The sequence below is a fragment of the Pseudomonas pseudonitroreducens genome (genome assembly GCF_021603645.1).
Taxonomy (GTDB): domain Bacteria; phylum Pseudomonadota; class Gammaproteobacteria; order Pseudomonadales; family Pseudomonadaceae; genus Pseudomonas; species Pseudomonas pseudonitroreducens.
Window position 1 is genome coordinate 1 of sequence record NZ_BQHJ01000005.1, and the last position, 57,310, is coordinate 57,310.

General features: G+C 64.3%; 47 protein-coding genes. 31 read left to right on the top strand and 16 right to left on the bottom strand.

Annotated features, from left to right (window positions below; translation table 11 throughout):
- The 10 genes from L6D89_RS13180 to L6D89_RS13225 all read left to right on the top strand — a co-directional run.
- On the top strand, positions 1–1,700 hold a 1,700-nt coding region (locus tag L6D89_RS13180), incomplete at its 5' end, for a DUF2345 domain-containing protein (protein WP_236200009.1).
- A gap of 49 nt (positions 1,701–1,749) precedes the next feature.
- Positions 1,750–4,527: a glycoside hydrolase family 19 protein gene (locus L6D89_RS13185; RefSeq protein ID WP_236200010.1), complete on the top strand. Its 2,778-nt coding sequence runs from the start codon at positions 1,750–1,752 to the stop codon at positions 4,525–4,527.
- A complete protein-coding gene (locus tag L6D89_RS13190) occupies positions 4,502–5,056 on the top strand; it encodes a hypothetical protein (protein WP_236200011.1) in 555 nt (184 codons plus the stop codon). The genes L6D89_RS13185 and L6D89_RS13190 overlap by 26 nt, the downstream gene beginning before the upstream one ends.
- 124 nt (positions 5,057–5,180) lie before the next feature.
- Positions 5,181–5,576, top strand: a complete 396-nt coding sequence (locus L6D89_RS13195; protein WP_236200012.1) for a hypothetical protein — start codon at positions 5,181–5,183, stop codon at positions 5,574–5,576.
- A gap of 177 nt (positions 5,577–5,753) precedes the next feature.
- Complete coding sequence (locus L6D89_RS13200) at positions 5,754–6,146, top strand: hypothetical protein (RefSeq protein ID WP_236200013.1); 393 nt, start codon at positions 5,754–5,756, stop codon at positions 6,144–6,146.
- 422 nt (positions 6,147–6,568) lie between these two features.
- Positions 6,569–6,994, top strand: a complete 426-nt coding sequence (locus L6D89_RS13205; protein ID WP_236200014.1) for an SH3 domain-containing protein — start codon at positions 6,569–6,571, stop codon at positions 6,992–6,994.
- Between the two features lie 110 nt (positions 6,995–7,104).
- Positions 7,105–7,509, top strand: coding sequence for a hypothetical protein (locus tag L6D89_RS13210; RefSeq protein WP_236200015.1), 405 nt, complete (start codon positions 7,105–7,107; stop codon positions 7,507–7,509).
- Positions 7,510–8,061: 552 nt separating this feature from the next.
- Complete coding sequence (locus L6D89_RS13215; protein ID WP_236200016.1) at positions 8,062–8,319, top strand: PAAR domain-containing protein; 258 nt, start codon at positions 8,062–8,064, stop codon at positions 8,317–8,319.
- A gap of 2 nt (positions 8,320–8,321) precedes the next feature.
- Positions 8,322–9,560, top strand: coding sequence for a hypothetical protein (locus L6D89_RS13220; RefSeq protein WP_236200017.1), 1,239 nt, complete (start codon positions 8,322–8,324; stop codon positions 9,558–9,560).
- Positions 9,561–9,573: 13 nt separating this feature from the next.
- Positions 9,574–12,864 carry an ImcF-related family protein gene (locus L6D89_RS13225; protein ID WP_236200018.1) on the top strand — a complete coding sequence of 1,097 codons (3,291 nt, stop codon included), beginning with the start codon at positions 9,574–9,576 and terminating at the stop codon, positions 12,862–12,864.
- Between the two features lie 54 nt (positions 12,865–12,918).
- Here the strand turns inward: L6D89_RS13225 and L6D89_RS13230 are convergent, their stop codons facing one another.
- Positions 12,919–13,176: a hypothetical protein gene (locus tag L6D89_RS13230; RefSeq protein ID WP_236200019.1), complete on the bottom strand. Its 258-nt coding sequence runs from the start codon at positions 13,174–13,176 to the stop codon at positions 12,919–12,921.
- Between the two features lie 141 nt (positions 13,177–13,317).
- Complete coding sequence (locus L6D89_RS13235; protein WP_236175909.1) at positions 13,318–14,241, bottom strand: LysR family transcriptional regulator; 924 nt, start codon at positions 14,239–14,241, stop codon at positions 13,318–13,320.
- Between the two features lie 120 nt (positions 14,242–14,361).
- Here L6D89_RS13235 and L6D89_RS13240 point away from each other — a divergent pair, with 120 nt between their 5' ends.
- A complete protein-coding gene (locus L6D89_RS13240) occupies positions 14,362–15,120 on the top strand; it encodes a 3-oxoacyl-ACP reductase family protein (RefSeq protein WP_236200020.1) in 759 nt (252 codons plus the stop codon).
- A 103-nt stretch (positions 15,121–15,223) separates the two neighbouring features.
- Here L6D89_RS13240 and L6D89_RS13245 read toward each other — a convergent pair whose 3' ends face one another.
- Together L6D89_RS13245 and L6D89_RS13250 are read right to left on the bottom strand one after the other, a co-directional pair.
- Positions 15,224–16,312, bottom strand: a complete 1,089-nt coding sequence (locus L6D89_RS13245; RefSeq protein WP_236200021.1) for an FUSC family protein — start codon at positions 16,310–16,312, stop codon at positions 15,224–15,226.
- 74 nt (positions 16,313–16,386) lie between these two features.
- On the bottom strand, positions 16,387–17,826 hold the full coding sequence (locus L6D89_RS13250; RefSeq protein ID WP_236200022.1) for an ArnT family glycosyltransferase: 1,440 nt from the start codon (positions 17,824–17,826) through the stop codon (positions 16,387–16,389).
- 116 nt (positions 17,827–17,942) lie between these two features.
- Here L6D89_RS13250 and L6D89_RS13255 point away from each other — a divergent pair, with 116 nt between their 5' ends.
- Positions 17,943–19,016, top strand: coding sequence for a metallophosphoesterase (locus L6D89_RS13255; RefSeq protein WP_236200023.1), 1,074 nt, complete (start codon positions 17,943–17,945; stop codon positions 19,014–19,016).
- Positions 19,017–19,091: 75 nt separating this feature from the next.
- Positions 19,092–21,155 (top strand): putative bifunctional diguanylate cyclase/phosphodiesterase, encoded by a 2,064-nt coding sequence (locus L6D89_RS13260; protein ID WP_236200024.1) that lies wholly within the window; start codon positions 19,092–19,094, stop codon positions 21,153–21,155.
- On the opposite strand, the gene L6D89_RS13265 is transcribed toward L6D89_RS13260, so the two are convergent.
- Entirely contained in the window at positions 21,142–22,005 is an 864-nt protein-coding gene (locus L6D89_RS13265) for a LysR family transcriptional regulator (protein ID WP_236175903.1), read from the bottom strand. The two genes, L6D89_RS13260 and L6D89_RS13265, sit on opposite strands and share 14 nt — an antisense overlap.
- A gap of 123 nt (positions 22,006–22,128) precedes the next feature.
- Here L6D89_RS13265 and L6D89_RS13270 point away from each other — a divergent pair, with 123 nt between their 5' ends.
- Genes L6D89_RS13270 through L6D89_RS13280 form a run of 3 tightly spaced genes read left to right on the top strand, consistent with a single transcriptional unit; the run spans position 22,129 to position 24,462 of the window.
- Positions 22,129–22,764, top strand: coding sequence for an ankyrin repeat domain-containing protein (locus L6D89_RS13270; RefSeq protein ID WP_236200025.1), 636 nt, complete (start codon positions 22,129–22,131; stop codon positions 22,762–22,764).
- Positions 22,765–22,789: 25 nt separating this feature from the next.
- Positions 22,790–23,245 (top strand): nucleoside deaminase, encoded by a 456-nt coding sequence (locus L6D89_RS13275; RefSeq protein WP_236175901.1) that lies wholly within the window; start codon positions 22,790–22,792, stop codon positions 23,243–23,245.
- Positions 23,246–23,259: 14 nt separating this feature from the next.
- Entirely contained in the window at positions 23,260–24,462 is a 1,203-nt protein-coding gene (locus L6D89_RS13280) for a CynX/NimT family MFS transporter (RefSeq protein WP_236200361.1), read from the top strand.
- A gap of 113 nt (positions 24,463–24,575) precedes the next feature.
- Here the strand turns inward: L6D89_RS13280 and L6D89_RS13285 are convergent, their stop codons facing one another.
- The 5 genes from L6D89_RS13285 to L6D89_RS13305 all read right to left on the bottom strand — a co-directional run bounded on the left by L6D89_RS13285 (position 24,576) and on the right by L6D89_RS13305 (position 32,797).
- The gene (locus L6D89_RS13285; protein WP_024762279.1) at positions 24,576–24,776 is read right to left on the bottom strand and encodes a hypothetical protein; all 201 of its coding nucleotides are present in this window, start codon (positions 24,774–24,776) and stop codon (positions 24,576–24,578) included.
- 549 nt (positions 24,777–25,325) lie between these two features.
- Entirely contained in the window at positions 25,326–26,753 is a 1,428-nt protein-coding gene (locus L6D89_RS13290; protein WP_236200026.1) for an efflux transporter outer membrane subunit, read from the bottom strand.
- A gap of 5 nt (positions 26,754–26,758) precedes the next feature.
- Complete coding sequence (locus L6D89_RS13295) at positions 26,759–29,962, bottom strand: efflux RND transporter permease subunit (protein WP_236200027.1); 3,204 nt, start codon at positions 29,960–29,962, stop codon at positions 26,759–26,761.
- 109 nt (positions 29,963–30,071) lie between these two features.
- The gene (gene mexE / locus L6D89_RS13300; protein ID WP_236200028.1) at positions 30,072–31,307 is read right to left on the bottom strand and encodes a multidrug efflux RND transporter periplasmic adaptor subunit MexE; all 1,236 of its coding nucleotides are present in this window, start codon (positions 31,305–31,307) and stop codon (positions 30,072–30,074) included.
- A gap of 575 nt (positions 31,308–31,882) precedes the next feature.
- Positions 31,883–32,797 (bottom strand): LysR family transcriptional regulator, encoded by a 915-nt coding sequence (locus tag L6D89_RS13305; protein WP_236200029.1) that lies wholly within the window; start codon positions 32,795–32,797, stop codon positions 31,883–31,885.
- Between the two features lie 314 nt (positions 32,798–33,111).
- Between L6D89_RS13305 and L6D89_RS13310 the strand changes: the two genes are divergently transcribed.
- From L6D89_RS13310 to L6D89_RS13320, 3 genes are all read left to right on the top strand, one after another.
- Entirely contained in the window at positions 33,112–34,131 is a 1,020-nt protein-coding gene (locus L6D89_RS13310; RefSeq protein ID WP_236200030.1) for a zinc-dependent alcohol dehydrogenase family protein, read from the top strand.
- 531 nt (positions 34,132–34,662) lie between these two features.
- Complete coding sequence (locus tag L6D89_RS13315; protein WP_236200031.1) at positions 34,663–35,121, top strand: (2Fe-2S)-binding protein; 459 nt, start codon at positions 34,663–34,665, stop codon at positions 35,119–35,121.
- A gap of 11 nt (positions 35,122–35,132) precedes the next feature.
- Positions 35,133–37,376: a xanthine dehydrogenase family protein molybdopterin-binding subunit gene (locus tag L6D89_RS13320; protein WP_236200032.1), complete on the top strand. Its 2,244-nt coding sequence runs from the start codon at positions 35,133–35,135 to the stop codon at positions 37,374–37,376.
- Between the two features lie 71 nt (positions 37,377–37,447).
- Here L6D89_RS13320 and ptrC read toward each other — a convergent pair whose 3' ends face one another.
- Positions 37,448–37,639: a type III secretion system co-regulatory protein PtrC gene (gene ptrC / locus L6D89_RS13325; protein ID WP_236200033.1), complete on the bottom strand. Its 192-nt coding sequence runs from the start codon at positions 37,637–37,639 to the stop codon at positions 37,448–37,450.
- A 207-nt stretch (positions 37,640–37,846) separates the two neighbouring features.
- On the opposite strand from ptrC, the gene L6D89_RS13330 reads away from it, so the two are divergent.
- A complete protein-coding gene (locus L6D89_RS13330) occupies positions 37,847–38,182 on the top strand; it encodes a ribonuclease E inhibitor RraB (RefSeq protein ID WP_024762270.1) in 336 nt (111 codons plus the stop codon).
- Positions 38,183–38,481: 299 nt separating this feature from the next.
- On the opposite strand, the gene L6D89_RS13335 is transcribed toward L6D89_RS13330, so the two are convergent.
- The 4 genes from L6D89_RS13335 to L6D89_RS13350 form a co-directional block, all read right to left on the bottom strand.
- Positions 38,482–39,141 (bottom strand): DsbA family oxidoreductase, encoded by a 660-nt coding sequence (locus L6D89_RS13335; RefSeq protein ID WP_236175579.1) that lies wholly within the window; start codon positions 39,139–39,141, stop codon positions 38,482–38,484.
- Between the two features lie 240 nt (positions 39,142–39,381).
- Positions 39,382–41,793 (bottom strand): TonB-dependent receptor, encoded by a 2,412-nt coding sequence (locus L6D89_RS13340; protein WP_236200034.1) that lies wholly within the window; start codon positions 41,791–41,793, stop codon positions 39,382–39,384.
- 346 nt (positions 41,794–42,139) lie between these two features.
- Positions 42,140–43,075 (bottom strand): FecR domain-containing protein, encoded by a 936-nt coding sequence (locus L6D89_RS13345; RefSeq protein WP_236200035.1) that lies wholly within the window; start codon positions 43,073–43,075, stop codon positions 42,140–42,142.
- Complete coding sequence (locus tag L6D89_RS13350) at positions 43,075–43,578, bottom strand: sigma-70 family RNA polymerase sigma factor (RefSeq protein WP_236200036.1); 504 nt, start codon at positions 43,576–43,578, stop codon at positions 43,075–43,077. The genes L6D89_RS13345 and L6D89_RS13350 overlap by 1 nt, the downstream gene beginning before the upstream one ends.
- Before the next feature lie 258 nt (positions 43,579–43,836).
- Between L6D89_RS13350 and fusA the strand changes: the two genes are divergently transcribed.
- Complete coding sequence (gene fusA, locus L6D89_RS13355; RefSeq protein ID WP_236200037.1) at positions 43,837–45,945, top strand: elongation factor G; 2,109 nt, start codon at positions 43,837–43,839, stop codon at positions 45,943–45,945.
- Positions 45,946–46,876: 931 nt separating this feature from the next.
- Here the strand turns inward: fusA and L6D89_RS13360 are convergent.
- Complete coding sequence (locus L6D89_RS13360; protein ID WP_236200038.1) at positions 46,877–48,358, bottom strand: ATP-binding protein; 1,482 nt, start codon at positions 48,356–48,358, stop codon at positions 46,877–46,879.
- A 229-nt stretch (positions 48,359–48,587) separates the two neighbouring features.
- Here L6D89_RS13360 and L6D89_RS13365 point away from each other — a divergent pair, with 229 nt between their 5' ends.
- The 10 genes from L6D89_RS13365 to L6D89_RS13410 all read left to right on the top strand — a co-directional run bounded on the left by L6D89_RS13365 (position 48,588) and on the right by L6D89_RS13410 (position 57,265).
- A complete protein-coding gene (locus tag L6D89_RS13365; RefSeq protein WP_236200039.1) occupies positions 48,588–49,739 on the top strand; it encodes an acyl-CoA dehydrogenase family protein in 1,152 nt (383 codons plus the stop codon).
- Between the two features lie 22 nt (positions 49,740–49,761).
- Positions 49,762–50,133 carry a hypothetical protein gene (locus tag L6D89_RS13370; RefSeq protein ID WP_017516776.1) on the top strand — a complete coding sequence of 124 codons (372 nt, stop codon included), beginning with the start codon at positions 49,762–49,764 and terminating at the stop codon, positions 50,131–50,133.
- Positions 50,134–50,136: 3 nt separating this feature from the next.
- Positions 50,137–50,637, top strand: a complete 501-nt coding sequence (locus tag L6D89_RS13375; RefSeq protein ID WP_373874949.1) for a nuclear transport factor 2 family protein — start codon at positions 50,137–50,139, stop codon at positions 50,635–50,637.
- Positions 50,634–51,785, top strand: a complete 1,152-nt coding sequence (locus tag L6D89_RS13380; protein ID WP_236200040.1) for an amidase — start codon at positions 50,634–50,636, stop codon at positions 51,783–51,785. Before L6D89_RS13375 ends, L6D89_RS13380 begins: the two co-directional genes overlap by 4 nt.
- A 10-nt stretch (positions 51,786–51,795) precedes the next feature.
- The gene (locus tag L6D89_RS13385) at positions 51,796–53,079 is read left to right on the top strand and encodes an aromatic ring-hydroxylating oxygenase subunit alpha (RefSeq protein WP_236200041.1); all 1,284 of its coding nucleotides are present in this window, start codon (positions 51,796–51,798) and stop codon (positions 53,077–53,079) included.
- Positions 53,076–53,573, top strand: coding sequence for an aromatic-ring-hydroxylating dioxygenase subunit beta (locus L6D89_RS13390; protein WP_236200042.1), 498 nt, complete (start codon positions 53,076–53,078; stop codon positions 53,571–53,573). Before L6D89_RS13385 ends, L6D89_RS13390 begins: the two co-directional genes overlap by 4 nt.
- Before the next feature lie 10 nt (positions 53,574–53,583).
- Positions 53,584–54,324, top strand: a complete 741-nt coding sequence (locus L6D89_RS13395; RefSeq protein ID WP_236200043.1) for an SDR family NAD(P)-dependent oxidoreductase — start codon at positions 53,584–53,586, stop codon at positions 54,322–54,324.
- 298 nt (positions 54,325–54,622) lie between these two features.
- A complete protein-coding gene (locus L6D89_RS13400; protein ID WP_236200044.1) occupies positions 54,623–55,573 on the top strand; it encodes a PDR/VanB family oxidoreductase in 951 nt (316 codons plus the stop codon).
- 619 nt (positions 55,574–56,192) lie between these two features.
- Positions 56,193–56,897, top strand: coding sequence for a ferric reductase-like transmembrane domain-containing protein (locus tag L6D89_RS13405; protein ID WP_236200045.1), 705 nt, complete (start codon positions 56,193–56,195; stop codon positions 56,895–56,897).
- Positions 56,894–57,265 (top strand): cytochrome c3 family protein, encoded by a 372-nt coding sequence (locus tag L6D89_RS13410; RefSeq protein WP_236200046.1) that lies wholly within the window; start codon positions 56,894–56,896, stop codon positions 57,263–57,265. Before L6D89_RS13405 ends, L6D89_RS13410 begins: the two co-directional genes overlap by 4 nt.
- The last annotated feature ends 45 nt before the right edge of the window (positions 57,266–57,310 follow it).

Genomic DNA, 57,310 nt, shown 5'->3' on the forward strand with positions numbered 1-57,310 from the left:
GCAGCGGCCAGGATGCCGTCTGGGAGCTGCAGGCCAGCCACCAGGTCGTGCAGCAACTGGTCAGCTCCCGCGCCTACTACTCACGCGACGCCGGCGCCAACCTCGACGGCCAGGCCGACCTGACCCGTGGAGCCAGCACCACCTACGGCGAGGCCTACCACTACGCCGACGAGCCCTACCAGACCCTCGGCGATCCCCTGGCGCGCGGCGATGAGGAAGGCCATGCCGAAAGCGGCGTGTTCTACGCCCAGTTGGCCCACGAGCGCTACCTCAACGACCAGCTTCGCCTGAGTGGCGCCAGCAGCAGCGCCGCCCTGGCGCCCGGCCAGGTGCTCAAGGTCGAAGGTGGCGCACCGGCCGCCTTCAGCGAAGGCGCGCTGATCGTCCGCACCCATTGCACCGCCGCCCGCGACCGCAGCTTCGAAGTGCGCTTCGAAGCCATCCCCGACGGCACCATCGCCTTCCGCCCGCCAGTGCCGGCCAAACCACGCATCGCCGGCACCGTGCCCGCACGCGTCACCAGCCCGCAGCAGAACGACCCCTACAGCCACATCGATGGCGAAGGGCGCTACCGCGTCAACTTCCTCTTCGACCGCGACACCTGGCCCGCCGGCCGCGAAAGCATGTGGCTGCGCCTGGCGCGGCCCTACGCCGGCGACACCCACGGCCTGCACCTGCCACTGCTGGCCGGCACCGAAGTGGCCGTGGCCTTCGAGCAGGGCGACCCCGACCGGCCGTTCATCGCCCACGCCCTGCACACCAACCTCGAACCCGATCACGTCACCATCCACAACCACAAGCGCAACGTCCTGCGCACGCCGGCCAACAACAAGATTCGCCTGGACGACACCCGCGGCCAGGAACACATCAAGGTCAGCACCGAACACTCCGGCAAGAGCCAGCTCAACCTCGGCCATCTCGTAGATGCCAAACGCAAGAAGCGCGGCGAAGGTTTCGAGCTGCGCACCGATGGCTGGGGTGCAGTGCGCGCGGGCAAAGGCGTGTTTATCAGCGCCGATGTACAGCCCGGCGCCAAGGGCCAGGTACTGGCGATGCAGGAGGCTGTCGCACGCCTGGAGCAGGCCGGCGATGAGATGCAGAAGCTCTCCGCCGATGCCGAAACCGCCAAGGCCGACCCGGCGCAGGTACAGAAGCAGATCGACCTGCTCAAGCAGGACCTGGAGCAACTGAAGAGCTCCGTCCTCCTGCTCAGCGCCCCCAAGGGTATTGCCCTCACCAGTGGCAACCACCTGCAACTGGCTGCCCAGCGCAACCTGATACTCAACGCCGGCAACGAGGCGGACGTCAGCGTGGTCAAGCGCCTGTTCATCGGCGTGGGCGAGGGCATGAGCCTGTTCGTGCGCAAGCTCGGCCTGAAACTCATCGCCAACCAGGGCGCGGTGCAGCTCCAGGCGCAGAACGACCGCATGGAAATACTCGCCCGCCAGGGATTGGACATCGTCAGCACCGAGGATGAAATCCACATCACCGCCAGGAAGAAGATCGTCCTCAACGCCGCCGGCACCTACATCACGATGGACAACTGCGGCATCGAGTCCGGCACCCAGGGCGACTACCTGATCAAGTCCGCGCACTTTGATTTCCAGGGGCCGGCGAAGCAGGAAATGGCTGTTCCGGAGCTCCCACAGCTTGCTGAAAACGAGAACAGACACATGCAACTAACGCGCTATTCGGGGTGATGAGCCCTGCAAGCCAATAGCCCATCACCCCCAAGGAACGGATATCACCATGCTCAACTACCTTCGCGACCTTTATGAAGGCTTGATGGACGTTTATCGCAACCAGCGCGATGGCCCTCCACAACCTCGTCCAGTTCCGGTGCTCACGCCCACGCCTTCACCACTGGCCCCAGCACCACTGGAGAAAACCCCTGTTCCGGCGACAGCACTGGCAGCGGTGAAACGTTGGCGGCATCCCTTCGGCGATAAATCCAATCCTCTGCAGCAACTCACACAGCTCGCCAACGCTGTGGCCGGCTATTACCCCATAGGCGTGAACGGCATGTGGCATGGCGGTGTGCACTTCGACTCTGGCACCGCTGGCATTCTCAAGCAGGACCATGTTCGCTGTATCGCTGATGGTGAGGTGGTTGCCTACCGAATTCCTGGGAAGACGCCCAAAACTACCTACTTCCCGGCACCGGGCGTCACAGTGGCGGCGCCTTTCGCCTCGGCTTTCGTACTCGTCCGCCACCGCCTGGAGGCTCCTGCACTTGAAGGCAGTACCGATAAACCGCCGAGCTTGATCTTCTTCAGCCTCTACATGCACTTGCAGGATTGGGAAAGCTACAAATCCAACACAGAGATCAAACGACCGGCGTTCTGGCCGGAAGGGTTCACCCTAAGGGTTAAGGACACCGCCAACGATACAGCGCTGGGTGCGCCCAACCAGCGCGGCCTGAACCTGCTGCACCAGCCGAGTCGCCAAGGCAAAGCAATTGGCTTTCTGCCACGGGGCGCCACGCTGGCCGTCACCGGTCAAGGCGATTACCGCAAGCTCAAGGGCAGCAAAGGTCCACAAGGGTTGCAGAGCGACGATGGCAGCCTGCGCGGTTACATCGAGTTTTCACGCTTGCAACTCTCGGCTGGCGACGTTTATAGCGTGGCTGGTGCCAGTGCTGCGCTAGACGTTCTGGCAGAGGCCGACGCAAAGAGTGAAAAGCTCTTCAAACTGCCCAAGGGCAGCGAAGTCACCATCAGCGGCGAGGGGCGCTTCCGCAAACTGGAAAGTGTTGCCCAATACGTGCAGTACGCGTCGCTGGAACGTCTGCGCAAGCCGGCAGTACAGAACCGTGTGCTGGTGCTCGAAACGCCGGCACCCATCAAGGCCGGTGAGTTGATCGGCCACCTCGGCCCCTACCAGGAAAGTAATGAAACCTCGCCGCAGGAAAAGTTGCACCTGGAGGTCTTCACTGCCGACGACATGAAGTCCTTCCTTGCTGCCAGCCGCGCCTGGGCCGCGCGTATGCCCGCCAGCGAAAAGACCTGGCTGAAGATTGCCGGCTGCGTTCCGGTGGTGACGCATCAGGACAGGTTCAGCGCCACCAATCCCCCGACGCTATTTGAACCAGGTAGTGCCAGCACGGCCGACCTGCTGGTGCCAAAAAACCTACTCGATGATTTGCCGCCAGAGAGAAAAATCCAGCTTCCGGCGGTGGATGGCCGCAACGCCATCAACTGGTATCGCCTGGACAACCTGCTCAACGATCTCGACGGAAAGTTGCTGGAAGGCTGGGTGCGCGAGGAAGTCGGTGTCACCCCTTGGGTGAATCCCTGGTCCTGGGATGGCTACGACATCATCGTCAACGACGACCCGCCCGAAAACGGCCTGGCATATGTGATGGATGCCCTGGGGCTTTCCAAGGAAGAAGATCGCGAGCGCAACCGCCCACGGATCGATGCTTCCGACAAGGGGCCGGTCAAGACTCGCCTGTACGACATCATCGACAGGGATCGCAACGACAAGGGCAGTGATGAAGGAGGGCGCAACGGCAAGATCACCGCGACAGAAATGCGAGATGCCATACGTGTTCCAGCCTACGCGCAATCCATTGCCCAACTGATCATTCACTACGAAAGCGAATGGTATTACCAACAGAGCAAATGGGATGCCCTGGATAAGGTACTGGGCCATACCACTTCAGCGCCCATGTTGAATTGGGTTGCAGAGAAAGAGCGGATCAAGCAGTTGGGTTGGTGGGAAGAGGTAGCAACGGGGGGGATATTGCCGAAGGGAGCGAAGGTTTATCACTTGCATCCGATTAGTCTGGTCGGATGGCTGGGTTGTAAGCAGGGGAAAATTACAAGGCAGATGCTAAAGCTGGTCTTTGAAGGATTAAGGAATACCTCTGGCAAGGATGATCTTCTTCAAGGAATGGCTGATGAAATTAGTGAGAATGCAGAAGACTATAAGTTGGATACGCCGTTGCGGCTTAGCCACTTCTTTGCACAGGTAAGGGAAGAGGTGGGTGCTACTCTCGAAGTTGAAGAGCATAGCTTCATATTTAGTGTGAGTTATCTGAAGGAGAATTTTAGGTACTTTATAGATCATCCGGCGGAGGCAAGTGACTACGGATATACAACCGTAAAGACATCACTCCCTCTAAGCAAAAAGATTGAGTTGGCGAACAGGATGTATTGCAACAAGATTGGGAATGGGGATGTTTCCTCGGGGGATGGGTGGAAGTATAGAGGTCGGGGGCTTAAGCACTTGACTGGAAAGTCTAACTATCGAGGATTCTCAGATTTTCATAAGGAGTTCTGGGGTGAGGGTGTTGATTTTTCTGCAAGTCCAGATCTCGTTCATTTGAATCCAAAGTATGCACTGCGTTCCGGAGTTTATTTCTGGATGAAAAATGAGCTGTATAAAATTGCGGATAGGGGGGCGGCTCCGGAAAATGTTAATGAAGTCACCAAGATTGTTAATAGATCCACAACAAGCTACAAGGAGAGAAGAGACCATTTTAGAAGGATATTTATAGATGAAAAAATATTTCTTGATATTTAGTTTTGTATTGTTATTTTTGCCGTTTGTGAGTGTGCGGGCAGGTGTTGATTATATTGAAATCCCACATCCGGCCGTAGTTGCAGAGTTGTATGGAAAGAAATCGCTAGTGTTCTTTGTTAGGAATAGCTATGCGCGCGAAATTAACAGGATTGACACAAATGGATTTGTTCATGATGTTGAGATTTATAGTGTCCCGCAAAATGGTGGAGAGGTGCAGCGTGTTGGGGTTTCCCCTGAAGGAGATGTTATTTCCGTATTCTTCCTGACTGGGAGGGGGGGTAAGCTTATGTATGTGCTTACTTCTATGGATGGGGAATCTAGGGGTATTAAGGGGAGGATTTATAATGCTAATAGTTACTCTATGATTATTTCGGGTGGGCGCTTGGTCATACGTAGTTTGGCAGGAGATATTCAGTATGATGCTTTAGAGAATTGTTTTGATGGGGTTGATCTAGAGACGGGGGAGAAAAAGGAATGTCCATTTCATGATGCTAAGACTGCAAAGGAGTATATTAAGACGCTGGATTAAAATAGAGTTTTAATTGGGGTGTGCAGAAATACTGGGTTAGTGCTGAGCGTGGAGATGTTGGGATTCGGTGATTAGGAGTGGTTCCTCGGAGTCAACATATGGCAGGAATGTCGAGTCAAAGGCAATGGCTGCAATTTTGCGAGCCATTACAACGGATGAATTTTGTGAGCAACAGTTACTGGATTTCTCCAGACGGATGAGGCTGGTTGTCCTAGAGGCACCAGTTCCTGGCTATTCCTTTAGGGTTAAAGATTTATTTAAATCATCCTTGGGGAAGGCGACTGCACTGGATCACCATATAAATAGGCCTGGAAATATGGCGAACGATATAGCTAGTGCGTTAGATAGATTCTTCTTGTCTAACTCTGGGGTTTCTAAAGATATCTTAATATGGGGTGAGCAGCACGACAGGTATGAGAAAGAAATTCTTGATGATTATGGAGATGCTAGGCGGATGGCAAAAGTGAATGGTGTAAGCGTGGCTCCAGCTAGATATAGTCATCTAAAAGCACAGCTGTGAGGTGGGGCTGTTATGAATGGATTTATTGTGTTTTTTTTGTGTTTATCGTTTTCTGTTTTTGCAGTTGGTTCAGATACTGAAAATGTGTTGAAGGTGCAAGGTAAATAGGGCGATGTTGTGTATTCAAATAGAGACGGTGATGAGTGGAAGGAAGTGGCTATTCACCGGAAAAACGGGGTGGTGATTGACCTTTTTCAAGGTAAAAAAAATAAGGTTTTTAGTTTTGATGCTGGAAGTGAGGCTGATCTATCGAAGAGTAATTTATATTTTGTTCTGAATAGAATTGAACATGGTTATATTTCTGGAGTTGGTGAAGTGCAGCAAGACGTAGAGAGAGCGTACTGTGATTTTGTTGATATTAAGACTGGCTGTGTTTTAAGGGAGGAGACTGGAGCGTTCTGTGGTGGCTATTGGGGTGGTGTAGATGATAGTTGGAATATAGGAGTGGATTCAATAAAGATCGATAGAAGTTTCGTTTCAAAGATGAGCGGATCGAAATTAAAGAGCTATTTTACAGGCTTCTCTGATGCGGCTAATTTGAATAGATGCCTGCCGCTAGGAAGGCATTGATCGTGTTTGCCAGCTTCTCAGTAAGGACATCGCTAGCGAAGTTTTTTAAAGGCTGTTTTTTGATTTTTCTGTTTTTGGTATTGTCGTTTTTCCTAAAAGTCATGAGTTTCCCAGTTACATTGGCAGGGCAGAGCTCTGAGTTTTATAACTCCGCCGCGCAGAGTAATCTGTCTTTGACCATTAAGGTTGATGAGAGTAGATACTATCTTAGGGATGGTGATGGGTGGGCGCCAATTGAAGATGGAACTATGCCTGGAGGAAGCTCTGTCCCGGTTTTGTTTTTTAATGGGAGGGCGGGTGAGGAATATGTTTTTCTGAAACTGTAAGAGGGGCGCGCCGAAGGCTATTATTCTTTACACTTTATACATCTAATAGATGGAAAGATAAAAGCGTCCAAGGCTCCAGGTGTTTTTGGAGCGCCCATGTTGGACAGGGACGGATTTTTGGTAAGTACTACTCATGACGGTCCGTTCGCCAAAATAGAGAAGTACTCGATAGGTGAAGGGCTGCGAAAAGTTCAATCTATAATGCCGATAGACTCAGATTTGGAGAAGGTTTCTTCTTATGGCGATCAGGGGATGGTCACAACTCGAGTTGTATTTCTCGGGACCGATGTAGAAGCTTGTATGGTCGTTGTGGCTGAAAATGCTCACATTTCAAAGGGGCCCAGAGCCGATGGAAGGGTTAAACCCTACTTGATAAAAGGAGATATTGTGGTAGTTCTAGATGTTTCAGATGATAAACTTTGGATGAATACTCAGTATGGTGAGCAAGGGTTGATTAGAGGGTGGGTTCCAGCGAACACGGTAAGGGTCGGGGATATTCGAGCTTGCAAGGGTAAAAGTTAGTGGGAAAAGTGGTTTTATTTTTCCTGCTCTAAAACTATGTGTGCAATTCAGGATTAGAGTGCCTAAAATAAATCTTTCTCTTTTTCTCTCTTCAGAAATGGAGTCTCCCGATGGAACAAATAAATATCACTAAGTGGACAGGTAGGGCATTGCAGTCCATGGGCGTGTTGTTTGCCGTTGCATGGCCAGTGCTGTATTTGAATGGTAGAGCATTTCATGATGCTTACTTAAGTTACTTGCAGATGGATCCTTCCATGTTTCCTCAGGATGTGGCGGATACTTTGATTAATTCAGTAGCAGCATGGATGCATGTGTCCAGTGGTCTGATTTCGACGGTAGGCTTGAAGTTTGCTTTCGTTGTTCTTCTTGCGACGGCTTATGTGGCGGGGAGCGGCGTTCTGCTTTTTTTCTTGATAAATACAACGCAAGCCTTGATAGGCCTGCGCCGCAACCGTTTACCAAGCGAGCTAAGAAGCTTGCGATCATGTCCATGGCTGTTCCTGTTGGTGCGATGACTATATTGGGTTTTGCGTTGGGCGTGATGATGACATTGCATTTCCTTGTTTCGCCTTTTTACGCGGCCGGGAAGAAGGCGGCGGCTGATAGTGTGATATCGGGCTTCAGTCAGTCGCCTGTTGTAACGCTTGCCGAGCCTGGTAAGGCTGCCCGGAGTTACAGGTTGATAATGTGTTCTTCGCTGTTTTGTGCCCTGTATTCAGATGGGAATGTTATAGCGGTTCCGGTTTCGGCTATCACTTGGGTAGCCAGTGAACTACCGAAATAGCCATAGCCCATCATGCTCCATGAGGTTTGAATTGACCTCCTTTAGGCGTTGTCGTAACGACTTGGGATACAAAAGTGGCAGATTTATTTTTCCTGCTCTAAAGCTATATGTGGGGTCAGGATTAGAGTGCCTAAAATAAATCTTTCCCCTTTTGGGGGGCTTTTGGTGGTCGGAATGGTTAGATGCACCAAGGTTGTTTGTCGGGGAATAAGTTCGTCTCTCTTTTAACTTGTTGTTTTCCTGTTTCGTATACCTGTTTATTTTCGACAAAGGGAATATTTCAATGAAAGGCATCATCCGCATCGGCGACAAAACCACCAGCGGCGGCAGCGTGCTGACTGGCTCCCCCAATAGAAAATTCCACGGCATCGGCGTGGCCCGTGTGGGCGATCAGGTGAGTTGCCCGGCCCATGGCCCGACTGTGGTGAGCGAAGGGCACCCGACCTTCAGGGACAACGGAGTGCCCATTGCCTTCCAGGGCCATCGTTGCGCCTGCGGTTGTGCGTTGATCACGTCACTGCCCGAAGCAACCGCGAGCTGAGCATGGCGGTCCGTCTGGATAAGGTGCCGCCACCGGCGAAGCTGCCGGCGTCGCCCAGTGCGTGGGTCTGGCTTGGCCTGTTGTTGCTGGCCCTGCTGATTGGCATGGGCCTGACCCTGGCGTTGGGCGAGCAGTCGCTGGGGCAACAGCCTGTTTTATTCTGGGGCCGCGCGCTGGGGATTCCTCTGGTGGTCTGGAGCCTGCTGCTGTTCGGGCGATTCCTGCTGCATATCAGCCTGCTCAGTAGCGCCGAGGGCTGGAATGCGGCGCGCGAGGCCGACTGGCTGGCCAAGCTGCGCAAGGGGCGCCGTTCGCAGCAGGTGCTGGCGGTCAGTCTGCATACCGCCTTGCGTGACCAGGACGATGGGCAGGGCGATGCACAGTTCGAGGCCCTGAGCAGCGGCAAGGGCGAGCTGAAAACCCAACTGGTGCGCGGCAAGGGGGAACTCACGGCTCGACACTCCGCGATGTTGCCCGTCGTGAGCGATGCGGGAGAAGCGCTGGATGACGCGGCGATGCTGTTGCGTCTGTACCGCCAGGTGTTGGGTGATATAGCCCTGGCATTACGGGCTTTTCCGGCCGAGCAGCCGTTGACGCTGGTGCTGGAAACCGACAGCAGCATTCCCTCGGCCCTGCAGCAGGATGCCTGGCAGCGGGCCTGGGCGGAGTCGGGCATCCGCCAGCCGGTGACGCGCCTGGAGTGCCAGGGGCTGGACGCCGTGGACCATTGCCTGGATGAGCGCATCGCCGATCCGGCCTTGTTGCTGGTGGTGGCACTGTGTGTCGCACCGGAGTTGTTGGAAGGCTCCGCAGAAGTGGCGGTGGCCCTCTTGCTGGGCAACCGCCTGACCCAGAAGACCGCGCGCGCGGTGGCGTATCTGCACCGCCCGGAGCAGGAGCACGGTATCACTGGCGAAACCTTGCGCTATGCCGCCCACCAGGCGCTGGACTGGGTGCCGCTGCAAGCCGAGGCGCTCGAGCGCGCGTGGATGGTGGGGATACCTGCCAAGCGCCAGGGCGATGTCAACACGGTGGCGCTGGAACTGCTCAAGCCGGAACCGGCCCTGTGTGACCTGGGCGCCTGCCTGGGCCACCCCGGTTGCGCGGCACCATGGCTGGCCATCGCCGCCGCGTTGGAAGCGGTGCGCCGCGATGGCCAGCCGCAAATCATCTTCAGCGGCAACACCGTTGCCGATTCTGCGTTGTGGAGTTCTGTGGTGACGGCTGCGCCGTCGCCGTAATAGGGAAGTACTCATGCGTTCTGCTCGTTTGCTGGTTCTGCTCGCTTCTCTGGTCGTGATCATCGCGGGAGTCCTTGCGTTGTTGTTCTGGCGGCATCCGGAGTTGCTCGGCGTCCATGCCGGCAGCGAGGAACAGTCCTCGGGGCTGTTCTGGACGGTGATGCTGGGCTCGGCGCTTGTGCTGATGCTGGGGCTCTATCGATTCCTGGGCAGTAAATCCGGTCAGTTCGATTACCGGGCGAGCAGTGCCGATGACATGGAGCCGGCCGCGCAGGTGGTGGTCGATCCGCTCCAGGCCGCTGCCGACAATGATCTGATTGCCATCCGCAACCATCTGCCCGCCGCCCACGGCTTTGCCTGGCGCAGCAAGGTTCGCCTGCTGCTGGTGGTCGGCGAGCAGGACGAGGTCGATGCCATCGCGCCTGGGCTCTCCACGGCCCGCTGGCTGGAAGGCGAGGGTGTACTGCTGCTGTATGGCGGCAGCATGCGTGGTTTGTGGCGAACCGGAGTGGTAGGGGTGCTGAAAGAGTTGCGCCCTGGACACCCGCTGGATGGTGTGGTCTGGGCCTTGAGCGAGGGGCAGAGCGCCAGTGCGCAGGCGTTGAGTGACGGCGTACGACAATTGCACGACCTGGCGCGGAGCCTGCGCTGGCAGGCGCCCTTGTACCTTTGGCAAGTGCGCGGGAGCGATTGGCAACAGTACGAGCGCACGCTGCCGGCGATTGGTTGCCTGCTTGCGCCCAACGCCTCGGCGGGGTGGGTCGAGGAGTCCCTGCGCACGCTGCTGGCGCCACTGCGCAAGCAAGGATTGGCGCGGATGAATTCGGCATGCAGTCAGGATTTCCAGTTGCGCCTGTCCCGCGACCTGGGCAAGGCGGGGATCGCCCACTGGGGCAGGATATTGGCACCGTTGTTGCCGCGTTTCGCCCGTGGCGTGCCGTTGCGCGGGTTGCTGTTCAGCCTGGCGCAACAGCCTGCTGGCGAAGGGACTACCCAGAACATCTGGTGGCCTGTGCCCGCCTGGAGCGCCATCCTTGAGGATCGCCAGACGCGCGGGCGTCGTTTCGGTTGGACCTGGCTGCGTGGCGTACAGGTGGCGGCACTGGGTTTGGCAGGCCTGTGCGCGGTGGCTTTGCTGCTGTCCTTCGCCAGCAACCGCAGCCAAGTCGCCTCGGCGGAAGCGGCGCTGGCGACGCTGAACACATCCACGGAACTCGACGCGCAATTGACGGCGCTCGATCAACTGGCCCGCCTCATGACCCGCCTGGAACAGCGCCAGGAGAGCGGCGTGCCCTGGTACCAGCGCTTTGGCCTGAGCCAGAACGACGCGTTGCTGGTAGCGCTGTGGCCGCGCTTCACCCAGGCCAATAACCGGCTCATGCGTGATGAAGCGGCGCGCAGCCTGGAGCAACGCCTGAGCGCGCTGGCGAACCTGCCACCGGACAGCCCGGAGCTGAACGCGGGGGCGGCCAGCGCCCGCGATCAGCTCAAGGCCTACCTGATGCTGGCGCAGCCGGAGAAGGCCGATGCGGAATTCCTGGCCAGGCAGCTGGAGGCGGCCACTGTCGCCCGCTCCGCTGTGCAGCCGGCACGCTGGCAGGATTTGGCCCCGGGCCTGTGGGCCTTCTATGCGCGGCACCTGTCGGGGCATCCGCAGTGGCGGATCGCCCCCGGCGCCCAGGTGATCGCGCAGGCGCGCCAGACGCTGCTGGGCCAACTCGATCAACCCGCGGTGGAGCAGGCGCTGTACCAACGTTTGCTCGACGAGGCGGGCAATCAGTTCGTCGACCTGAGGCTGGCTGGTCTGACTGGTGAGAGCGATGCCACGAGGTTGTTCGCCACGTCCACCCGCGTACCGGGCGCGCTGACCCGGCAGGCGTGGGACGGTTACCTGCGCGAGGCTATCGGCCGGATCGCCGAAGCGCGCCATGAAGAACTCGACTGGGTGCTCAGTGACCCGCAGCATCCACTCGCCCCTGACGTGCAACCGGAAGCGCTCAAGGCGCGGCTGACGTCGCGCTACTTCAGCGACTACAGCCAGGCCTGGCTGGGCTTTCTCAACAGCATTCGCTGGCGCAAGGCAGGCAGCCAGGCCGAGGCTATCGAGCAATTGAGCCTGCTGGCCGACACACGGCGCTCGCCGCTGCTGGCACTGATGCAGGCGCTGGCCTATCAGGGGCGTGCCGCGGAGGAGGGAGAGCGCGGTTCGCGCAAGGACAGCGACCCTGTCGCGGGGGCTCCGGCAGCGCTGTCAGCAATGGAGCCGGTGTTCGGCCCCCTGCTGACGCTGCAGGGGAAGAGGGCAGCCGCAGGCAATGGTCAGGTCAGTCTGCCGGCTTATCTCGCGCACGTCACCCAGGCCCGCACCCGCTTGCAGCAGGTCGAGAACGCGGCCGATCCACGGGCGATGGCCCAGGCCCTGGCGCAGGCCACTTTCCAGGGGCTCACCCTCGACACCCGTGACTATGGCCAGGTGGTTGCGCAAAGCCTTGGCAAACCGTTGGCGGCCTTTGCCCAGAACCTCTTCGTGCTGCCCCTGGACCAGGCCTGGTCGGGGGTGATGCAGTCCTCGGCAAATGACCTGAATCGCCGCTGGCAACAGGCAATTGTGGCTGACTGGCAGCGTGCTTTTGCCGGCCGCTACCCCTTTGTCGCCGCAGGGGCGGATGCCCCGCTGCCGTTGTTGGGACAGATGATTCGCTCGGGCGGGAGTATCGACCGGTTCATCGCCGAGGAACTGGGTGGGGTATTGCGCAAGCAGGGCAAGCGCTGGGTGCCGGTGGCGGGCGACAGTCAGGGAGTGCGGGTCAGCCCGGCCTTCCTGGGGGCGATCAATCGACTGGGGGAACTGGCTGATACGCTGTATTCCGATGGTGCCATGCGCCTGGATTTCCAACTCAAGGCCAAGCCGGTGCGTGATCTGGTGGAGACGCAGTTGATCATCGACGGTGAGCGACTGGAGTACTTCAACCAGATGGAAAGCTGGCGGGCCTTCACCTGGCCGAGCCCGAATGATCACCCGGGGGTGTCCCTGACCTGGAGCAGCATCAGGGCAGGTGCTCGCTTGTATGGCGACTATCCAGGCGGCTGGGCATTGATCCGCCTGCTGGAGCAGGCCAGGGTCACGCCGCTGGCGGGTGACAGTTCGATGTATCAGGTTGTGCTGGCCGCGCCGGATGGCATTCCGCTGACCTGGGAGATGCGGACTCAACGCGGTGCCGGGCCGTTGGCCTTGCTGAAACTGCGGGATTTCAAGCTGCCGCAGGACGTGTTCCAGGTGGCCGTACAAACGGCCGTTCGCTGACGTGTTTGCATGAAAAAGCCCCGCCTGGGCGGGGCTTTTTGTTTCCGGCCATGATCAGCGATTGGCCGGCTTATGGATCACCCGCAATGCCTGGGTGGTCTGGTTGACGCATTCCTGGTAGTCGCCGGCCTTTTTCGCTGCCTCGGCCTTGGCGATGTATTCGTGGACCACGTTCACCTTCACGCCGGTGGCGTCCTTGCTGGCGGTCTTGAGGAAGTCATTGAGCTGCTGCAGGTTGCCGTCGCACAGCGCGCTGTCGGCGAATGCCGGGACGGAAAACACCATGGCCAGGAGCAGGGCGTACTTTTTCATGCAGGTTCTCCTTGCATTTCGAATGCCGAGTCGAAGAAATTCGAAACTACGTTAGCTTGCTAACAATCGACAAGCGTTTGCCCCGCGAATTCATTTCATTTCTGACCCGGGTCAGGAAAACCCCGATCCACGCGTCGCCGGTCAGATCGCACTGAACTTGTGTTCCAGGCCCTGGCTGCGGAAGTGCTCGATGGTGTAGTCGACGAACACTCGCGTCTTGGCTGGCAGCAGTTTCTGCGCGGTGTAATAGAGCGCGGTGTTGCCGGCGTCTACGTACCAGTCCGGCAGTACGCGCACCAGACGGCCGCTGTCCAGGTAGGGCACGGCGTGCGGCATGCTCACCAGGGTGACGCCCAGGCCCATCAAGGCGGCGACGCAGGCAGCTTCCGGGTCGCTGAAGGTCATGCGTTCCTTCAGCGCGATGGGTGCCTGGGCCTGCTGGCGATTGGTCAGTGGCCAGGGCCGCACGCGGCCGGTCTGCGGGGAGCGGATACGGATGCCGTCGTGGCTGGGCAGGTCCGACGGATAGCGGATTGCCGGGCGGCCCTCCAGGTAGGCTGGCGCGGCCAGCAATACCAGGTGCGCCGGGCTCAGCTTGCGCGCCACCACACCGGGCGGCAGTTCGAAGCCGCCGCCGATGGCCGCGTCGAAGCCTTCGGCGATGAGGTCGACCTGGCGGTTGTCGAAGTGCCAGTCCGGGCGGATCGCCGGGTAGCGCCCGAGGAAGTCCCCCAGCAGCGGCAGGATGTAGTCGCGGCCAAACACCAGCCCCATGCTCACCTTCAGCATGCCGCTGGGCTGGCCGTCGGTACTGGCCAGGTTGGCGATGGCGCTCTGCAGGCTGGCCAGGCCGCCGCTGGCCTCGTCGAGAAATCGTTCGCCGGATTCAGTCAGGGCCAGGCTGCGGGTACTACGCTGGAACAGCCGCACGCCCAGGTTGTTCTCCAGCCGCGCCACGTTCTTGCTTACCGCCGCTGGCGTGAGCCCCAGGCGTCGCGCGGCGGCGGCGAAGCTGCCGGCCTCGGCGCTGCGGACGAAGCATTCGATACTGATCAGGCTTTCCATGGGGAATATTCCGGACGTTTGGTATCGACTGAATATAGCGATTACTGGCTACCGGGTCAGGAGTGGGAGCGCGAAACTGGCCCCGTCGAACTGACTCCCCCACATTCCTGGAGACATGAAATGACTACCACGCAAACCACTCAATCTCTCGCCGGCAAAGTCGCTTTCGTACAGGGCGGTTCCCGCGGCATCGGCGCCGCCATCGTGCAGCGCCTGGCCCGCGAAGGCGCCGCCGTGGCCTTCACCTACGTCAGCTCGGCGCAGAAGGCCGAGGACCTCGCGGCCAGCATCGAAGCCGCCGGTGGCCGTGCCCTGGCACTGAAAGCCGACAGCGGCGATGCGGCGTCCGTGCGGAGCGCCATCGACACCGCGGCCCAGCGCCTGGGTGGCATCGATATCCTGGTGAACAACGCCGGGGTGCTGGCCATCGCGCCGGTGGAGGAGTTCAGCCTGGAAGACCTCGATCGCACCCTGGCGGTAAACGTGCGCAGTGTCTTCGTCGCCACCCAGGCCGCCGCGCGGCACATGGGGCAGGGCGGGCGCATCATCACCATCGGCAGCACCAACGCCGACCGCATGCCCTTCGGCGGCGGTGCGGTCTACGCCATGAGCAAGTCGGCCATCGTCGGCCTGACCAAGGGCCTGGCCCGTGACCTCGGCCCGCGCGGCATCACCGTGAACAACGTGCAGCCCGGCCCGGTGGACACCGACATGAACCCCGCCGACAGCGACTTTGCGGCGTCGCTGATGGACCTGATGGCGGTCGGGCGTTACGGCCGTGCGGAAGAAATCGCCGCCTTCGTCGCCTACCTGGCGGGCCCGGAAGCCGGCTATATCACCGGAGCCAGCCTGACCATCGACGGCGGCTTCGGGGCTTGATTGGCGGCGCGTCGGCATAACTGTGTGGAAAAATGCCCCGGGCTGCTCATTTGCCCTCCGCGCCCGTGGCATTTTTCGCCTTGTTCTGCTCTGGCTCGCGCAATCAGGCTCTGTCTCTGCTCTGGATGTTCCAGTGTTCGGAGGTGTTGGCGAGCTTCGCCGAGAGCATCTCCACCTGTTCGTAGAGGCGCAGGGTGAGCCAGTAGAAGCCCTGCTTCTCGAAGGAATCGGTCAGGTTGTGCGGCCGCGCCGGCAGGTTGTCCAGGCCCTGGCAGGCCTGCACCAGCTTGCTGGTGCGGCTGAATTTCAGGGCATGGGCCGATTGCAGCAGCAGGCGGCCAATGATCTGCCGGTGCGCGTCGAGGCTGGCCGGCACCGGTTCTATTTCCCCGGCCTGGGCGGCGAACTGCCGCGAGGCGATCAGCGATTCCAGGGTGCCCATGATTGCGCGGTGGATGCGCTGGAGGATTTCCAGCTCGCGCAGCGGCATGCCGGTCTCCCGCGACACCGGCCCCAGGTGCGCGCGTGAGGCCACCAGGCGATGGTCCAGCTCTTCCAGCTGGCGGGCGAAATGCTCGGCGGTGAAGTCGTGGTTGGACGATAGCTGCCCGTACATCCGTGCGCAGGCCCGCAGGTTGTCCGAGAGCAGGTAGCGCCAGACGTAGACCGCGCGCAGCGGGTAGATCTGCGAGAACAGCAGCGCGACAGCGACGCCGATCAGTACGTTGGCCGAGCGCCACAGGCCTTCGGTGAAACCGGTCTCGCCGGGGCCGGCGACGATGCACAGGGTGATCCCCGCCAGCAGCGCCACGTAGCCGGGTCGGCGGATCGCATAGAACGCCGAGGCCGCACCCAGCACCGACATGACCAGGTAGGTAAGGGTGAGCGAACGCGTCTGGTCGTAGATCGCGATCACCCCCAGCCCCAGCGCGGCGCCCACCAGGGTGCCCAGCACCCGCTCGTAGGACTTGCCGCGAATCGTCCCCTGGTGCACCAGCCCGCCCATCACCACCAGTACCGTCACCGAGGCCCAGAGGCCGTGGGGCAACTTCAGCGCGCTGGTCAGCAGCATCGAGGCGAGCAGGGCGAGGCCGACGCGCACGCAGTGGATCCAGGCGGCGTAGCGATAGCGGGTGTAGGGATTGGCCAGGCGACGGAAAGGCAGGGTGAGGATCGAGGGTTGCTTCGCCAAGGGAAGCGGCTCCTGTGCGGGCAGTGGTGCTGCAGCAAGGTTAGCCGCTCTGGGCCGGAAGGGGCGGCCCTGGGTCAATCCCGGGGTAATTGCTCGCCGACGAAGTAGTAATCGCGCTCGCCCACGCGGAAGTGCTGCAGCACGCTCAGCGGCGCCTCTGGCACGGTTGTGCTTTCCAGCAGGGCGATAGGGCCGTTCGGCTGGCGGAGGAAAGCCGCCAGCTCTTCGCGGGTCTGCAGTGCCGGTAGCAGGCTGCGGCTATAGAACACACTGGCGCCGGCGAGTCGTTCGCTGGGCTGGAACAGCGCCACCTGGCGCCCGGCCATCTGCTGCTGGCGAATCGCTTCGGTCAGCGGCAGGAAGGATTCCTGCTGGTCGGCGCGGGGTTCGAAGCAGATTGCGTAGCCCAGATAGCAGGCGGGTATCAGTAACGCCAGGCAGACTGCCGCGCCACGTATCCGCTGCGAGGCGCGGGCATGCCAGCGCGGCAGGAAGACGTAGGCATATTCGGCAGCGATCACCGCTGCCGCCGGGGCCAGTGCCATCAGGTAGACCATGCGCTTGCTGGAGGCGAGGCTGAGCAGGGCGAACTGCGCCGCCAGCCACAGGCAGAAGAACAGCAGGTAGCGGTCCCGCAGCAGGCGCTTGCGCAAATGCCAGAGCCCCAGGTAGAGGAGGAAATTCCACGGCAGGAATGCCTGTGGCAGGCGCGCCAGGTAGTAATAAAAGGGTTCGAAATGCCCGGCTTCGCTGAACGTGCCGCTGAAGCGCCCGACGCTGTTGGTCCAGAGGATTTCCTGCAGGGCCGCTGTGCCGCCCGCCTGATACAGGAACAGCAACCAGACCAGCAGCGGCAGCAGGCCCGGCAGTGTCCATAGCAGTGGTCGCAGCCAGGCGGAGATTTCCAACCGGCGTTGCGTCAGGCTGTCCCACAGCAGGCAGGCGAAGATCACCACGCCGGGCAGGGCCAGGCCCAGCACGCCCTTGCTCAGGGTGGCGATGGCAATCCCCACGGTGAACGCCAGCCAGTGCGCGGTGGGCCCCGGTGGCTTGAGCCAGGCTTGCAGGAATGACAGCAGTGCCAGCGTCACGCCGAAAGCGAGCAGGGCATCTTCGCCGACCTGGCGGGCATTGGCCCAGAAGCTCGCCAGGGTCATCAGCATGAGCGAGGCGAGCAGCGCCAGCGTGGCGGGCCGGCCGATGCGCCGGAGCACGCGATAAAGCAGCAGCACGCAGAACAGCCCGGCGAATGCCGAGGCCAGCCGCACGGCCAGGGTGGTGGGCCCGAACAGACGAATGGCCGCGACGTCCAGCCATAGGCTCAGCGGCGGCTTCTCCAGGAACGGCTGGCCGTTCAGGCGCGGCGTCACCCAGTCCTGGTCGAGGTGCATTTCCATCGCGATGCCCGCCACCCTGGGCTCGGTGGAGCCCTGCAACTGGTGATTGCCCAGTGCGCAGAAGAACAGCAGGCTGCCCAGCACGAGCAGAACGACGAAGTAGCGGCGCTGGGGCATGGTGGGTCCTGGGCGGTTCCGGTTGCCTGCATGTATAGGCGACATTTCGTTAACGCGAAATTAACCTTCCCGGTGCTTCACTGCGACCCTCGCCCGGCCCACCCCTGGGGGTTGCCATGTCCGTCCGTCTGCCTGGTTCCCGTGTTGCCTCGTCGCGTCGCTTTCGCCGCCGCCACCTGCTGCTGGCGCTGGCCGTGCTGATTGTGGTGGTCGGCTGCCTGGCCGGCTTCATGGTGTTGGTGCCACCTCCGCCCTACACCCCCTTGCCGGGCCAGAACCCGGCGCAGGTGACGCTGCTGGCGCTGGGCGACCAGGGCAGCGGCGACCTGCAGCAATGGCGCGTAGCCGAGGGCATGGAGCGTGTTGCACAGAGCGAAGGCGGGGTGAATATGGTCCTGCTGCTGGGGGACAACTTCTACGGCAAGGCCCTTGGCGGGGTCGACGACCCGGCCTGGCAGCTCAAGTTCGAGCGTGTCTATCACGGTCGCTGGCTCAGCCATGTGCCGTTCTACGCGGTGCTGGGCAATCACGACTATCCCGCCTCGGCGGCTGTTGAGCTGGACTACGCCCGTCAGCACGCCGGTTCCGGTCGCTGGCAGATGCCGGCTCCCTTCTATACGCGCGACTTTGGCGAAGTGCAGGGGCGCCCGCTGCTGCGTGTGGTGTTTCTGGATACCAATGCCGACGCCAACGGCCGCCAGCGCCAAGCGGACTTCCTGCAGACCGCCTTCGCCCGCCCCGGGCCCGCGCCGCTGTGGAAGATGGTGGTGGCGCACCACGCCATGCGCAGCAGCGGTGGCAAGCACGGCGATGATGTTGGCCTGCTGCAGCAACTGCTGCCGGCGATGCAGCACAGCGGCGTGGATCTCTATCTTTCCGGGCACGAGCACAACCAGGAGGTGATAGTCCGTCCCGGTGAGCCGGCCTGGCTGGTCTCCGGTGGCGGTGGCCAGACCCTCGACGGGATCAGGCCCGGCGAGCCGGCCGATGGCACGCTGTTCGCCGCCGAACAGCACGGTTTCGCGCGCCTGGCCTTCACCGCGGACCGGTTGCAGCTGGCGTACTACGACCCGCAGGGGAACCGCGAGCAGGGCTTCCTCTGGGCCCGGGCCTGCCCCTGGATGGCGCAGGGCTGTCTGAAGCAGAACGACGCGGCGCAGTTGGCGACGAATAGGGCCACTGGCCAGTAGTTGTAACCTGGGGGTTTTCGCTAGAATTCCGGACTTTTGCGCGCAGGGATCGCGTGAGTCCATCTGAGAGCCCCCATGCTTACCGGTAGTTACGATCCCGCCCTGGTCCTGATTTCGCTGTGCGTCGCCATGCTGGCGTCCTACACCGCCCTGGACCTGGCCGGGCGCATCGCGACCACCCGCGGCTGGCCGGTGCCGCTGTGGATCGGCGGCGGCGGGGTAGCCATGGGCATCGGTGTCTGGTCGATGCACTTCATCGGCATGCTTGCCTTCAGCCTGCCCATCGCGCTGGGCTATGACCTCACGCTGACCCTGCTGTCACTGGCCATCGCCGTGCTCAGCTCGGGCTTTGCCCTGGCGCTGGTCAGCCAGGACCGGCTGCCGCTCTGGCAATTGCTCAGCGGCGCGCTGGCCATGGGCGCCGGGATAAGTTGCATGCACTACCTGGGCATGTACGCGATGCTGATGCAGCCGGGTATCGACTACGACCCGACGCTGTTCGGCCTGTCCCTGATGATCGCTGTGGCGGCGTCCGGCGCCGCGCTGTGGATCGCCTTCAAGCTGCGGCACAACACGCCCTATGTGCGCCTGGCCCGCGTTGGCGCGGCGCTGGTGATGGGCGTGGCCATCGTCGGGATGCACTACACCGGCATGGCCGCCGCGCGTTTCCCTGAGGGCAGCTTCTGCGGCGCTTCTCCCAGCGGGCTGGACAGCGACTGGCTGGCGCTGCTGATCATCGTCGTCACCCTGGCAGTGATCGGCATTGCGTTGCTCACCTCGGTGCTCGATGCCCGTCTGGAGTCGCGCACGGCGCAACTCACCTCGTCGCTGGCGCAGGCCAACCAGGAGCTGACCCAGCTTGCCCTGCACGACAACCTCACGCGCCTGCCCAACCGTATCCTGCTGGAAGATCGCATCGAGCAGATGATCGCCAAGGTGCAGCGCAGCGGCGGGCATTTCGCGCTGATGTTCCTCGACCTGGACGGCTTCAAACCGGTCAACGACGCCTTCGGCCACCACGTTGGCGACCTGCTGCTCAAGGCCGTGGCCCAGCGCCTGCGCGACAGCCTGCGCAGCGAAGACACCGTGGCGCGCATCGGCGGCGACGAGTTCGTGGTGCTCGCCGAACTGGCCGAGGCGGAAGACGCGGTGACCGTCGCCAGCCAGCAGGTCAACCTGCTGGCCCAGCCGTTCCAGGTGGCCGGGCAGGAACTGCGCATTGCCACCAGCATCGGCATCGTGGTCTATCCCGGCGACGGCGCCAGCCAGCACGAACTGCTGCGCAACGCCGACGCGGCGATGTACCACGCCAAGGGCAACGGCAAGAACGGCTACAGCTTCTTCGAGCAGTCGATGAACACCAACGCGCGCAATCACCTGCAGCTGCTGCACGACCTGCGCGCGGCCCTGGAGCGTCGCGAGTTCACCCTGCATTACCAGCCCAAGTTCGCTGCCAGCGGCGAACCCATCGGCGCCGAGGCGCTGCTGCGCTGGCAGCATCCGCAGCGCGGTCTGCTGATGCCCGACACCTTCATCGCCCTGGCCGAGCGCACCGGGCTGATCATCCCCATCGGCGACTGGGTGCTGGACGAAGCCTGCCGGCAGATGCGCGAGTGGTACCTGCAGGGCCACGAAAGCTGGCGGGTGGCAGTGAATCTCTCGGCCCTGCAGTTCTGCCATGCCGCGCTGGTGCAGTCGGTGGCCGAGGCGCTGCAACGCCACCAGTTGCCGGCGCGCTGCCTGACCCTGGAGATCACCGAAACCACGGCCATGCGCGATGCCGACTCCAGCCTGGAAATCCTCGGCAGGCTGTCGGACATGGGCGTGGACCTGTCCATCGACGACTTCGGCACCGGCTATTCCAGCCTGCTCTACCTCAAGCGCCTGCCGGCCAACGAACTGAAGATCGACCGCGGCTTCGTCCGTGACCTGGAACAGGACAGCGACGATGCCGCCATCGTCTCGGCCATCGTCGCGCTGGGCCAGGCACTGGACCTGCGCATCGTCGCCGAGGGGGTGGAAACCTCCGGCCAGCAGAACTTCCTTACCCGCCTGGGCTGTGATTCGCTGCAGGGCTTCCTGCTCGGCAAGCCGGTGCCGGCCGAGCAGTTCCTCGAGCGTCTTTCTACGCCCGCGTAACCGCGGCCAACTGCGAGCAGAGTTCGCGCAGTTGCTCGCACAGGCTGCGCCCGGCGCTGCCCAGCTCGGGACGGGCGTAGAGCGCCAGCTCCAGCCCCTCGATGGGCGCAAAACCTTCGTCGGCGGTCAGTACGCGATGGCCTTCGTGTCGGCCACGCAGAGGCAGCAGGCTGACCCCCATGCCCGCCGCCACTGCCGCCGACAGGCTCGCCAGGCTGGCGCTGCTGTAGCTGATGCGCCAGCGCCGGCCGCTGGCCTCCAGGGCGTGGATCATCTCCTGGCGATACAGCGCGCCCAGCGGGAAGACCACCAGCGGCAGCGGATCACGCGCAGCGGCAGGCGTCGCGGCGCTGTCCTGCCAGGCCAGCGGTTCGGGCCAATGGGCGAGGCAGTCGCTGTCCGCGCCCCATTGCTTGACCAGCGCCAGGTCCAGCTCGCCGCTGCGGTATTGGCGCAGCAGCTCCTGGCTGAGGCCGCTGGAAACCTCCAGGCGCAGCCGCGGGCGTTCGGCGCTGAAGGCCGCCAGCAGCGGCATCATCCGTTCGCCGGCGAAGTCCTCCGGCATCCCCAGGCGCAGCACGCCCTCGCTGTGTTCGCTGCTCAGCGCCTCGCGCGCCTCCGAGCCCAGTTCGAGGATGCGCCGCGCATAGCCCAGCAAGCGTTCGCCCTGTTCGGTGGGGAGCACCTGGCGCTGGCTGCGATCCAGCAGGCGACAGTCCAGGCTCTGCTCCAGACGGAGGATCTGCTGGCTGACGGTGGACTGGGTGAGGTGCAGCAGTTCGGCGGCGCGGGTGAAGTTGCCGGCATCCACCACCATCACGAAGCTGCGCAGGAGGTTGGGGTCAAGCATTGTGATTCCCACTGAAAGTCATGTTTCTATTTAATTTCAGCATAGAACATCCCTTCGTCATACTGCTGCTGCTCATTTGCTTGAGCGTGAGTAGACGCACGACAGCCAGCAGGGGGAGCGCCAATGGACATGCCGACCATCCAGACCGAAGACGTACACAGCCGTGCGGCCGCCGACGCGCTGCTCGGCGCGGCCAGCGAAGGCCGCGAAGCCGAAGTGGCGACCTTGCTCAAGCGCGGTGTGGCGGTGGACGTGACCGACGGCCAGGGCAATACGCCGCTGCTCCTGGCGACCGCCGGAAACCGCGTGGCAGTGGCGCGGCTACTGGTTGCCGCCGGGGCTGACGTCAACCGGCAGAACCGCATCCACGACAGCGCCTATCTGCTGGCGGGTGCGGCGGGGCGCCTGGAAATTCTCCAGCTGACCCTGGCCCACGGCGCCGACCTGCGCAGTACCAACCGCTACGGCGGCACGGCGCTGATCCCGGCCTGCGAGCGCGGCCATGTGGACGTGGTGGCGACGCTGCTCAAGGCCGGTGTCGATCCGGACCATGTCAACAAGCTGGGCTGGACCGGGTTGCTCGAAGCCATCCTGCTCAGCGACGGCGGCCCGCGTCACCAGGCTATCGTCAAGCAACTCATAGAAGCCGGGGCGAACCTGAACCTGGCCGACAACGACGGCGTCACGCCGCTGCAACACGCCCGCCAGCGCAACCAGACCACCATCGCCAGGATGCTGGAAGCCGCCGGCGCGCATTGATCCGTTCGATTTGCTGGAAACTGCCATGTCACACGAAGTCTTCATGCGCGAGGCCCTGCAACTGGCCCGCGACAATATCGAGGCCGGCGGCCGCCCGTTCGGCGCCGTGCTGGTCAAGGATGGCCGGGTGATTGCCCGCGCCGCCAATTCCATCCACCTGGATTTCGACCCTACCGCCCACGCCGAGCTGCTGGCGATCCGCCGCGCCTCGGCCGTGCTGGGTATGTCGCGCCTGGACGGCTGCGTGATCTACGCCAGCGGCCACCCGTGCCCGATGTGCCTTGCGGCCATGCACCTGTGCGGCGTGGAGGGCGCGTATTTCGCCTATTCCAATGACGATGGCGAGCCGTTCGGCTTGTCCACCGCTGCGGTCTACCAGCAGATGACCCAGCCGCCACAGTGGCAGGCGGTGCCGCTGCGTGCGTTGCGCCCTGTGGGTGAAGAAGGGCTCTACAAGCACTGGCAGGAGCTTCGCTCGTGAGCCGCAGCGTCGCCATGGCGAGTGGGCCGGCCAGCAGCGAACAGGGTGTCCGCGCCGGCTGGATCGGCCTGCTGGTGATCGTTGCGCTGGGCATCAACCTGCGGCCGATCCTCACTTCCATCGGCCCGCTGCTCGCCGATATCCACGACGCCACCGGCCTGGGCTTCCAGGGCCTGTCGATGCTGACCGTGCTTCCGGTGCTGTGCATGGGCCTGTTTGCGCTGGGCCTGCCCTGGGTCGGCCCGCGCCTGGGTGAGAACCGGGGCATGCTGTTCGGCCTGCTGGCTATCGGCGCGGCATGCTTCTGGCGGCTGCTGCTGGACAGCGGCTTGGCGCTGATCGCCAGCGCCGTGCTGGCCGGTTGCGGGGTGGCGGTGATCCAGGCGTTCGTGCCGGGCGTGATCAAGCGCTGGTTCCCGCACAAGGTGCCGTCCGCGATGGGCCTGTATTCGGCGTCACTGATGGCCGGTGGCGGTAGCGCCGCGGTGCTGGCGCCAGTGGTGTCGGAGCACTTCCACCGCTGGCAGGACGGCCTCGGCGCCTGGATGCTGCTGGCCATCGTCGGCCTGCTGCTGTGGAGCCTGGCCCGCCCGCGGGAAACCCCCGTGGCCGCGCCGCCCAAGCAGAAGGTGCAGCATTATTTCGGTAGCCGCCGGGCGTGGCTGCTGGCCTTGTACTTCGGCCTGATCAATGGCGGCTACACCAGCATGGTGGCGTGGCTGCCGGTTTATTACCGGCAACTGGGCTGGAGCGCCCAGGCCAGTGGCCAGTTGATCGGCCTGATGACCATTTTCCAGGTGATTGCCGCGTTGACCGTCCCGCTGCTGATCCGCCGCTCGCTGGATCGCCGCGGCTGGTTGTGCCTGTGCCTGCTGATCCAGCTCGGCGGCTTCATCGGGCTGATCTCGGCGCCACTGCACCTGCCGGGCCTCTGGGTGGCGCTGATCGGCTACGGCCTGGGCGCGTGCTTTGCCCTGAGCCTGACGTTGACCCTCGACCACCTGGCCGACGCCGGTGCGGCGGGGCGTCTGGCGGCCTTTGTGCAGGGCATCGGCTTCATCGTCACCGGCATCGTGCCCTACGTCACCGGCTGGCTGCGCGACAGCACCGGAAGCTTCCAGGCCTCCTGGATCCTGCTGGCGGTGTCGGTGGTGCTGATGCTCGGCGTGACGTTGCGTTTCTCGCCCAGAGGGTATGCGCGGGCAATGGAGAAATAGGCGAAATTCAGCGTTGTCGGATGCCAATCGCGGACGGAGTCCGCTCCTACGCAGGCTTGGAGCTTTCGTAGGAGCGGACTCCGTTCGCGATCGCTTTCAGGCGAGGGAGACGGTCAGACCGACGTCGCGATGTAGATGCGGTAGGCGATGATCGACAGCATGCTCAGCGTGCCGACCCACATGAGGAACACGCCCACCGGGCGCTGGCGAATGGTGAAGCCGATCCCCAGCATGAACATGCCGAAGACAAGGATGCCGAGGGTGATGAAGAGGGACGTGGGGTCGAGCGGGATGAAATGGGCAGTGGCGTCCACGGCGGGTCCTTGTCTGAAAAGTCCGATATAGAGAGTCTAGGCCAGAGTAGGACCGAACTCCTTTGATCCCTGGCAAGCCGGTCCCGGATCATAACGGCCAGCGGCGCTCAGCCCAAGCTCAGGGCTCCAGCAGGAGCCAGCCCTTGCCCGTGAGTGCAAGGCGCAGGCCACGGAATTCGGCGAATCCCAGGTGGACCAGGAGCCGCTTCAGTTGGGGGTGGATGACCTCGCCACGCCTGACGCCATGGAGTAGCAGGCATAGCTCGGCGTTGCCGGTTGGGGGTGGATTACTCTCGACCTGTTGGTTGGGCACGGCCGGGCTTCCCTGATTCCTGATGTCGGTGAATTCTGAATTCGGATCAGCTTCAGCTTATTTTTATTTGCTATCGGAAAATACTGATCGGCATCTAAGTATCTGACAGATTTTGGAACAGGCGTGCCAATAGCTAGGAGTCGGCGCCGTGCCGCGGGCATAAAAAAGCCCCGCGGTCCGGAGCGTCAGACCGCAGGGCCAGAACGGTCGAGAAATTCTCGACCGGGGAGGACTGATCAGGCCGCCGGTGTCGGCTGCCAGCCGCCGCCGAGGGCCTTGTAGATCGCCACGATGCCGCGATACACGTCGACTTCCGCCAGGGCCTGGGCGTCCTCGGCGGCCAGTTGTTCGCGCTCGGCGTCCAGCAGGTTGAGGAAGTCCACGGTGCCCTCGCGGTATTGCAGGCCGGCCTGTTGCGCGGCGTTGCGGCTGGCTTCTGACTGGCGCACCAGCGAGACCAGGCGCTGCTGGCGCTTGCCGTAGTCGCTGAAGGCGTTCGACGACTCCTCCAGCGCCAGCAGGACCTGCTGCTCGTAGGTCGCCAGGGCGCCGTCGGCATCGGCCTTGGAGGCACGCAGGCGAGCGCGCACGCTGCCCAGGTCGAAGGCCGCCCAGGTGATGCTCGGGGCGACGCCCCAGGCACTGGCGGCGGACGAACCGATCTGCGAACCGCGACCAGCGGTGTAGCCGAGGAAGCCGCCGAGGCTGATTTTCGGGAACAGGTCGGCGGTGGCCACGCCCACATCCGCGGTGGCGGCCGCCAGGCGGCGTTCGGCGGAGGCGACATCCGGCCGGCGGCGTAGCAGCTCACCCGGATCACCGATCGGCAACGCCTTGGCGATGGCCGGGAGTTTCTTCGGCGACAGGTCTACGGAAAGCGCGTCCGGGCGCTGGCCGAGGAGGGTGGCGATGCGGTTGCGCTGGCGCACTTCCTCGGCCTGCAGTTGCGGCACGCTGGCTTCGGTGGCGGCCAGGCGCGCTTCGGCGCGCTGCACGTCCAGCTCGTTGCCGACGCCGGCGTCGCGCAGCTGGATGGTCAGGTCGCGGGATTCGCGCTGGTTCTCCAGGTTGCTCCTGGCGATGCTTTCGCGCAGTTGCGCACCGCGCAGTTGCCCGTAGGCATCGGCCAGCTCGGCGATCAGGCTGACCTGCAGCTGCTGCAGGTCGGCCACGGTGGCTGCACTCAGCGCGTCGCTGGATTCCAGCTGGCGGCGCACACGGCCGAACAGGTCGACTTCCCAGATCATGTCCAGGCCCAGATCGTAGCGCTCCTGGTTGACCCGGTCCTCGGTCTGGCCGGGCACCTGGCCCTTGCCGACCTGGCCTTCGGCGCGGCTGGTGACCGTGGGGAAACGGTCATTCGCCACGTCGTCGCGGATCGCCCGCGATGCCAGCACGCGGGCATAGGCCACGCGCAGCTCGCGGTTTTCCTTGAGGGACTGGTCGACCAGATGGGTCAGCACCGGATCGTCGAACTGCTTCCACCAGGCGTCTTCGTAACGGCTGCGGTCGTAGTTACTCGCCTGGGCATTGCTGTCCAACTGGGCCGGCGCAGTGTCCGGCTTCTGGTAGTCGGGGCCGACCATGCACGCGCTGAGGGCCAGCGCGAGCAGGGAAGGGACGAACAGTTTCACGGCACTCTTGCTCACAGCATTGATGGTCATGACGCTCATGCCTGATGGGCCTCGTTATGGTTCGTGTGGCTCAGGGCAGCACGCGCCTGCTTCTTCGCTTCACGGGCTTCCATGAAGCGGCGGATCAGCACATAGAAGACCGGGGTCAGCAGCAGGCCGAAGAAGGTCACGCCGAGCATCCCGGAGAACACCGCGACACCCATGGCATGGCGCATTTCGGCGCCGGCGCCGGACGACAGCACCAGGGGCACCACGCCCATGATGAAGGCGATGGAGGTCATCAGGATCGGCCGCAGACGCAGGCGGCAGGCTTCCAGTACCGCGCTCAGGCGGTCCATGCCTTCGTCCTGTTTGTCCTTGGCGAACTCGACGATCAGGATCGCGTTCTTGCACGCCAGGCCCACCAGTACGATCAGACCGATCTGGGTGAAGATGTTGTTGTCGCCACCGGACAGGATTACGCCCGCGATGGCCGACAGCAGGGTCATCGGCACGATCAGGATCACCGCCAGCGGCAGGCCCCAGCTCTCGTACAGCGCGGCCAGCACGAGGAAGGCGAGCAGCACGCAGAGCGGGAACACGTAGATCGCGGAGTTGCCGGCGAGGATCTGCTGGTAGGTCAGCTCGGTCCATTCGTAGGTCATGCCATTGGGCAGCTCCTGCTTGAGCAGGCGCTCGATGGCGGCCTCGGCCTGGCCGGAGCTGTAGCCCGGTGCGGCGGCGCCGTTGATCTCGGCGGTGATGAAGCCGTTGTAGTGCATCACGCGGTCGGGACCGGCGGTGTCGCTGATCTTGATGAAGGTCGCCAGCGGGACCATTTCACCCTGGTTGTTGCGCACCTTCAGCTGGCCGATCTGCTCGGGTTCGAGACGGAACTGCTGCTCGCCCTGGACGTTCACCTGGTAGGTACGGCCGAAGCGGTTGAAGTCGTTCGCGTACAGCGAGCCCAGGTAGACCTGCAGGGTGTCGAAGATGTCGCTGATCGCCACGCCGTGGGTCTTGGCCTTCTCGCGGTCGATGGCAGCGTCCACCTGCGGCACGTTCACCTGGTAGCTGGTGAACACCGACATGGGGTTCAGCTCCGGCAGCGCGCGGGCCTTGTTGAGGATGTTCTGGGTCTGTGCGTAGAGCTCCTCGTAACCGGCGTTGCCACGGTCCTCGATCTGCAGGCGGAAGCCGCCGATGGTGCCCAGCCCCTGTACCGGCGGCGGCGGGAAGATCGCGATGTAGGCGTCCTGGATATCCGCGAACTGCTTGTTCAGCTCGGCGGCGATCTCGTTGGCCGACATGCCCGGGCCCTTACGCTCGCTGAAGTCCTTCAGCGGGGTGAAGACGATGCCGCTGTTGGGGCTGTTGGTGAAGCCGTTGATCGACAGGCCCGGGAACGACACGGTGTGCTCGATGCCCGGGTGCTTGCCGGCGATTTCCGACATGCGCTTGATCACCGCTTCGGTGCGGTCCAGCGTGGCGGCGTCAGGCAGTTGCGCGAAGGCCACCAGGTACTGCTTGTCCTGTTGCGGCACGAAGCCGGTCGGGGTGCTGGAGAAGCCCAGGTAGGTCAGGCCGATCAGGCCTGCATAAAGGATCAGGGCAATCGAACTACCGCGCAGCACACGGGTGACGGTGCCGACATAGCCATGGCTGGCGCGGTCGAAGAAGCGGTTGAACGGACGGAACAGCCAACTGCCCAGCAGCTTGTCGAGGATCACCGAGAAGCGGTCCTTCGGCTCGTGGTGCCCCTTGAGCAGCACGGCGGACAGCGCCGGCGACAGGGTCAGCGAGTTGAACGCGGAGATCACCGTGGAAATCGCGATGGTCAGTGCGAACTGCCGGTAGAACTGCCCGGTGAGGCCGGAGATGAACGCGGTTGGGATGAACACGGCGCACAGCACCAGCGCGGTGGCGATGATCGGCCCGGTCACTTCCTTCATGGCGCGCTTGGTCGCCTCGACGGGGGTGAGCCCCAGCCCGATGTTCCGCTCGACGTTCTCCACCACCACGATGGCGTCGTCCACCACGATGCCGATGGCTAGTACCAAACCGAACAGGGATAGCGCGTTGAGCGAGAAGCCGAAGGCGTGCATCACCGCGAAGGTGCCGATCAGCGAGACCGGTACGGCGGCCAGCGGGATGATCGAGGCGCGCCAGGTCTGCAGGAACAGCACGACCACCAGCACCACCAGGATCAGCGCTTCGAACAGGGTGTGCACCACTGCTTCGATGGAGCCGCGGACGAAGATGGTCGGGTCATAGACGATGGAATAGTCCACGCCCTGGGGGAAATCCTTCTTCAGCTCGGCCATCTTCTCGCGCACCAGGTTGGAGATGGCGATGGCGTTGGAACCGGGGCGCTGGAAGATCGGGATGGCGACCGCCGGCTGGTTGTCCAGCAGCGAACGCAGGGCGTACTGGCTGGAGCCGAGCTCGACCCGGGCGATGTCCTTCAGGCGGGTGATCTCGCCGTCGGGGCCGCTGCGGATGACGATGTTCTCGAACTCTTCCTCGGTGACCAGGCGACCCTGGGTGTTGATCGACAGCTGGAAGCTGGTGTCGCTCGGCGCCGGCGGGGCGCCGAGGGAACCGGCGGCCACCTGGCGGTTCTGTTCGCGGATCGCGGCGACCACGTCGGTGGCGGTCAGGTTGCGCGAGGCGACCTTGTTCGGGTCGAGCCACACGCGCAGCGAGTAGTCGCCCATGCCGAACAGCTGCACATCGCCTACACCATCCAGGCGCGCCAGCTCATCTTTGATGTTGAGGATGGCGTAGTTGGACAGGTAGAGCATGTCGTAGCGGTTATCCGGCGAGGTCAGGTGCACGACCATGGTCAGGTCGGGCGAGGCCTTGTCGACGGTAATACCGATGCGCGTGACTTCCTCGGGCAGCTTGGGCTGCGTACGGGTCACGCGGTTCTGCACCTGCACCTGCGCGTTGTCCAGGTCAGTGCCCAGGGCGAAGGTGATGGTCAGGGTCATCTTGCCGTCGGCAGTGGACTGCGAGGACATGTAGAGCATGTTCTCGACGCCGGTGATGGCCTGTTCCAGCGGAGCGGCGACGGTCTCGCCAATCACCTTGGGGTTGGCGCCGGGGAAGTTGGCGCGCACCACCACGGTGGGCGGTACCACTTCGGGGTACTCGCTGATCGGTAGCTGGAACAGCGAGATGGCCCCGCCGATCAGGATGATCAGCGAGAGCACGGCGGCGAAGATCGGCCGCTGGATGAAGAATTGCGAAAAGTTCATGGCTGGTTCCTGTCGCGAACGCTACGGTTCGCCAAACCCGGGACAAAGGTCACCCAAGGCCCTGGTGGGACAGGGCCTGGTACATCAATCGTTTAAGACAGGGGGAATGTCAGCCGCGCGGCGCGCCCGGCTTGGCGGATTTCTCGGCCACCTTCGGCGCCTCGAGGCTCTCCAGCGCACGACGCTGGTTTTCGAGGTTGGCGAGGGTTTCCTTGCTGGCCATCTCGACACCCTGGGCGTCGACCTGGGCACCGGGGCGAACCCGTTGCAGGCCGTTGACCACGATGCGGTCACCCTTCACCAGGCCGCTGCGGACGATGCGCAGGCCTTCCAGTTTCGGGCCCAGCTCGATGCCGCGGTACTGCGCCTTGCTGTCCTTGTCGACCACCAGCACGAACTTCTTGCCCAGGTCGGTGCCGACCGCTTCGTCCTTGATCAGCGCGGCGGGGTAGGTGCCGCTGCCGACCAGCTTGATGCGGGCATACAGGCCGGGGGTGAACTGGTTGGCGTCGTTGTCGAACACCGCGCGACCGCGGATGGTGCCGGTCTTCGGGTTGACCTGGTTGTCGAGGAAGTCCAGGCGGCCCTGGTGGGGGAAGCCGTCTTCGCCGGTCAGGCCCAGGTACACCGGACTTGTGCCGCGGGCATCCGGGCCACCCTTGCGGGCGAGGTCGACGTACTTCAGGTAGACGCGCTCGTCGGCGTCGAAGTAGGCGTAGACCTTGTCGGTGGACACCAGGGTGGTCAGCAGGCTCTGGCCGCTGTTCACCAGGTTGCCGGCGGTCACTTCGGCGCGCGAGACGCGGCCGTCGATGGGCGCGGTGATCTGGGTGAACGACAGGTTCAGGCGGGCGTTGTCCAGTTCCGCCTGGGTCGCGGCGACCACGGCCTTGGCCTCGGTGGCGGCGGCGGTGCGGGCATCGGCGAGTTCCGCGGAGATGGCGTTGGTGGCGCGCAGGCGATCACCACGGGCCGCTTCGTTGACGGTGCGGGTCTGGTTGGCGCGGGCCTGTTGCAGCTGGGCTTCCAGGCGATGGACCTCGGCCTGGAACGGCCGCGGGTCGATCTGGAATAGCAGGTCGCCTTTCTTCACCAGGGCGCCTTCACGGAAGGCGACGCGGTCGATATAGCCGGACACGCGCGGACGCAGTTCGACGGATTCCGGAGCCTCCAGGCGACCAGTGAATTCGTCCCATTCATTGATCGGCTGTTCGATCACATCCGCCACGCTGACCTTGGGGGCAGCCATGTTCTGTGCTGCCTCCTGGCCCTTGCCGCAGGCGCTGAGAACCAGCACGGCGGCCAACGCCAACGGAATACGCAAGGTGTTCAGATTTCGCTCCATGGAAAAGACTCCGGCGTTCTAATTGGTTTATGGATTTCTAATGGAGCGGAGTCTGCGTGCGCGGGGGCTCTGGAACTAATCGAACGAGAGAATTTTGATTATCACGTGGAGTGATAAAAGCCTTTGCACTATTCGTATGAATAGATAGAAGAAGTGGGCACGGGGATTGCCCGGAAGCTCTATTGGATAGTTTGGTGCGCTCGGGCTGCCCTCACCCTAACCCTCTCCCCGGGGGGGGAGGGGATTGATCGGTGCAGGAGGAAACTACAGCGTCAGCCGGCACGGACGGCTCCCTCTCCCTCTGGGAGAGGGCTGGGGTGAGGGAATCGCCTCGCACCGATGCTCGGCCGGCGTCGCATTTGTAGGAGCGAGCTTGCTCGCGAAGTTTTTTCACCCAGGGCACTGTGCCATGCAGGTTCGCGAGCAAGCTCGCTCCTACAGGTTCTTCTGCGAACGGAACGTTGGAGCCTCATCGCAGCAATCGCGTAGGGCGAATAACGCCCCAGGCGTTATCCGCCGCGTCGTTGCCGGCGGATAACCTGTTCCGGGTTATGCGCCCTATGGCGAAGGTGGCGTCAGAGACTGTCCGGATCACCCACGAACATGGTGATCCGCGAGCGCAGCCAGCGCTCGGCCGGGTCCTGGTCCTGGGCGCCGCGCCAGCCCATGGACAGCTCGGCCAGGCGGGTGGGGAAGGGCGGGTCCTCGGCACGCAGGCCACCGGCGGCGGTCAGGGCCAGGGCCACGTACTCGGGCACGGTGGCGATGATATCGGTGCCGGCGAGCAACTGGGCGAGGCCGACGAACTGCGGCACGGCCAGTACTACCTGGCGCTTGCGGTCCATCTCGGCGAGGGTCTGGTCGACGAAGCCGTCCAGGTCGCCGGCGTAGGACACCAGCGCGTGCGGGCGCGCGCAGTAATCATCGAGGGTCAGCGCGCCGGGAATCGAGTCGGCCCGGAGGATCTTCCAGGTGCTGCGACGCAGGGTCTTGCGCTTGGCGTTGGCCGGCAGCTCATCGGTGTAGCTTACGCCCACGGAGATTTCCCCGGACGACAGCAACTGCGGCATCAGCAGGTAGTTGGCGCGGCGTACCACCAGAGTGATGCCCGGCGCTTCCGAGCGCAGGCGGCGCAGCAGCGGCGGCAGCAGGCCGAACTCCACGTCATCGGACAGGCCGATGCGGAACACCGCCTTGCTGGTCGCCGGGTCGAAGTCGGCGGCGCGGCTCAGGGCGGTGGAGATGGAGTCCAGCGCCGGCGAGAGATGGCCGAAGATTTCCTGCGCCCGCGCGGTGGGTTCCATGCTGCGCCCGGTGCGGACGAACAACGGGTCGTCGAACAGGCCGCGCAGGCGCGCCAGGGCCGCACTGATCGCCGGCTGGCCGAGGAACAGCTTCTCGGCGGCGCGGGTCACGCTGCGTTCATGCATCAGCGTCTCGAAAACGATCAACAGGTTGAGGTCAACCTTGCGAAGGTCGTTGCGGTTCATGGGGACTCCCTGGCGATGGGGGAAAAGTGAGGCCGACCGTGCCCTGAGTCAAGTCTGTCAGATAAGTCCTTGATCAATTTCTAGTTTTTTAATGAGAATCTCGCCCCGGCAGTGTGGTCTGAGCTTGTATGAACAGAGCCGCCCCGGCCCCGCCCGCAGCCCCGTCGCAGAGCCTTGCAGCCGCGCCGGACAAGGCTTGCAATGCGGGCCGAATCATCGCCGTTTATGTCAATTATCAATGGTGAACGGTGGCGTCACCCCTAAAGCCCGGATAGAGTCCGTGGCTATGAAGCACTACAAAGGCGAGGTATGTGATGTCCCGCATGATCCGTTTCCACCAGTTCGGTGACGCCTCGGTCCTGAAGATCGAGGAAATGCCGACCCCGCAACCGGGGCCGGGTGAAGTACTGATCCGCACCCAGGCGTTGGGCGTCAGTTGGCGCGACGTACTCTGGCGGCAGAACCTCGCCCCGGATCAGGCCAAGCTGCCGGCGGGCATCGGTTATGAACTCTCCGGCATCGTCGAAGCCGTGGGCGAGGGCGTGGAAGACCTCGAGCCCGGCGTGGCGGTGGCCAGTTTCCCGGCGAACTCGCCGAACCTTTACCCGGCCTGGGGCGACCACGTCATCCTGCCGCGCACCTCGCTGACTCGCTATCCGGACGTTCTCACTCCGGTCGAGGCGGCGGTGCACTACACCGGCCTGATGTACTCCTATTTCGCCCTGGTGGAGCTTGCCCAGATCAAACCCGGCCAGCGTGTGCTGATCACCGAGGCGGGCCATTGCCTGGCTCCGCAGGCGGTGCAGCTGGCCAAGGCGCTCGGCGCCCAGGTGATCGCCACCACCAGCCACGAGGAAACCCGCGAGTTCCTCAAGGGCCTGGGGGCGGACAAGATCATCTACACCGAGGAGCAGGACCTGGTGCTGGAAGTCGAACGCTTCACCAAGGGTGAAGGCGTGGAGATCGTCCTCGACCAGTGCGCCGGCCCGCAGATGAAACTGCTGGGTGACGTCGCCGCACCGCGCGGCAAGCTGATCCTCTACGGCATCAACGGCGGCAACGACGCCGCCTTCCCGGCCTGCGCGGCGTTCAAGAAGCACCTGCAGTTCTACCGTCACTGCGTGCTGGACTTCACCGGGCAACCGGAGATCGGCCTGACCCGCAACGACGAAGCCGTGCAACGGGCGCTGACCGCGATCAACCAGATGACCGCCGACCAGTTGCTCAAGCCGAGCATCGACCGGGTGTTCGATTTCGCCCAGTACCGCGACGCCAACTACTACATGGAAACCTGCCCGGGCGGCGGCCGTGTGGTGATGAAGATGCCGGAGTGATCCGGCATCCGTGAGGCGAGAAAGCCACTCTTCGGAGTGGCTTTTTTGTGCGCACGAATCTGCGCCTGAGCTTCGGAATGGCCTGGAAACGATCGCGGACAGAGTCCGCTCCTACGCTTGCGCTCGACACCCTGTAGGAGCGGACTCTGTCCGCGATCGCTCGCCGCCGGCACCGACCACACCCTGCGTAGTTTGTAGGATGGGTGGAGCGTAGCGATACCCATCAATCCTGTGCGCCGACAGCATGGGTATCGCTGCGCTCCACGCCATCCTACGCTGAGCATCAGTGGCATTTCCGATGGGCTTCAGCTGCGCGCGTTGGCCGCAAAGGCTCGGAATAGAGCTATCTATACACTGCTACATCCCCTGCAGAATCAGGCAAGGCTCCAGAGAACCAGGCAAACCGCTCGGCGCCTTCCTCGCGTATCGTCGCGGCATGGGCCGGCGCTTGCGCCTAGGCTGAATCCATTGCGTGTCGAGGCCCGCGTGCTTCGTCCCATCCCATCACCCGCAGAAGAGGTGAAACCCCTGATGATTACCGTGAACCTGAACGGCAAGGACCATGAACTCGACGCTCCCGGCGAGATGCCGCTGCTCTGGGCCATACGCGACGTCGCCGGGCTGACCGGCACCAAGTACGGCTGCGGCATGGCGCTGTGCGGCGCTTGCACCGTGCACATCGATGGCCAGCCGACGCGCTCCTGCGTTACCCCGCTGGCGGCGGTGGCCGGCAAGAAGATCACCACTATCGAGGCGGTGGCCGAGCAGGCCGCCGGCAAGGCGGTGCAGGATGCCTGGCGCAAACTCGACGTGGTGCAGTGCGGCTATTGCCAGTCCGGGCAGATCATGTCGGCCACCGCGCTGCTGGCTTCGAACAAGAAGCCCAGCGACGCCGACATCGACGCTGCCATGAGCGGCAACATCTGCCGCTGCGCCACCTATGCGCGGATCCGCGCGGCCATCCACGACGCCGCCCAGACCCTGGCCTGAGGACCGATACCATGCTCGAACCCCGAATCGACCAGCAGCCGGCCGAGGCCGGCAGCATCCTCAACGTCAGCCGCCGCGGGTTCCTGCGCGGGGCCGGCGGCCTGGCCCTGGGCATCTACTTTGCGCCGCTGCTGAGCCACCTGGGCGACGCCCGGGCGGCCAGCGATTTCGAAGCGAACGCCTTCGTTCGAATTGCCCCCGATGGCACCGTTACCGTGATCGCCAAGCATGTGGAGATGGGCCAGGGCAGCTACACCGGCCTCGCCACCCTGGTGGCCGAGGAACTGGACGCCGACTGGAGCCAGGTGCAGGTCGAAGGCGCACCGGCCGACGCCAAGCGCTACGCCAACCTGGCGTTCGGCAACCTGCAGGGCACCGGCGGCAGCAACGCCATGGCCAACTCCTTCGAGCAGATGCGCAAGGCCGGCGCCAGCGCCCGCGCCATGCTGGTCGGCGCGGCGGCGGAGCAGTGGAAAGTGCCGGCGGCACAGATCGAAGTGCACGATGGCGTCGTCAGCCACGCTCCTTCCGGGCGCAAGGCCAGCTTCGGCGAACTGGCCGAGGCAGCGGCAAAACAGCCGGTGCCGGCGGAGGTGAAGCTAAAGGAGCCAAAGGACTTCAAACTGATCGGCCAGGTGCAGTTGCCGCGCAAGGACAGCCCATCCAAGACCGATGGCAGTGCGCAGTTCACCCAGGACGTGCACCTGCCCGACATGCTGGTCGCCGTGGTTGCCCATCCGCCGCGTTTCGGCGGGGTGCCGGCGAAGGTTGACGCCAGCAAGGCCAAGGCTGTGCCCGGCGTGGTCGACGTGGTGCAGTTTCCCGGTAGCGAGCGGCGTTTCGCCGGTGTCGCGGTGCTGGCGAAGAACACCTGGGCCGCGCGCCAGGGCCGCGATGCATTGCAGGTCGAGTGGGACGAGAGCAAGGCCTTCAAGATGGGCAGCAAGGAAATCTTCGCCCAGTACCGCGACATGGCCAGCAAGCCGGGCCTGGTGGCGCGCAATGACGGCGATATCGCCAAGGCGCTGGAGAAGCCGGCGCACCTGATCGAAGCGGAATACCAGTTCCCGTACCTCGCCCATGCGGCCATGGAGCCGCTGAATTGCGTGGTGTTCCTCAAGGAGGACGGTTGCCAGATCTGGAACGGTGAGCAGTGGCAGACCGGTGACCAGATGTCGGTGGCGCAGTTGCTGGGCCTGCAGCCCGAGCAGGTGAGCATCACCCAGCTCTACGCCGGTGGCAGCTTCGGGCGCCGCGCCAACCCGCACTCGGACTACGTGCTGGAAGCGGTCGCCATCGCCAAGGCCGCCCGCGAGCAGGGCGTGAAGGTGCCGATCAAGATGGTCTGGACTCGTGAGGATGATACCCGCGCCGGCTACTACCGCCCGGCCTTCCTGCACCGCGCGCGGTTGGCGGTGGATGCCCAGGGCAACCTGGTGGGCTGGGAGCAGCGGCTGGTCGGGCAATCCTTCATCGTCGGCACGCCGTTCGAGAAGTTCATGGTCAAGGATGGCGTCGACAAGATCGCCGTGGAGGGCGCCGCCGACCTGCCCTACGCCGTGCCCAACCTGCGCGTGGAGCAGGCGCTGGCGGAGAACGTTACCGTGCCGACCCAATGGTGGCGTTCGGTGGGGCACACCCATACGGCGTTCTCCACCGAGACGCTGATCGACGAGGCAGCCATCGCCGCCAGGCAGGACCCGTACGAATTCCGCCGCAAGCTGCTGGAACAGCACCCACGTCACCGCGGCGCGCTGGAGTTGGTGGCGCAGCGCGCCAACTGGCTGGCGCCGCTGGAGAAGGGCAAGGAGGGCGAGCAGCGCGGCCGCGGTATCGCCGTGCACGAGTCGTTCGGCAGCTTCGTCGCCCAGGTGGTGGAGGTGACCTGCAAGGCCGACAAGAGCTTCAAGGTCGACCGCGTGGTCTGCGCCGTGGATTGCGGCCTGGCGATCAACCCGGACGTGATCAGGGCGCAGATGGAAGGCGGCATCGGCTTTGCCCTGTCGGCGGCGCTGCACAGCGCCATCACCCTCACCGACGGCAAGGTCGACCAGTCCAACTTCCATGACTTCCAGGTGCTGCGGATCAACGAGATGCCGGTGGTCGAGGTGCACATCGTGCCGTCGGCCGAACCGCCCACCGGGGTCGGCGAGCCGGGTGTGCCACCGCTGGCGCCGGCGCTGGCCAATGCGCTGTTCGCCGCGACCGGCAAGCGCATCCGCACCCTGCCGATCGGCAATCAGTTGCAGGCGTGATGCCTGGCGGGTAACACAAATGCCCCGCGCGAGCGGGGCATTTGTCGTTCAGGGTCTAAGCTTTCCTGAGGTCAGGCGACCTGCTGTTCCTGCTCCTGGCAGATCAGCTCGCGCAGTACCCGGCGTTCTTCAGGCAGGGTGGCGGCGCTGTGCAGGGCAAGGCCGCCGTCCTCGTCGGTGACGGCGACCTGGGTTTCGAAGTGCAACTGCACCTCGTCCAGGGTGATGTAGGTGATGCGGTAGGCCGCGTCTAGGCTGTGCATGGTCGCAGGCTCGAGGTGGGAGGGGCGCAGGCCCGATGGCTGCATCCTCGCGCCGAGCGGGCAAGCGCGGAAGTGAATCGCCGTGATGGTGAACATCACCGAAGGCAATGGTGCCGGCGAGATTTTCCGGCATCTGTCATGCAGGACGGGTATCCTGCGCGGGCGTGCCCAAAAAGGGCATTTTGTAAATCGAATTGGAGCAGTGACATGAGCCGCGACAAGCAGCTTTTCCCGGAAGACGAAATCGGCGATGCCCTGTGGGCCCTGCAGGAAGACGGCGAAGACCTCTCCCTCGAGCATGAGGTGGAGTTCGCGGTGATCTTCCCGGACGAGCAGTCCGCCCTGGACTTCGCCATCATGCTGCTGCAGAACGGGCAGAAGGTGGCGTACTCCGAGTACGACGGCAACGACAAGCTGCCCTGGCAGGTCCTGGCCTACCCGGTGATGGAGCTCTCCCACGAGCACATCAGCGGCTACGCGGCGCTGCTGTCCGAGCACTCCGCCGACCTGGGCGGTCAGATGGACGGCTGGTCGGCGCTCTGATCGGCTGACGCAGCATGAGAAACGGCGCCTTCGGGCGCCGTTTTCTTTGGGCGGATGCCCCCGCCGCGCCTCGACTGTAGGAGCGAGCTTGCTCGCGAAGCGGGTTTCCCGGCGGTGCCAGTTCCGCAGGGCGGATAACGCGCCAGCGTTATCCGCCGCGCAACAGCTGGCGGATAACCTGTTCCAGGTTATGCGCCCTACGTCTGTTTGTAGGAGCGAGCTTGCTCGCGAAGCGGATTCCCCTGCGGCGCCAGCGTCAGGCGGGTTCGCCAGCAAGCTCGCTCCTGCGAAAGGCCAGGTCACTCCGGCAGCGGTGCGTTGCGTGCCACCTGGCGCAGCGCCTGCTCGTAGTAGTCGGTGCTCTGCGCCCCGGAGATCAACTGGCGGCCGTTAAGGATCACCGCCGGCACGGCGCGGATACCGTGGCTGGTGTAGAAGTCCTCCTCGGCTACCACCTCGTCGGCGAAGGCGTCGCTGTCGAGGATTTCCCGCGCGCGCACGGCGTCCAGGCCGACGCTGACGGCCACTTCCAGCAGCACTTCCGGGTCGCTCGGGTCGCGCCCTTCGCTGAAGTAGGCATGCAGCAACGCCTGCTTCAGCGCCACGTCGCGGTGCGACTCGGCCGCCCAGTGCAGCAGGCGGTGGGCGTCGAAGGTGTTGTAGATGCGGCTGCGCTTCTTCAGGTCGAAGTGCACGCCAACGTCCTCGCCCACGGAGCGCAAGTGTTCCTGGTTTCGGGCGATGTCCTCGGCGCTGCTGCCGTATTTGCGCTGCAGGTGCTCCACCAGGTCCTCGCCTTCGGCGGGCATGTCGGCGTTGAGCTCGAAGGGTTTGATGCGCAAGTCGACGGTCAGCTCGCCGTCCACCCGGCGCATGGCTTCCAGCAGGCCGTTGAGGCCGATGGCACACCAGGGGCAGACCACGTCGGAGACGAAATCGATGGTGATGGCGTCGCTCATGGGGCGAACTCCGGCAAATGGGCGAGCATCAAGCATGGACCCGGAAGGGTGTTTCAATCCAGTAACGCAGCGGCCGAACGGCGCCGCCGCGCTGGCGCGATTCGCCGCAGAACGGCGCAACCTGCTGATTCTGAAAGCCCGAATTGCCGCCGCCGGTCCGCCGGTGACTCCCGCGCAGAGCCCGCTAGTCGCGACGACTGGCGGAGGAGGAGGGGCGACGTCCCTGTCGCGAAGGGGAAATCAGAAGTCCAGGGTCATCGACAGCTTCAGGGTGCGCGGGTCGCCCTGGGTCAGGTAGCCGCCAATGGTGGAGGCCCAGTACGACTTGTTGGCGACGTTCTCCAGGTTGGCGCGCAGCGTCACGTCGCGCTCGTCGACCTTGAAGGCGTAGCGGGCGCCGAGGTCGAAGCGGGTCCAGGCCGGGATGCTCAGGTCGTTGGCGGCGTCCAGGTACTGGCCGCCGGTGCGCAGCACGCGGCCGTTGATGGCGGCGCCCTGGATGCCGGGGACGTCCCAGTCGGCGCCCAGGTTGTACTGGAAGGTCGGCACGCCCACGGCGCGGTTACCGTCGGTCTTGCCGCCGGCGGTGTTCTTCAGCTCGGTGTCGATCCAGGTGCCGCCGGCCAGCAGGCGCAGGCCGTCCACCGGCTCGCCGAAGATGTTCAGCTCGATGCCGCGGTTTTCCTGCTCGCCGTCGACGCTGAAGATCTTCGAGTCCGGGTCGGTGGTGCTGAAGGGCTGCTCGATGCGGTAGAAGGCCAGGTTGCCGCCGTAGCTGCCGAAGTCCAGCTTGGCACCCACTTCCACCTGTTTGGAACGGTTCGGCGCGAACACTTCGCCGAAGTTTGCCGCGCTGCTGGGTGCGGTCGGGCCGGCGGCCAGGCCTTCGATGCGGTTGGCGTAGAGCGACAGGTATTCGGTGGGTTTCACTACCAGGCCATAGACTGGCGTGGTGATGGATTCGTCGTAGGTGGCGGTGCGCTTGCCGACGTAGTTCCAGCCATCGGTGCCGATGCTCTGGCGGCGTACGCCGACGGTCAGCAGCACGCGGTCGTCGAGGAAGCCCAGGGTATCGGCGGCGGCCAGGCTCTTGTTCAGTGTCTTGCCGACGATGCCGGGGTCGCTGTAGTCGCCGCCGGTAAGGGTTGGCGCGGGCTTGGGCGTCTGCACCGGGTTATAGATGTCGGTGGGGTAGCGCTTGGTGGCCATGGTGTAGGCGCTGCGCTGCTCGGCCCAGATGCCGGCGACGCTGAGATTCATCTGGTGGCTGACCGGGCCGGTGGCGAAGTGGCCGTTGAGGCCGGCCATGGCGCTCTTGTTGTCCTCGTCGTGGGTGGCGTCCATCATGCCGCCGCCTGCGGCACCGTAGTTGTCGCTGAGCGTCAGGGCCGAGTAGGCGCCGTTCTCGCGGGTGTGCTTGGCGCCGCCGGAGAGGTAGGCCGTCCAGCTGTCGTTGAGGTCGTACTCGGCGCGGAACATGCCGAAGCTGTCTTCCAGCTGCGAGTAGCTCCAGGACTGGCCGTAGTTGTGCTCGGCGTCCGGGGCGTGGGGAATGCTGGTGACGCCGGTGCCGACGTAGACCACCGGGCGACCCTGGTTGATGCGCTGCTTCTGGTAGCCGAAGTCGGTCATCAGGCGCAGGCGCTCGCCGCGGTAGTCGAGGTTGACGGTGGCCAGCTTGTAACGCTGGTTCTCGTCGTCGACGCCGGTCTCGCCCTCGCGCTGGGCCAGGTTGACCCGCGCGCCGAAGCGGTTGTCCTCGCCGAAGCGCTGGCCGAGGTCGAGGTGCTCGCCGATCTGGTTGTCGCTGCCATAGCCCAGGGTCACGCTGCGGGTGGGGACGTCGTCGGCGCGCTTGGTCTGCAGGTTGACCGCACCGCCAATGCCGCTGCCGCTGGGCGTCACGCCGTTGATGAAGGCGTTGGGGCCCTTGAACAGCTCGACGCGTTCCAGCGATTCGGTGCCGATGATCTGCCGCGGGGTGACGCCGTACAGGCCGTTGAGCGAGACGTCGTCAGTGCTCAGCGGCAGGCCGCGGATGACAAAGATCTGCGAGAAGTTGCCGTAGCCATTGCCCTGGCGCACCGAGGCATCGTTGAGCAGCACGTCGCCAACGGTCTGCGCCTGCTGGTCCTGGATGGTCCTGGCGGTGTAGCTGGCGAAGCTGAAGGGCACGTCCTGCATGTCCTGGTCACCCAGCATGCCCAGCCGCGCGCCACGGGCGACCTGGCCACCGGCATAGGCGGGCGGCAGCTCGCCGCGCTGCTGCACGGCGCCGCTGACGGTGGTGGCGTCCATCTCCAGGGCACCGCTGTCATCTGGCGCGGCCTCCACGCCGTAGCCGCTGCTCTTGCGTACCAGGCGGTAGCCGCTGCCTTCGAGCAGGCGTTCCAGGCCTTGCTCCGGCGCGAAGCTGCCTTTCAGCCCTGTGCTTTGCTGAGCATTCAGCGCCTGCGCCTCGAAGGCCAGCGGCACGCCGGCCTGGGCGGCAAAGCGGGCCAGCACCTCGCCCAGCGGGCCGGGGGCGATGTCGTACTGGCGCTGTTCGCTGCTGGCTTCGGCGGCCAGGGTGGGCAGCACGACGCCGCCAGTCAGGGCCAGGCCGACGGCCAGGGCTAGGGAGTGCGGGCGGAGGCGGGAGCGGAGGAGCATGGAGTGTTCCTGTCGGCGAATAGAGGTTGTCTTCCTCTTCACCGGGCGAGAGCGGAAAAGGTGTCAGGGGCGGGCAAAAAAATTTCAGAGTGTTGGGCTTTTGTTGTAGGAGCGAGCTTGCTCGCGAACCGCCTAACGCCAGTGCGGCCGGAGAATCTGTTCGCGAGCAATGACTAGGCGCCCCCCTCGCTCCTACAGATGGCCGGATATTTCGCTATGGGGGGAATACATCGCGCAGAAATTTCCACTTCGTAGGGCGCATAACGCGCCAGCGTTATCCGCCGCTGGAGGACGGCGGATAACTTGTTCCAAGTTATGCGTCCTACGATAGCGACGCGTAGATTGTTCAGGCCGGCTCGACGGTCACCCAGTAGCGCGTCAGCCGCCGCAGCTTCACCGGCAGCATGTCCGCCAGCAGCGCCAGCCCGGCGTCGCTGTCGCCAACCGGGATCGCCCCGGTCACGCGCAGATTGGCCAGGCGCGGGTCACAGCGCAGGAAGCCGCTGCGGTAGCGGCCGAGTTCTTCCAGCAGGGCATCCAGGCGCATGCCCTGGGCCAGCAGCATGCCGTTCTCCCAGGCGCTGGCGTTGGCGTCCGCGGTTTGCAGGGACTGGAAGCCCTGCGCGCCGAACACCAACTGCTGGCCGGTGCCGACCACCTGGCTGGCGTAACCGGGCAGTTCGACGCTGACCTCCTTGCCCAGCACCGCGACCCGGCAGGCATCGCCGAGGTCGCGCAGGCTGAAGCGCGCGGACTGGGTGCGCAGCAGGCCGTGTCGGCTGTCGACGAGGAACGGACGCGGATCGGGGAGGGCGTCGACGAGGATTTCGCCTTCCACCAGGCTGAGGCGGCGTTCGCCGGCGTTGAAGGCGACATTCACCGCGCTGCCGGTATTCAGCGTGATCTGGCTGCCATCTGGCAGGCGCAGGTGCTTGCGCTCGCCCACGCCGGTGCGCAGGTCGGCATTCCACTCCGCCCACGGCATCTGCCGGCCCACCAGCCAGGCAGCCGGGGCTACTGCCATCAACACGCCCAGGCGGTTGAGCATCTGCCGGCGGCTCAGGCCGCTGCGTTGCAGGCTCTGCCGGCCGAGCCCCGGCGGCAGCTGGCGCAGGCCGAGCAGGGCTTCGGCGCGGCGCCAGGCTTCGGCGTGCTGGGCGCTGCGCGCGCGCCATTGCTCGATGGCTTGCAGATCGGCGTTGCTGGCCGGGTGTTCGTTGAGGCGCACCAGCCAGTCGGCGGCTTCGCCGAGGATGCCGGGGTCCAGCGGTTGTTCGCGCATCAGGCGACGCTCAGGCAGGCGACGAAGCCGGCGCGCATGTAGCGCTTCACGCTGGCCAGGGAAATGCCCAGGCGCTCAGCGATCAGCGGGTAGGTCAGGCCATCCAGTTGCGACAGCAGGAAAGCCTCGCGAGTCAGCGCCGGCAATTCGCTCAGGGCAGTATCGATACGCTCCAGCGCCTCGAAGATCAGTTCGCGGGTTTCCGGGCCAGGCACCCGCTCTTCGGGCAGCGCGGCGACGCTTTCCAGGTAGGCGCGCTCGATCTCCTGGCGCCGCCAGCGGTCCACCAGCAGACCCTTGGCGATGTGGGTGAGAAGGGCGCGCGGGCGTTCGCCGAGGTCCTCCAGCGGCCGCCGCAACAGGCGCAGGAAGGTGTCATGGGCGAGGTCGGCGGCATCCCAGGCGTTGCCCAGCTTGCCGCGCAGCCACTGCTGGAGCCAGCCGTTGTGCTCGTTATAGAGAGTGTGCAGGTGCTGCGGGGAAGGGGATTCGACGGGGGCCACGGTACGTGCGTCAGATTTTCATTTGAGAATGCCTATCATTTTATGGTTTTCCCGCCGTGCAGCGCAATGCCGGAGCGACGCAGCCGGTCGGACTGCGACACCGGCGACCTCGCCGCACTGGAATTGCCACGAAGACGCGCTACCTTGAGCCTGTTGCGCTCAGAAATTTCTGATGCCGCACTTCCTCCCGCCGTCCCGCGCAGGCAACGGACCCGCAGCAGCAGGCCCGGCAGTCAACCAGCAGAAACGGAGCACAGCATGGCTCGCAATACGCCCATCGAGCTTTACCGCAATATCGGCATCGTCGCCCACGTGGACGCCGGCAAGACCACCACGACCGAGCGCATCCTTTTCTACACCGGCGTGAACCACAAGATGGGCGAGGTGCACGACGGCGCGGCGACCATGGACTGGATGGTGCAGGAACAGGAACGCGGCATCACCATCACCTCGGCGGCCACCACGGCGTTCTGGCAGGGCTCGACCAAGCAGTACGACCACAAGTACCGCTTCAACATCATCGACACCCCCGGGCACGTCGACTTCACCATCGAGGTGGAGCGCTCGCTGCGCGTGCTCGATGGCGCGGTGGTGGTGTTCAGCGGCGCCGACGGCGTCGAGCCGCAGTCCGAGACGGTCTGGCGCCAGGCCAACAAGTACCACGTGCCGCGCCTGGCCTACGTCAACAAGATGGACCGCCAGGGTGCCGACTTCCTCCGTGTGGTCGCGCAGATCAAGCAGCGCCTGGGCCACACGCCGGTGCCGATCCAGCTGGCCATCGGCTCGGAGGAAAACTTCGCCGGGCAGATCGACCTGGTGAAGATGAAAGCCATCGTCTGGAACGACGCCGACCAGGGCACCAGTTACACCGAGGAGCCGATCCCCACCGAACTGCAGGCGCTGGCGGACGAATGGCGCGCGCACATGGTCGAGGCCGCCGCCGAAGCCAACGACGAGCTGATGAACAAGTACCTCGAGGGCGAGGAACTGAGCATCGCGGAAATCAAGGCCGGCCTGCGCCAGCGCACCCTGGCCAACGAGATCGTCCCGGCGGTGCTGGGCTCCTCGTTCAAGAACAAGGGCGTGCCGCTGGTGCTCGACGCCGTCATCGACTACTTGCCGGCGCCGTCGGAAATCCCCGCGATCAACGGCACCGACCCGGATGATGAAGAGAAGCACCTGGAGCGCCACGCCGACGACAGCGAGCCGTTCTCTGCATTGGCCTTCAAGATCGCCACCGACCCCTTCGTCGGCACCCTGACCTTCGCCCGCGTCTATTCCGGCGTGCTCAGCAGCGGCGACGCCGTGCTCAACTCGGTGAAGATCAAGAAGGAACGCGTCGGCCGGATGGTGCAGATGCACGCCAACCAGCGCGAGGAGATCAAGGAAGTACGCGCCGGCGACATCGCCGCGCTGATCGGCATGAAGGACGTCACCACCGGCGACACCCTGTGCTCCATCGACAAGCCGATCATCCTCGAACGCATGGACTTCCCCGACCCGGTGATCTCCGTGGCCGTGGAACCCAAGACCAAGGCCGACCAGGAGAAGATGGGCATTGCCCTGTCCAAGCTGGCCCAGGAAGACCCCTCGTTCCGCGTCAAGACCGACGAGGAAACCGGGCAGACCATCATCTCCGGCATGGGCGAGTTGCACCTGGACATCATCGTCGACCGTATGCGCCGCGAGTTCAACGTCGAGGCCAATATCGGCAAGCCGCAGGTGGCCTACCGCGAGGCGATCCGCAAGAAGTGCGAGATCGAAGGCAAGTTCGTCCGCCAGTCCGGCGGCCGTGGCCAGTTCGGCCACTGCTGGATTCGCTTCGAGCCGGGCGACGAGGGCAAGGATGGGCTGGAGTTCGTCAACGAGGTGGTCGGCGGCGTGATCCCGCGTGAGTTCATCCCGGCGATCCAGAAGGGCATCGAGGAACAGATGCAGAACGGCGTGCTCGCCGGCTACCCGCTGATCGGCCTGAAGGCCTCGGTATTCGACGGCTCCTACCACGACGTCGACTCCAGCGAGATGGCGTTCAAGATCGCCGCATCGATGGCCACCAAGCAGCTCTCGCAGAAGGGCGGCGCGGTGCTGCTGGAGCCGGTGATGAAGGTCGAAGTGGTGACGCCGGAAGACTACATGGGTGACGTGATGGGCGACCTGAACCGCCGGCGCGGGCTGATCCAGGGGATGGAAGATACGCCGGCCGGCAAGGTCATTCGCGCCGAGGTGCCGCTGGGCGAGATGTTCGGCTATGCCACGGATGTGCGCTCGATGTCCCAGGGGCGCGCGAGCTACTCGATGGAGTTCACCAAGTACGCCGAAGCGCCGGCGAATATCGCCGAGGCGATTATCAAGAAGGCACACGGCTGAGGTTTCCCTGATCCAATGACGGCGCCTAAAGGCGCCGTGTTTTTTGGAGATTGGCATTTCTGCGCCGCTTCAGTGTGCCCGGGTGTATTGGGTTTCGCCCCCTCGGGCGAGTTACTTTGGCAAACGCCCCAAAGTAACCAAAGGTCTTGCCCCGACATACGGCCCGGCTTTGCCGGGATACCCCTCGCCGGCACCATTTTAGGGGCACGCCGCGAAGGGCCATCCCTGGCCCATCGCGGCTCTGGCGGCATCCATGCCGCCAAACCCCAAAAATGGTGCCAGCGAGGGGCCTCCTGTAAGGGGCGGTTGCGCGCCAGGGACTTTGGGTATTCGTTTGCTGGTTTTCGTATTTTTTCCAACCCAAAGCTTCGCGGAGAAGAAACAGCTCTCTGCTCCGGATTTTGCTCTGTCTCATCAGGATTTCCAGAGAAATCCCCGCACGCTCCGGAGTGCCCCTTTCAGGAGGCCGAAGGTGATCGGAGTTTCAGGGGTAGAGCGGCATGGATGCCGCGGAAGCCGCGACTGGCCATGGATGGCCCTTCGCGGCGGGCCCCTGAAACTCCGAGGAACCGAGGGTATTTTTCGCGAAGCGAAAAACCGGATGTAGGGGCTAGACCTTTTGGTTCCTTTTGGGGCGTTTGCCAAAAGGGACTCGCCCGAGGGGGCGAAACAAAATATCTCAGCGCACGCCGAAGCGGCGCACACGTACCCAACGAGAAGCAATAGGCACGCCCTATAGGGATACATGTAGTGGTCCAGGGCGTATCGGCGGATAACCCGTTCCAGGTTATGCGCCCTACGGTGGCGGACTTACCGGCGAGTCTCGGATGTAGGATGGGTGGAGCGCAGCGATACCCATGCTGGCCGGTATGTTGCTGGCGATGGGTATTGCTGCGCTCCACCCATCCTACGAAAAGCGTCGTGCCGAGTTTTACGGTTGATCCGCCAACGGCAACCCGAAACAGAACATCGCCCCGCACGGCTCGACATTCTCCGCCCAGATATCCCCGCGATGCCGCGAGACGATGCTTTGGCACAGCGCCAGGCCGATCCCGTTGCCGCTCACCTTGGAGGTGAAGAACCCATCGAACAGCCGCTCCTTGGCCCCGGCATCGATGCCGGGGCCCTGATCCAGCACGCACAGTCGCGCGCTGTCGCCTTCGCGAGAGGTGCGGATACGCAGCAGGCGGCGCTCCTCGGGGAGGTTGAGCATTTCCTCGATGGCGTTGAAGGCGAGGTTGAGAATCACCTGGCCGACCAGCACCTTCTCGCAGCTCACCCACAGCGGTTCGTCGCAGCGCTCCAGTTGCACGCGCACGTTGCTCGGCTGGGCCTTGAGGCTGATGAAGTAGAGCGTTTCGCCGAGCAGTTCGTTGAGGTCGATGCGTTGTTCGGCCTGCTCCAGTTTCACCACGTACTCGCGCACGCTCTTGATGATCAGCGAGGCGTGCTCGATCTGTCGCACGGCGCTGTCCAGACCCCAGGCGGCGGAGGCTTCGGCCTTCTGTTCGCGGTCCAGGCGAATCAGCGCGCCCTCGATGAAGTTGCGCGTGGCCGCCAGCGGCTGGCTGAGTTCGTGGGCAATCGCCAGGGCCATTTCGCCCATGGCGTTGTAGCGCGCCAGGTATTCCAGCTTCTGGTCGCTCTGGCGTTGCGCCTGGGCGGCGCGGACCTGCTCGGTGACGTCGCGGAACAGCAGCAGGTGGCCGACCAGGTCGTCCTCGATCTCGATGTAGCGGCAGGTCGCGTGGTGCCAGCGCCATTCGCCGTCCAGGCGCTGCAATTGATAGCTGACCGAGTAGGGCTCGCGGCTCGGCGGCTGCATCGCCAGGTGGTGTTCCAGGCGCGGGCGCGTGGCGCTGTCGCAGCGGCCGAGGAAGTTGTGCGCCATCCAGTCGTCCTGGCTGCCGCCCAGCAGTGGCAGGGCGGATTCGCTGAGGAAGCGCAGGTTGCCGTCCGCATCCAGCACCGCCACGCCTTCGGCGAGGTCCTGCATGAAGGCCTTCAGGCGGCTCTCGAAACGCTGCAGGTCGCGCTCGACCTGCTTCTCCTTCGAGATGTCGCGGAACTGCACCATCAGCACGTCGCGCTCCTGCAGGTGCACGCGGGTGGCCACCGCCTCGGAGAGGATTTCCACGCCCTGCTTGGAGCGGTAGCACCACTCGATGGTGCGCTGACCAGTGCGCGCCGCGCCTTCCAGCCAGCGCAGGCCGACCGAGCGGCGGTACTGCGGCGCCTTGGCGGTCATGTCCGGGGCTTTCAGCGGCACCAGCTCTTCCAGCGTGAAACCAAGCACGGCCAGTGCGGCGTTGTTGGCCCAGAGGATTTCCTTGGTCTGCGCGTCGTGGAGGATCACGCACAGCGGCATGGCCTGGAGCAGGGCGAGGAAGTCGTCGGGCTTGGGCTGGAACATCGAAGCTCGCTCTCGATTGCAGGGGACGGGTAGGCAGTGGCGCCTTTATACCGCGCAGCGTAGCGCGAAGGGACTGCGGAGTAACCCGGCGCCGACTAGGGGATTCCTTTAGGCATGGGGCTGCACGCCCCAATAGTTGGGCGGGCAGGGCGGTTCATACACTGGCCCCAACGACGACCAGCCCGCATCGAACGGGCCGGCCCTTACAAGAACAACCGGAGATGCCGCCATGCTGCGTGCCGCCCTCGCCGAACCGCTCGATGCGGACGGTCGTGCCCTCGAATTCCAGCGCGTGCTCGATGAAGTGCGCCAGCGCCGCGATGAATTCGACACTCGCTCCCACGTTCCCCGCGACATGATCGAACGCTTCCGCGCTGTCGGCATCTACCGCGCCGCGACCCCGCGCTGCTTCGGCGGCGATGCACTGCCGCCGGCGCAGTTCCTGAAACTGGTCGAGCGTATCGCCGAGGCCGACGGCTCCGCCGGCTGGGTGGCCAGCTTCGGCAGCGCCAGCACCTACCTCACCGCGCTGCCGCGCCACACCCTCGCCGAACTCTATGCCGATGGCCCGGACCTGGTGTTCGCCGGCGGCCTGTTCCCGATCCAGCCGGCCACCCAGGTCGAAGGCGGCTGGCGCGTCAGCGGCACCTGGAAATTCGCCAGCGGCTGCAAGGGCGCCGACGTGCTCGGCGTCGGCATCGGCATCGGTGGCCCGGGCGGCAAGCCGCGCACCGCACTGCTGCGCGCCAGGGACGTGGAGATCGTCGAGAACTGGAACGTGGTCGGCCTCAAGGGCACCGGCAGCCACGACCTGAAGCTGGACAACGCCTTCGTTGCGGATGACTGGACGTTCATTCGCGGCGGCGAATCGAACATCGACGAACCGCTGTATCGCTACCCGACCATCGCCTATGCCGCCCAGGTACTGGCCGTGGTCAACCTCGGCCTGGCCCGCGCGGCGCTGGACGAGATCACCCGTATGGCGTCTTCCAGCGGCGTGACCGGTGCGCCCAAGCTCGGCGACCGCGCCTATGTGCGCATCGAGATCGGCAAGGCCGAGGCTGAGCTGCAGGCCGCGCGCGGCTTCTTCTACGACGCCACCGAGACCGTCTGGGATTCCATCCTCGCCGGCAACGCCGTCAGCCCCGAGCAGGTCAGCCAGCTGCGTCTGGCCGCCGTGCACGTGTCCCGCGCCGGCGCCGACGTGGTGCGCCGCGCCTACAGCCTGGCCGGCACCACGGCGATCTACCTGAACCACCCGCTGCAGCGCTACCTGCGCGATGCCATGGTGGTGACCCAGCACGCCTTCCTCAGCGATGGCATGTACGACGGCGCCGGTGCGGTGCTGCTCGATGTGCCGCCGTTCCCCGGATACATCTGACATAAAAACAAGGACTCGAAGCATGACCCGTCCGACCACCGAACCCTTGCGCGTACTGTTCTGCATCGGCATCGCCCAGCCGTTCTTTGACCTGCCCACCGGTGAAGGCATCACCGTGTGGAAAGGCTTCTCGCAAATGATGAGCGACCTCGGCGCGCTGCCGGGCATGAACGTGCTCGGCGTGCTGGATGACGACCGCCTGATGGTCGGCCCGTCCACCACCTCTCCGTGGACCGTCTACATCATGGCCGACGTCGATTGCCACCAGACCGTGATCGACGCCTGCAACCTGTTCCGCACCACCCCGGTGGGCGAGTACAGCCTGTGGAAGTACGCCAAGGTCGAGGCACGCATCGGCCGCCCGCTGACCATCCCCGAAGCCGCGCGGACCTGAGCCATGAGCAGCCTGAGCATGGCCGAGCTGAACCGCCGCCTGGAGGTCCTCGAAGGGGAAAGCCAGGTGCGCAGGCTGATGGCCCGCTACATGGACCTCTGCGACGTGCCGCGCGCGCCGGTGGCGATCACCGAACTGGCCGAGCTGTTCAGCGAGGACGCGGTGTGGGAAGGCATCGGCACGACCACGGCGCAGACCTTCGGCCATCACCAGGGCCGCGAGGCGATCGCCGCGTTCGTCTTCGGCTACCTGCCGCCGTCGCCGCACTTCACGCTGAACCTGCATTTCCTCACCAGCGAGTCGATCCGCGTCGACGGCCGCACCGCGCGCGGGCAATGGATCATGCAGCAGCTCTCGACCTATGCCGAGGGCCACACCGAGCTGTTCGGCACGCGCCTGGACATCGATTTCCGCGAGATCGACGGACGCTGGCAGATCAGTCATTTCCGTACCCAGCGCCTCTCGCAACGCGCGCTGGGTGGCGCAGGGGAGGGCCGTTCATGAGCACTTTCGTTAGCGAATTCATTCTCGGCGGCGACGGCAAGCGCGTCGCGGTCAAGGACAGCATCGACATCGCCGGCTACCCGACCCGCTGTGGCACCCGCGCGCTGGCCGACGCCGCGCCGGCCACGCGCAACGCGTTCGTGGTCGACGCCGTGCTGAACGCCGGTTGGCAGATCGTCGGCAAGACCAATCTCCACGAACTGGCCTTCGGCGTCACCGGCATCAATGACTGGACCGGCACGCCGATCAACCCGATGGCGCCGGACCGCGTGCCCGGCGGTTCCTCCAGCGGTTCCGCGTCCGCCGTGGCAGCAGGCTTGGCAGATATCGCGCTGGGCACTGATACCGGTGGTTCGGTGCGCGTGCCGGCGGCCTGCTGTGGTATTGCCGGGCTGAAGCCGACGTTCGGCCGCGTCAGCCGCGACGGCGTCCATCCGGCACAGAGCAGCCTGGATTGCGTCGGCCCGTTCGCCGCCAACATGGCCGACCTGATCGCCGCCATGCAGGTCATCTGCCCCGGCTTCGGCAACGTGCAGTTGCCGGGCGAGGGCGCCCGCGTGGCCTTCCTCGAAGTGCCGTCCGCGCCGCACATCCAGGCCTGCCTGGGTGCCGCCGCCGACCGCGCCGGCTGGCGCCGCAGCCATCTGTTCCTCGGCGAGTTCGAGGCGGCCTTCCAGGCCGGATTGGTGGTGATCAATCACGAGAACTGGGCCGCCTATGCGGCGCTGACCGGCAAGGGCCTGATCGGCACCGATGTCGAGCAGCGCCTGCTGCTGGCCAGCCGCACCACCGACGCCGAGCGCGCCGAGGCGGAGATAGTGCGCGAGCACTTCACCCGCGCCATCGACGCCGCGCTGGAGGACCTCGAAGTCCTGCTGCTGCCGACCATGCCCGACCTGCCGCCGCTGCTCAGCGATGCGCGCAACGGCAAATCGGTGGCCGGCATGACGCCCCTGGTGCGCCCTTTCAACCTCAGCGGACACCCGGCGCTGACCGTGCCGGTGGACCTGGATTGCGGCGGGCTGAAAGTCGGCCTGCAGATCGTCGGCCGCAAGGGCGACGACGAACGCGTGTGCGCCTTCGGCGCGAAACTCGAACACAGCCTGGCCGCCACGCGGCCTGCGCAAAAACATAAGAAATCGGCATGAGGAGATGGGCATGAGCGCTCACGAATACCGGCTGATCGCCCGGTCGCGCAGCGTCGAAGAGCTGGTCGGCGACGACCGCGTCGATGTCTCGCTGTACAACGACCCGCAACTGTTCGAAGCGGAGATGGACAAGATCTTCTACCGCACCTGGGTGTGGGTCGCCCACGAAAGCGAAGTGCGCAACGCCGGTGACTTCAAGACCACCAGCGTCGGCCGCCGCCCGGTGATCGTGGTGCGCGACAAGAAGGGCAACATCAACGTCCTGGAAAACCGCTGCCGTCACCGTGGCGCCACCGTCTGCGAGAAGCACAAGGGCAACGCCACCGGCTTCACCTGCCCGTACCACAGCTGGTCCTACGCGCTGGACGGCAAGCTGCGTGCGCTGCCGTACCCGGACGGCTACGAGGACATCCTCGACAAGTCCGAGCTGCCGCTGACCAGCCTGCGTGTGGAAAGCTACGCCGGCATGGTGTTCGCCACCTACAACGACGAGATCGAGCCGCTGCAAGACTTCCTCGGCGGGGCCAAGCACTGGATGGACCTGTTCATGAAGCAGGGCGCCGGCTACCCGATCAAGACCCAGGGCGAACACAAGTTCACCTTCCGCGGCAACTGGAAGATCCAGCTGGAAAACACCACCGACGGCTACCACTTCCCCATCGTGCACAAGTCGTTCATGTCCTCGGTGGATGAAGAGACCGAAGAGATGCTCTCGTTCATGAGCGACGAGCAGGCGGTGACCCACGCCCTGGGCAACGGCCACAGCGTGATGGTGATGGTTCCTGAGCACGTCGACCTCGACCACGACGACGGCACCGAGCAGCTCCAGGAGCGCTTCGCCCACGTCACCGAGGAACTGTCCAAGACCATGGAGCCTGCGCAGGTGCGCCGCATCGTCCGCTCGCTGCATGGCGCCGGCTTCAACCTCAACCTGTTCCCCAACGTGGCCATGTCCATGTCGTTCTTCCGCGTGCTGCGGCCGATCTCCGTCACCGAGACCGAGATTCGCCACGTCGCCCTCGGTATGGACGGCGGCCCGGAAATCGCCAACCGCGAACGCATGCGCATCCACGAGCACTTCCAGGGCCCGTTCGGCTTTGGCAGCCCGGATGACGCCGAGGCCTGGGACCGCGTGCAGCGTGGCTCCTACGCGGGCGTCGATGCGCCGATCCTGGTCAACCGCGGCCTCAACCGCGAAGTGGTCGCCGAGAACGGCGACAAGGTCTCCCACGCCACCGACGAAGGCGGCATGCGCGAGGCGTACCAGATGTGGAAAAGGATGATGAGCCAATGAGCAACGACACCCTGAACGGCTTCTCCGGCCCGCTGGCCAAGGCCATCGAATTCGTCTGGCGCGAGGCCGAGCTGCTCGATCGCAAGGACTACGCGCAGTGGTCGCAGCTGTGGAGCGAGGACGGCATCTACGTGGTGCCGATCGACGCCGAGGGCGACGACTTCGCCGCCAGCCTGAACTACGTCTTCGACGACGCGCGCATGCGCGCCCTGCGCATCGAACGCCTCACCGGCGGCCATTCGCCGTCGGCGGTGGACGCGGCGAAGACTGTCCGCACCATCTCGCGCTTTTCCCTGGTGGAAGCGGCGGGCGACCTGGTCGAGGTGAACTCGGCGCAGGTGCTCTACGCCTACAAGCGTGGCGTGGCGACGCCGTTCATTGCCGACCTGAACCACCGCATCCGCTTCGTCGACGGCCAGCCTCGACTGGAGCGCAAGGTGATCCGCCTGATCAACGCCGAAGACGCGCTCAACGCGCTCGGCTTCCTGCTCTGAGGGCCGCACCATGCAACGAGTTGCCCTGGTAACCGGCGCCGCACGCGGGCTGGGCGAAGTCATCGCCCGTCGCCTGCACGCCGCCGGCCTGCGCGTGGCGCTGGCCGATCTCAACGAGGAGGCGGTGCAGCGCTTGGCCGATGAGCTCGACCCGGAGGGCCGCACGGCCCTCGGCTTGAAGCTGGATGCACGGGAGAAGGCCGACTTCGAACGTGCCCGCGATGTGCTCGCCGAGCGCTGGGGCGGCACCGACATCCTGGTGAACAACGCCGGGATGTCCAAGGTGGCCGCACTGATGGACATCAGCCCGGAGGACTTCGACGCCTCCATGGCGGTGAACCTGCGCGGCACCTTCGTCGCCTGCCAGGTGTTCGGGACGCACTTCGCCGCGCGCGGCTTCGGCCGCATCGTCAACATCGCCTCGCTGGCCGGGCAGAACGGCGGCACTGCCACTGGCGGCCACTACGCCGCGGCCAAGGGTGGCGTGGCGACCCTGACCAAGGTGTTCGCCCGCGAGCTCTCGGCGCAGGGTGTGACCGTCAACGCCATCTCGCCGGGGCCGCTGGACTTGCCGGTGGTCTACGAAAGCGTGGCGCCCGAGCGTCTGGAACAGATCCTCAAGACCATCCCCGCCGGCCGCCTGGGCGACCCGACCTTCATCGCCGACAGCGTGTTGCTGCTGTGTGCGGAGAACGCCGGGTCGGTCACCGGCGCCTGCTGGGATATCAATGGTGGGTTGTTCATGCGTTGAGGTTGAGTCCGGGCGCTAGGGCTGAAAGCCCCTCACCCTAACCCTCTCCCGGAGGGAGAGGGGACTGTTTGGAGCAGGATGAAACCACGGCGTCAGCCGGCACGTTCGGCTCCCTCTCCCTCTGAGCGGGGCGCGCAGCCAGGGCCGGGGTGAGGGCAGGGCCCTTGCGCCGAATCCATGCATGCGAAGAGGGCGAAACACTCTCTTCACGGAAAGACTGAAACACCCGTCCGCTCGTAACAAAGAGGCCGGGGAAAGGGGCCACAGAGCCCGCACCCAACGCCTTGCAGGTAACGCCATGATGAAAGTCAGAATCGAAAGGATCGTCGAGGAAGCGCAGGACATCCGTTCCCTGCGTCTCGTACGTTGTGATGGCCAGCCGTTCGACGCCTACGAGCCGGGCGCCCACGTCGACGTCACCGGGCCCACCGGGGTGACGCGCCAGTATTCGCTGTGCAGCCCGCCGGACGACCGCACCGCCTACCTGGTGGCGGTGAAGAAGGAGGGCGCGTCCCGTGGCGGCTCCAGTGCCCTGCACGACGTGCAGGAAGGCGCGGAGCTGGACATCGGCGCGCCGCGCAACCTGTTCCGCCTGGCGCCGGAAGCCCGCGAGCACGTGCTATTCGCTGCGGGTATCGGCGTGACGCCGTTGCTGAGCATGGCCTACCGGCTGAACGCCAGGGGCGAGCCCTATCGCCTGCACTACTTCGCCCGTTCCGCCGAGCACGCGGCTTTCGTCGAGCTGCTGGCCAGCGAGGCTTTTGTTGGCAAGGTCGAGCTGCATTACGGCGTAGAACCCGCCGATCTGGACAACGTGCTGGGCGAATGCCTGGCGCGCGCGCCGCAGCACGCTCACGTCTATACCTGCGGCCCGGCGCCGTTCATGACCAAGGTGGTGGAGATCGCCGCGCGCAGCCGCCCGGAAGAGGCCATCCACCTGGAGCACTTCCAGGCTGACCCGGCCGCCAACGCGGCGCCGGCGGGTTCCTTCGAAGTGGAATTGGCCAGCTCCGGCGTGGTGCTTCACGTACCGGCGGACTCGACCCTGGTGGACGTGCTGCAGGCCCACGGCTGCGACATCGACACCGAGTGCCGCGAGGGCATCTGCGGCACCTGCATCGTCGAGGTGCTGGAAGGCGAACCGGAGCACCGCGACAACTGCCTGTCGAACAAGGAGAAGGCCGCCAACAAGCAGATCTGTGCCTGTGTTTCGCGGGCCAGGTCGGCGCGGTTGGTGCTCGACCTGTAAGCCGGACCGCTCTGCGTAGGATGGCGTGGAGCGCAGCGATACCCATCAATCTGCGCGCCAGCAGCATGGGTATCGCTGCGCACGGACATGGATCATGTAGGAGCGAGCTTGCTCGCGAACCGTCTTGATGTCGGCGCCGCAGGGGTACTTCGTTCGCGAGCAAGCTCGCTCCTACAACAGCAGGCCTGCGCCTGCATCTCGCGGGCCAGGCCGGCGCGACTGGTGCTGGACCTGTAAGCCGGATCGCTCTACGTAGGATGGCGTGGAGCGCAGCGATACCCATCAATCCGCCTGCGCGCCAGCAGCATGGGTATCGCTGCGCTCCACCCATCCTACAACAGCAGATCTGCGCCTGTGTCTCGCGGGACCGGTCGGCGCGGTTGGTGCTGGACCCTTAATCCGTATTGCTCCTCGGCACTCGGGCGGGCTTTGCGTAGGAGCGGACTCTGTCCGCGATAGATTCCTCCTCGCGCCGGAACTCATCGCGGACAGAGTCCGCTCCTACGGGATAAGGTCGGTGCGCGGTGGCAGCGCTGGCAATTCGTCTGGCAGGCAGCGACACTCGCGCGCCGCCGGCAATTGCTAGCCTCCGGCGCTAGTCTTTCGATCGGAGATCCCCATGCCTGCGCTGATTGCGCGCCTGGCGCTCGGCTGCCTGCTGCCGGTCGCCATCCTGCTCGGCCTCGGCGCCATGCCGGGGCTTGGCTATGCCTGGGATTTCGCCAACGCTGCCGGGCTGCTCGGCGCCTGCCTGCTGGGGCTGCTGTTCGTCATCGCTGGCCGCCCGCAGCCGCGCCCGCTGTATGAAGGCAAGTTCTTCCTGCGCCTGCACCGCGACCTGGGCTTTGCCGCCGTTGCGCTGCTGCTGGTGCATATCGGCGTGCTGCTGGTCGATGAACCACTGCTGATCGAGGACCTGCTGCCTTCCGCGCCCGGGTACATGCTCGCCGGGCTGGCTTCGGCGATCCTGATGCTGGTGCTCGCGATCTCCAGCCTGAACCGCGTCCGCCCGCGCTGGAGCCGCAGCGCTGCTTCGTTCCGCCGCTGGCATTACGGCGGTAGTCTATTGGCCCTGTTGCTGATGGCCGTGCACGTGCTTGGCGCGGGGTACTACAGCGGTGGCATCTGGAAGGGCGCACTGCTGGTGGTGCTGATGCTGGCGGCTGCGATCTGGCCGCGCTTGCCAAAACCTGGCAACGGTATCAGCGGGCGTCAGCGGAACACGGCGCAAAGGGCTACCTGGTTCGCGCTGGCAGCGAGCGGTGTGATCGTCGGGCTTTCGGCGCTCTACAGCCTGCTGGCGAACCTGGAGCTGCCGCTATGAAGCGAGTCTGGATCGGGCTTTTGCTTGTTTCAGTCGTGGCGCTGTCGGTGGGAGCGTGGTTCGCCCACGGGCATTGGCAACGCAGCCGGCCGCTGATGCCGTTGGCCTTCCCCCACGAGCCGCACGCCTCGGTGAACTGCATCACCTGTCACCACGACTACAAGGACCAGTCGCCTTCGGTCTCCGGCAACCGCACCTGCATTCTCTGCCACAAGCAGAGCCCGGCGCTGGCGGTGCGTATCGAGGCGGATTTCCATCAGCTGTGCCAGAGCTGCCACCTCGAACGATTGCAGGCCTTCCACGCCAGCGGCCCAGTGCGCAGCTGCCAGGCGTGCCACCGTGATTCGACGGGGAAACTCAACCCGTAGGGCGCATAACGCCTGGGTCGTTATCTTTCCTGCGAAGCGGCAAGT

Bases quoted from the DNA above. Each gene is read 5' to 3' on its own strand.
- L6D89_RS13185 (WP_236200010.1), top strand. From the start codon at position 1,750: ATGCTCAACTACCTTCGCGACCTTTATGAAGGCTTGATGGACGTTTAT.
- L6D89_RS13190 (WP_236200011.1), top strand. From the start codon at position 4,502: ATGAAAAAATATTTCTTGATATTTAGTTTTGTATTGTTATTTTTGCCG.
- L6D89_RS13195 (WP_236200012.1), top strand. From the start codon at position 5,181: ATGGCTGCAATTTTGCGAGCCATTACAACGGATGAATTTTGTGAGCAA.
- L6D89_RS13205 (WP_236200014.1), top strand. From the start codon at position 6,569: ATGTTGGACAGGGACGGATTTTTGGTAAGTACTACTCATGACGGTCCG.
- L6D89_RS13210 (WP_236200015.1), top strand. From the start codon at position 7,105: ATGGAACAAATAAATATCACTAAGTGGACAGGTAGGGCATTGCAGTCC.
- L6D89_RS13215 (WP_236200016.1), top strand. From the start codon at position 8,062: ATGAAAGGCATCATCCGCATCGGCGACAAAACCACCAGCGGCGGCAGC.
- L6D89_RS13220 (WP_236200017.1), top strand. From the start codon at position 8,322: ATGGCGGTCCGTCTGGATAAGGTGCCGCCACCGGCGAAGCTGCCGGCG.
- L6D89_RS13225 (WP_236200018.1), top strand. From the start codon at position 9,574: ATGCGTTCTGCTCGTTTGCTGGTTCTGCTCGCTTCTCTGGTCGTGATC.
- L6D89_RS13230 (WP_236200019.1), bottom strand. From the start codon at position 13,176: ATGAAAAAGTACGCCCTGCTCCTGGCCATGGTGTTTTCCGTCCCGGCA.
- L6D89_RS13235 (WP_236175909.1), bottom strand. From the start codon at position 14,241: ATGGAAAGCCTGATCAGTATCGAATGCTTCGTCCGCAGCGCCGAGGCC.
- L6D89_RS13240 (WP_236200020.1), top strand. From the start codon at position 14,362: ATGACTACCACGCAAACCACTCAATCTCTCGCCGGCAAAGTCGCTTTC.
- L6D89_RS13250 (WP_236200022.1), bottom strand. From the start codon at position 17,826: ATGCCCCAGCGCCGCTACTTCGTCGTTCTGCTCGTGCTGGGCAGCCTG.
- L6D89_RS13255 (WP_236200023.1), top strand. From the start codon at position 17,943: ATGTCCGTCCGTCTGCCTGGTTCCCGTGTTGCCTCGTCGCGTCGCTTT.
- L6D89_RS13260 (WP_236200024.1), top strand. From the start codon at position 19,092: ATGCTTACCGGTAGTTACGATCCCGCCCTGGTCCTGATTTCGCTGTGC.
- L6D89_RS13265 (WP_236175903.1), bottom strand. From the start codon at position 22,005: ATGCTTGACCCCAACCTCCTGCGCAGCTTCGTGATGGTGGTGGATGCC.
- L6D89_RS13270 (WP_236200025.1), top strand. From the start codon at position 22,129: ATGGACATGCCGACCATCCAGACCGAAGACGTACACAGCCGTGCGGCC.
- L6D89_RS13275 (WP_236175901.1), top strand. From the start codon at position 22,790: ATGTCACACGAAGTCTTCATGCGCGAGGCCCTGCAACTGGCCCGCGAC.
- L6D89_RS13280 (WP_236200361.1), top strand. From the start codon at position 23,260: ATGGCGAGTGGGCCGGCCAGCAGCGAACAGGGTGTCCGCGCCGGCTGG.
- L6D89_RS13290 (WP_236200026.1), bottom strand. From the start codon at position 26,753: ATGACCATCAATGCTGTGAGCAAGAGTGCCGTGAAACTGTTCGTCCCT.
- L6D89_RS13295 (WP_236200027.1), bottom strand. From the start codon at position 29,962: ATGAACTTTTCGCAATTCTTCATCCAGCGGCCGATCTTCGCCGCCGTG.
- mexE (WP_236200028.1), bottom strand. From the start codon at position 31,307: ATGGAGCGAAATCTGAACACCTTGCGTATTCCGTTGGCGTTGGCCGCC.
- L6D89_RS13305 (WP_236200029.1), bottom strand. From the start codon at position 32,797: ATGAACCGCAACGACCTTCGCAAGGTTGACCTCAACCTGTTGATCGTT.
- L6D89_RS13310 (WP_236200030.1), top strand. From the start codon at position 33,112: ATGTCCCGCATGATCCGTTTCCACCAGTTCGGTGACGCCTCGGTCCTG.
- L6D89_RS13315 (WP_236200031.1), top strand. From the start codon at position 34,663: ATGATTACCGTGAACCTGAACGGCAAGGACCATGAACTCGACGCTCCC.
- L6D89_RS13320 (WP_236200032.1), top strand. From the start codon at position 35,133: ATGCTCGAACCCCGAATCGACCAGCAGCCGGCCGAGGCCGGCAGCATC.
- ptrC (WP_236200033.1), bottom strand. From the start codon at position 37,639: ATGCACAGCCTAGACGCGGCCTACCGCATCACCTACATCACCCTGGAC.
- L6D89_RS13330 (WP_024762270.1), top strand. From the start codon at position 37,847: ATGAGCCGCGACAAGCAGCTTTTCCCGGAAGACGAAATCGGCGATGCC.
- L6D89_RS13335 (WP_236175579.1), bottom strand. From the start codon at position 39,141: ATGAGCGACGCCATCACCATCGATTTCGTCTCCGACGTGGTCTGCCCC.
- L6D89_RS13340 (WP_236200034.1), bottom strand. From the start codon at position 41,793: ATGCTCCTCCGCTCCCGCCTCCGCCCGCACTCCCTAGCCCTGGCCGTC.
- L6D89_RS13345 (WP_236200035.1), bottom strand. From the start codon at position 43,075: ATGCGCGAACAACCGCTGGACCCCGGCATCCTCGGCGAAGCCGCCGAC.
- fusA (WP_236200037.1), top strand. From the start codon at position 43,837: ATGGCTCGCAATACGCCCATCGAGCTTTACCGCAATATCGGCATCGTC.
- L6D89_RS13360 (WP_236200038.1), bottom strand. From the start codon at position 48,358: ATGTTCCAGCCCAAGCCCGACGACTTCCTCGCCCTGCTCCAGGCCATG.
- L6D89_RS13365 (WP_236200039.1), top strand. From the start codon at position 48,588: ATGCTGCGTGCCGCCCTCGCCGAACCGCTCGATGCGGACGGTCGTGCC.
- L6D89_RS13370 (WP_017516776.1), top strand. From the start codon at position 49,762: ATGACCCGTCCGACCACCGAACCCTTGCGCGTACTGTTCTGCATCGGC.
- L6D89_RS13375 (WP_373874949.1), top strand. From the start codon at position 50,137: ATGAGCAGCCTGAGCATGGCCGAGCTGAACCGCCGCCTGGAGGTCCTC.
- L6D89_RS13380 (WP_236200040.1), top strand. From the start codon at position 50,634: ATGAGCACTTTCGTTAGCGAATTCATTCTCGGCGGCGACGGCAAGCGC.
- L6D89_RS13385 (WP_236200041.1), top strand. From the start codon at position 51,796: ATGAGCGCTCACGAATACCGGCTGATCGCCCGGTCGCGCAGCGTCGAA.
- L6D89_RS13390 (WP_236200042.1), top strand. From the start codon at position 53,076: ATGAGCAACGACACCCTGAACGGCTTCTCCGGCCCGCTGGCCAAGGCC.
- L6D89_RS13395 (WP_236200043.1), top strand. From the start codon at position 53,584: ATGCAACGAGTTGCCCTGGTAACCGGCGCCGCACGCGGGCTGGGCGAA.
- L6D89_RS13400 (WP_236200044.1), top strand. From the start codon at position 54,623: ATGATGAAAGTCAGAATCGAAAGGATCGTCGAGGAAGCGCAGGACATC.
- L6D89_RS13405 (WP_236200045.1), top strand. From the start codon at position 56,193: ATGCCTGCGCTGATTGCGCGCCTGGCGCTCGGCTGCCTGCTGCCGGTC.
- L6D89_RS13410 (WP_236200046.1), top strand. From the start codon at position 56,894: ATGAAGCGAGTCTGGATCGGGCTTTTGCTTGTTTCAGTCGTGGCGCTG.